Below are 55,840 nucleotides of genomic sequence, written 5' to 3'. Positions count from 1 at the left end.
GTTGACGGCCAGCATCCAGCTGTCCCGACAGGCGTGCATGCAGCGTTTTTCCAGATCGTAGCGCACCGTATTGCTTTCGGTGGCACAGGCACCGCCGAGGGTGTCGTGACGGCCGCAGGTGTCGGCCACGATCTCCAGCAACGGATTCATGCGGTTGCTCATCAGGGTGGTGCCGGCGGTGAGATAGACATTGCCCTGTTCACGAATGGTGTCCATGGCGCTGTAGCGCTCGGCGGGATCTTCCGCGCTGTAGAAAAGGGTGTCGGCAGCCTGGTTGCCTTCCAGATCCAGCAGGCGAACCGTCTGGCCTTTCTTGATGGTGCGGATGAAGTAATCACCGGCGGCCACCACTTCGCGGAAGCAGGCTTGCTCCGGTTGACGTTGGCTTTCTTTGATCATGTTTCTGTCCTTGTAGCTTGCAGCTTCTTACAGCCCGAGGTGGTAGAGACGATTGTTTTCGAACGCGCGGCCGTTTTCCGGGCGGAAGTTCTTGCAGAAATCATCGTCCGCCACGGGCTCGGCTTGCAGCATCTCGATCTGCACCGGCTTCATGGGATATTCCGATGCCGGGTTCAGCGGATGCGGGCAGCTATGCAGAATCACCAGGGTGTCCATTTCGAAGCGAAGGGTAACGCTGGCTCCGGCGCGGGCTACGGACGGATCAAACACCAGGTTGCCGTTATCATCGGCCGCTACCTTGGAGAACAGGTTCAGGTTGGCGGCCATGTCCCGTTCGGTGAGGCCGTACTTGGCCAGTTCAGTAAGGAAGCTGTGCTCGCCACTCAAGGTCCATTCATTGTGGCAATCCTGGTAGGAGCGCACGGCGTACTTTTCTTTCAGGGTCTTTTCACTGAGGGTGCCGCACACCGTGTCATGCCAGCCAAAATCGTCTTCCACGATGGAGGCGAACACATGGCCCATATCGGAATAGAGACAGTTGCCCTTTGTCAGCTTGAAGGTGTGCTGACCCTTGAGAGTATCCGGGGCGTTGTAGCGTTCCAGCAGCATTTCCGGGTTGTACATCAGCACGGAGAGGTTGGCGCCACCTTGCAGATCGGTGAAGCGTAATTGCATGCCGCGGCGTACCCGAAGTGACCAGTGGGCACTGCCGGGCAGGGTGGTGGTGTAAAGGCTTTCGCTCATGGTGAAGTCCTTCGTTGTCCTGTTTTCGTGTTACAGGGTGTCGTTAAGAACGCGGCTAGTGCGGCCGACGGTCTGATTAATACGTTTGAGAGTGCCGTTCTCACAATCCCCGACGGGCAGGTCGTAGGTGACCTTGGCGCCATAGGCTCCGGGGGCCTGAGCATCCAATCGCGGTTTATCGAACACCCATAACCGGGTGCCCAGATAAAACCCTTCGGTAATGTCGTGGGTGATCATGAATACGGTGAGGTTCTGTTCTTTCCACAGGCTTAGAACCAGCTTGTGCATGTCGGCGCGAATACCGGGATCCAGCGCGCCAAAAGGCTCATCCAGTAACAGGATGCGTGGGCGCTTGATTAGCGCCTGAGCCAACGCAAGACGCTGCTGCATACCGCCGGACAGTTCATGGGGATACTTGTCGGCGGCCTGGCCCAGGCCCACAGAATCCAGCATTTCCAGCGCGGCTTTGCGCAGTTGCTTGCGTTGCTTGCCGAAGGTAATCCCCAGCCAGCGGTTGCCGTGTAACTCACCGCCCAGCATCACGTTTTCCAGTGCGGTCAGGTGGCTGAGTACGGAGTAGCGTTGAAACACGATGCCGCGGCTCTCGTCCGGCTCGGCAGGTAGGGGGTGTCCATCCAGCAGCAGTTCGCCACGGGTTGCTTGCTCTGTGCCGAGAAGGAGTTTCAGGAAGGTGGTCTTGCCACAGCCGGAAGCGCCGACAATGGTGATAAACTCGCCTTCGTTGACGGTGGCGTTGAGTCGTTCCAGCACCACCTGGTCTCCGTACTCCTTCCACAGGTTTTTCATTTCGATAATCGCCATGGTCATGGTTCTCCCTTAATGACTTTTCTGGTGGAACCAGGGATAGCGCCATTGCGAATAGCGACTAAGGAGAAAGTCGATGGCAAAGGCCAGCAGGGTGATCCACACCACATAGGGAAGAATCACATCCATGGACAGGTAGCGGCGTACCAGAAAGATGCGGTAACCCAGTCCTTCGGTGGCAGCGATCGCTTCGGCGGCGATCAGGAACAGCCAGGCAGGCCCCAGTGAAAGACGCACCGCACTGATCAGACGCGGCATTAACTGCGGCCAGACCAGCCGAGTGATGATCTGCCAGGTGTTGGCTCCCAGGGTTTGCATCTTGATGATCTGCTCGGCGGGAATTTCCATGGCGCGTTGTTGCAGATCGCGAATCATGAAGGGGGTTATGCCAATGATGATCAGCATCACCTTGGCCAGTTCGCCGAGTCCGAAGATGATGAACAGCACCGGCAAAATGGCCATGGGAGGCACCAGTGACAGCCCGGTGACCAGTGGAGAAAAGGTAGAACGAATCAGCGGGATGGTTCCGTTACCGATGCCAACGACCACGGCTATCAGCGCGCTGATGGCGACGCCAATGCCCAGCCGTTGCAGGCTGGCCAGGGTGTCTTCCCACAGCAGGTATTCGCCACTCCGCTTGCTCGGCTCGAACGCCATGCGGTCGATTGCCTGAACAAAGCTGTCCAGGGCAGGCAGCAACTTGTCGTTGGGGTTTTCAGTCAGCCGTGCATCGGATGCCAACATGTAGGCGACGATCAGCAGCAGGAAGGGCAGCAGCCCCAAGGCCCAGCTGGCAGGTTTGCCCGGTCGACGGTTGATCAGTTTTTTCATGGCATTTCCCGGTCATGTTGGAAGCGTCAGACGTCCGACTTCAGACGTCTGACGTTGTACTTTTTACAACTTTCCTTCGGCAGCCATGGCCATGTAGTCCGGGATAAAACGCAGTTGAATGTTGCTGTCGCTGCCGAACACACCAGCAGGCGTTTCGATACCCACAAAGCCCGCATCGGGGGCGCCTTCACCCAGCAGACCATGGTCGAAGGAGAACTCCGCGACCTTCTGCATGGTGTCTTTCAGTTCGGCACTGTTGACGAACTCCACGGCTTCGCTGGCCTGATAAAACATGCGGGTGGAATCCAGCTGCGCTTCATAGCCGGCCAGGTCGGTGCCAGAGGCTTTCGCCATAAAGGTGCGGGCTTCTTTGCCTTTGGCATCATCGGCAGACATGGTCGCCATGATTTCATACCAGGCCCCGGTCAGTGCCTTGCCGAAGGCCGGGTTGGCTTTCAGCGTTTCGGTGTTGACTACCATCAGGTCGATGATTTCACCGGGGATTTTTGAAGAATCGAATACTTTGTGGCTGTCCGGCATGGCAGTGATTTCACTGAGCAACGGGTTCCAGGTGGCTACGGCGGTCACGTCCTTGGTGGTATAGGCTGCCACCATGTCGGCATCCGAGGTGTTGACCACAGTCAGGTCTTTCTCGCTCAGGCCGACAGTGTCCAGGGCGCGTGCCAACAGGTAGTGAGAAACGGACAGCTCCACCAGGTTCACGTTCTGGCCCTTGGTGTCTGCCAATTTGTCGGTGCCTTTGAGTACGACACCGTCGTTGCCGTTGGAGAAGTCACCTACGATCAGGGCAGTGGAATCCACGCCGCCCGCAGCAGGGATAGTCAGTGCATCCATGTTGGTCATGGCACAGCCGTCATAGGCTCCGGCGGTGTACTGGTTGATGGATTCCACATAGTCGTTGATCTGTACTACATCAATTTCGATGTCGTACTTGTCGGCCCACTTGTCGACGATTTTCTGCTGGGCACCATAGTCCCACGGCATCCAGCCCACGTAGATGGACCAGCAGATACTGAATGAGTCTTTGGCCAGAGCGGTGACCGGGGTAAGGGCAGTGAACAGAGCGAGTGCTGCAACGGCAGCGGTCTTGCGAACGGAACGGGTCATTTGGGACCTCCTTGGCTACGGACGATGAGGAATCCAATGACAATGCTGTCATCGTGTCCTCCCGGGCTTTTGTCCCGCCGTGTAACCTCCAGCCGTAGATGTTGTTTCAGATCTATCGGCGCCAAGAAGGTCGACTGCTCTCGGACCAGCCATCGGCTGCGCGTGATGCGGGCGCAGGCGACCGGAACCCTAGCGGTCTATTGGTGCAAATTGTGTTGAGTGCGTGATGGCACCAAGGCCATTCGATTCCTCTATTGGGATCATTGCAAGTGGAGTGCCAATTTGAATATGCCCCGTGCGATGGGCTGCGGAGAGAATTGCAGGAGAAAGCGGGTATGCCGGTGTACTGAATTGGGGCGGCAATGTGAAGAGCGCCCCAATTCGGGGCGCTCGGGTAGTTCTAGTCGCCAATAAAATCCATCAGGGCTTCCCAGCTGGTCAGATCCGCGTGGGCGTCATAAGCCAGAGGCATTTCAAAACGCTCACCGACCGCATCCGCACCCGGGTTGGTGAAGCTGTGTTTGGCACCGGGGAAACTCAAAAAACGCAGGTCGACGCCCGCTGCTGTCATTTCTGACACGAACCCGGAGACCTGCTTGGCGGGCACCATGGGATCGGCCTGGCCAGTCGCTACCAGCACCTTGGCCTTTACCTCGCCAGCTTTTGCTGGGGTATCGGTACCCAATGAGCCGTGGAAACTGGCGACACCAGCAAGCTCAGTTCCCATGCGGGCCTGGTTGAGGACGACGGCCCCGCCAAAACAGTAGCCGATGGCAAACAGGCGTTTCGGGTCTACCTGTTGTTGCTTGAGCAGCATTTTGCGTGCGGCCTGAAAGCGGGCATTCATTTTTTCCGGCTCAGCCAGCGCAGTCTCCATAAACGCCGTGGCATCTTTGGGGTGAGTTGCTACCTTGCCGGTGCCGTACATGTCGATGGCCAGGGCCACGTAACCCTGTTTGGCCAGCAGTCGCGCCCGGTCCCGGGCATAGTCATTCAGGCCCCACCATTCATGCACCACTATTACCCCGGCCGAGGGCTCTTTTTGTTTCTCATTAAGGTACATCACTCCCGTGCCCAGATTGTCGGGGAGGGTTACTGGTGTTTCGATGATGTCCGCCTTGGCGGCATTGCCCATTATCAAAAGCATGATCAACAGCCCAAGCCGTTTCATTGCCGGTTCTCCTGATGTGTCGTTATGAGGTTGATTATCCGTTGTCCTGCCAGACCCAGCGAAGGGGTTCGCCGAAATCATCATAGAGCAGTTTGCGTCGCGGACGGGGGGTAAGCCGTTGCCGTTTGGGTTTGTGGCGGCGAGCATCAATGGTGGCGGCAACCTGGCTCAGGTCGGTTCGCTGGGCTGTACGCGGGCCATTGAAAAGGACGGTCTGATGGCCTTTTCCGCTCACCGGATCGGTGCCACTCACGCCGGAGGGAATTTCCTGAATGGATCCACCTTTCTCCAGAAAGCGCTCCATATCGCGCTCCAGGCGATGACGCTGCTGTTCCTTGCTGTTGAGAACCTTCACGGGACGCATCTCAGCTTTGAAAGTGGAACTATCGACCATAGCAGCCTGCGGGCAGGGGTTCTACTGCCCGAGGGTGGGAGTTTGTAACGTCGCCTTGATGGCGCTCTCCAGCTCGCCGCCCAGGGGTTTGGCAGAGGCCGGGAAATGCCGGATGTTCTTGCCCTCAGGGGAAACCAGATATTTGTTGAAGTTCCAGCCCGGTGCTTCTGTGGCGTTGGAGAGCGCCTGGAAAACCGGATTGGCACTGCTGCCTTTCACCTTGCTGGTGGCCGCCATGGGGAAAGTTACCCCGTAGTTGATGTAGCAGACCTTGGCGGTGTCTGCCTCGTCATCCAGTTCCTGGCGGAAGTCATCGGATGGGAAGCCAATCACCACTAGCCCCTGATCCTTGTACTGCTGATAGAGCGCCTCCAGTCCCTTGAATTGGCCGGTATAGCCGCAGCGGCTGGCGGTGTTCACGATCAGGGTGGTGCGGTCGCGAGTCAGCTCGCACAAATCCAGAGAGGCTTTTGAGTGCAGCTTGCGGACCTGGGTGTCGAACAGGGCCGGGCAATCGCTGGCCTGTGCCGGAATCGACACGGCCAGCGGCAGGGCAATCAGAGCGGCTTTCAGGGTGCGAATCACGATGGCTCTCCAGTCAGACCCAAATCCCGACTATTGCCGGGATCTGGTCAACAACGCGCGAAGATCAGCCAGCTTTCGGCTTGAGGGCGTCACCATCAAAGTGCACATCCGCCAGGCTGTGGCGCATGAAGGTACGGATATTGGCGTGGTCATCGCCTTCCGGGTTGCTGAGCACATGATCGCGGAAGAAATGGCCAAAGCAGGCCAGGGTCTGCTCATCGGTCAGTTTGTGCAGCTTGGCAAAGGCGAAGATCTTGCAGGAGCCTTCGTTGGTGCCTGCTTCATTCACTACCATGTCATCGCCACTGCCGTTGGTGAAGCGGGTGGGGGTGTAATCGTAGTGTTCTTCGATGACCGCCTGCACCTGCTCGAAGGCAACCACTTCAGGCATCAAATTGAGGGCAAACAGCAGGGTTTCGACGGAGGAGCTCATGGGGTAATCCTGTTCCGGTACGCTAAGAGAGGGGAAGGGTAGCGTCATCACCGGAACAGGGGAAGGCCAAACAGCGTGTTACTCGGCGCTGGGGGCAGGTTGGGGCAGATTGCGTGCGCCCAACGGGTTGCAGTTCTTCAACACCACCTTGCCCTGCAGCATGTTGCCACGGGAGTATTCGCGGAAGATGCATTCACCGGTTTCCGGGTCATAGTCCTCAATCCACAGGTTGTCATCTTTCCAGGTGGCATTGAGGTGGTAGTGGCCTTCGGGAATGGTGATGCTCATGGTGCCACCGAAGCGCTTCACAAATACTTGTTGCAGCCAGAAGTAGTAGGCCAGGGTAGCTACCAGCCAGATGATGGCTGCGATGATGATCGCCGGTTTCCACTTTTCCATCCGCACGCCGATACCGAACAACGCGCCAATCACCAGCGCTGCGACCAGAAACCAGTAAAGGTAGGTAACCATGTTTTCATCCTTGTTGAGCTTGTTGTGAAAATTCTCTCTGGCATCATAGCAGTCATTTCGACGGCAGATGTAAAAGCATGCAACAGTGGTGGGTGTATATGGTGCGGTGTGCGGACCGGTCTCTCTATACCGGTATCTGCACCGAGCCCGCTCGCCGTTTTCATGAGCATAATCACAGCCCGAAAGGCGCGCGCTATACCCGAGTGCGCCGGCCTGTGGAGCCGATTCTGCTGGTACCGGGTGGTGATCGTGCCACTGCCAGCCAGCTGGAAGCACGGCTAAAAAAATTGAGCCGAACCAACAAGGACAAATTGCTGGCGGCGCTGCGTGAGGAAAAACGCCGTGCGCCGCTTTCGATTTGGCTGGAAGACTCTTAGACATAGACGGAGAACAAGGTAATGACACTGTGGCGTAGTTTTGTGCTGGTGATGCTGGCGGGCTGGTTGAGCGGTTGTGGCATCAACAACATTCCCACCTACGATGAGCAGGTAAAAGCCGCCTGGAGCCAGGTGGAAAACCAGTATCAACGTCGTGCGGATCTGATTCCCAATCTGGTCAACACTGTGAAAGGCTATGCGGCCCACGAACAGGACGTGCTGGTGGACGTGACTCAGGCGCGGGCGAAGGTAGGTTCCATCCAGGTAGACGGCAACATGCTGGATAATCCTGAGAAACTGCAGCAGTTCGAGCAGGCCCAGCGCCAGCTGGGTTCCGCGCTGCAACGCCTGATGGTGGTGGCAGAGCGCTACCCGGACCTGAAGGCCAACCAGAACTTCCTGGCGCTACAGTCCCAGCTGGAAGGTACCGAAAACCGCATCAGTGTGGCTCGCCGCGATTACATTGCGGCGGTGCAGACCTACAACACCGAAATCCGGACTTTTCCGGGCCGCCTGTGGCACAGCTTCCTTTACAGCGACATGGAAGTGCGTGACACCTACGAAGCCACCTCGGAAGGTGCTGAAGAAGCGCCGGCTGTTAGCTTCGAATGATGCGCTTTCTGCTACTGACATTACTGTTGCTGGCGCAGCCATTGTGGGCTGCGCCTGAGTTTCCTGAGCTGACCGGGCGAGTAGTGGATCAAGCCGGTCTGCTGACCCCGGCACAGAAGCAAAGCCTCACCGGTGCGCTGGCTTCTGCCGAGCAGAATACTTCCAATCAGGTCGTGGTGGTGACCCTGGCGGATTTGCAGGGTTACGACATCGCTGACTATGGCTATCAGCTTGGCCGGCATTGGGGCATCGGCAGTAAGGACAACGACAACGGTGTACTGCTGATCGTTGCCCCCAATGATCGCAAGGTGCGCATTGAAGTGGGTTACGGCCTGGAAGGTGCACTCACCGATGCGTTGTCCAGTGTGATCATTCAGCAGGAGATCCTTCCTGCTTTCCGGCAGGGCCAGTTCTACGGTGGCATTCAGGCGGGTGTCACCGCGATTCTGGCCGCGATTGAGGGCGAGTACGAAGGCACACGGCAGCGCCAAAACAAGCCGTCGCTAATACAGGTCATGGGTTTGCTTGTCTTGATGGTCGTCGCGACGATTTTGCTTTCCCTCGGGGGCGGCGGAGGTCGTGGCGGACGTCGGGGAGGCTTCATGTTTCTGCCCATGGGCGGAGGGGGCTTCGGCGGTGGCGGTTTTGGTGGCGGCGGCTTCGGCGGCGGCGGTGGTGGTTTTGGTGGCGGTGGCGCTTCCGGTGGATGGTAATGGAGAGGTTGCTGATGTTGTTGGATAAACAGGCCCAGGCGGATCTGGCCGCGGCCATTACTGAACAGGAAAAACGCACTGATGCGGAACTGGTCACCGTGCTGGCGGGGCAAGCGGACGACTATCGCTATATCACTACCCTGTGGGCAGCGCTGCTGTCTCTGCTGGTGCCTGCTGCGCTACTGTTCATCCCGCACTGGCTGACATCGCTGGAGGCGCTGATGTTGCAGTGGGGTGTGCTGCTGATGCTGGCGGTTCTGTTCCGATTCAAGGCTATTCAGTTCCGGCTGGTACCCCGTTCCCTGCAGCGCCAGCGCGCGGCTAGTCTGGCGCGCAGCGCCTTCCTGGAACAGGGACTGCACCACACCCGCGGTGATACCGGTCTGCTGATCTTCGTCAGTGAAGCCGAGCATTATGTGGAAATCCTCGCCGATCAGGGGATCGCCCGTCATGTGGACGACAGCCAGTGGCAGGCCATCGTGGATGCCTTTGTGGCGAAGGTAAAAGCGGGGCAGGTTGCGGAAGGCTTTCAGCAATGTGTGGCGGCCTGCGGCGACAAGCTGGCAGCCCATGTGCCCGCCACCACAGCAAAGAACGAACTGCCCAACCATCTCGTCATTCTGTAAGCCAAAAAATGCCGTTCGTCACCTGCTGTCTGAACCCTTCAGGCCAGCAGGGGGCGTCTGGCTGGGCACTCTAGTGCTTTTCTCCCTCCCGCTAATTCATTGAATCACAAAAGAAATAGCTACTCTTTTCGGTGTAGGAAATAGACCTTTGGCCTACTGTGAGCCTTATTCAGTAATTGGATATGAGAAAAGTAGATAATTGCCAGTTTGGAACGAATCCGGTAACTAAAGAGGGCGAATAACGGGTGCTGGAGTCAGGTCAGACCGTTTTTGTGGTTTGCCGGGAATGTCTCTGAGCGCCGAAGAATGCATAAGGATAACGTCACTGCCAATGATGCAGTGGCTGTTCAAACGCTGAAATGATGGCGTTGGTGTGCGCAAAGGAGAGAAACAATGAAGTTGTTTCGAGAGCATCGTGGCACCGCCACGCCTATCCCCCCTGTCCTGATCACCGAATCCAACGATATCGAGCGCCTGAAATCCATTGCCCGTAATACCGCAGCGTTCGATCTGGGGGTTCAGGACGTGGAATGGGAAGATCGCCAAGACGACCCCGACTGCCTGCGCCTCAAGCTGAGTGACAATTATTACTTTGTCATACGCCCGGATTGATCACTGGATTAAAGGTGGTTCCTACTTGTAAGGCGCGCCCCCGTCCTTACACAGCGCAAGAGTTTTATGGGCGGCCAGTGCGCCTGTATCGCATGTCATCGCGATGACTGGCGCACCTGCGCATAGCGCAGTCCTGGCAAAAGCGCTGGGGTTTACCGTTGCAGATGTTGCCCTGATTTTGTGGTTGTCGATGGATAGCTGTGCTGCAAAGGTACAGTCTCAATGACTGCAGATAAAACCCCCTTGCCTCCAATCCTATCGACTTTTGAACCTTCTCATATGCTCGTCTGTATCTGAGCTTATCTGCATGGCTCTTCTTCCTTGCTCCAATGCTCGCTGCCTTCTCTCTCCCGTCATCTCATAAGCTGCCTGATAGCTGCCGGGAGGCCTGTGGCATTCCACGTATCGTTTGGCGCGCTCGTAGTCGGAGCAGATCGGTTTGTATTTTGCGATTCGTTTATTGAGTGCGGCATCTGCTGAAGCGGCGTTTGAGAAGCCAAGCAATAGGGCAGTAGCGACAGCGAGTGCCCAGCCAGGTTGATTGTGGCGCATATCCCTTCCCTGAAATTCAAAACTCTGGATATTTGGTAGTGGCATGTGGGCATTGTAGGCAATTTTCGTTTTATCGAAAAACCTTGGCTTAGTGACATGCTTGGTGATCTTGGTTGTGCCCTTCTATAAAACGTCAGTGAGTTCGCACTCTGAGTGGAGGTGCTGCTTACGGTGGAGTAACGGTGTAGGGGAGGGTGATGGGCCTGGCAGGTGGAGAGCATTGTACGTGTTCCGTCTCTTAGTCGTGTGGGTTTTCCACCGCTGTGGGGTCGCGTTCCTGCAACTGTGGGGCAGGCATGCATCAGGTGGACAGGGCTGCCTGCTTCATCAAGGCCGCGATGCACCAGAGCAGGCCTAACCTGACAGACCAGCAGGCCAGGGACGTAGCCTTGCATATCAACAGCCAGGAACTCCCTCAATATCCACGGTTTGAAGAGTCGGTCACGGCAACCGCAGAGCGTTACCATCAACATCAATACGGCCAGTACGGCAAAACCGTTAACGGCCGAGTGTTAGGAGAAAATTTGCCGCCAGCGGGTACCATGCCTTGTTCAAAGGTGGTGGCTGTTGGATCATCGCTAAAGAGACAAACTGAACAACGCGCAGACCGAAAACAGCCAAGAGGAGAGAACGTCATGGAATCGACGCATTATGAAGGCGGATGTCAGTGTGGCGCCGTGGCCTATGAAGTGGATGTTGATCTGGCAAATACAATCACATGCAACTGCTCTCGATGCCAAAGGATGGGCTTTGTGCTGGCATTTACGTCACGGGAAAAATTTCAGTTAAAGGCTGGCGAAAGTGAACTTACTGAATATCTCTTTCATGACAAGGCGATTCGTCACCTTTTCTGTAAAGTCTGCGGGGTCGAGAGTTTTGCCTATGGCGAAATGCCTGATGGGACTCCGATGGTGGCAATCAATGCCAACTGCCTGGCTGGGGTGGATCCCCGGGCACTTGATAGTCAGCATGTCGATGGAAAGCGCTTTTAGCGTTGGAGGGGGCGCTTAATAAGGTAAGGCTATTTTGAACGTGATTATCTACTCGTTTGTGCGGTAAAAATGCAGATAAGCGCAATAACCAGGCTTTCATATTGGAATGTGCATGAAGCAATACGATGCTATCAACCTGAAAAACAAGCTCACACTTTTCGAAGAGCTTTGGTCCCCCCGTGTCATAGCGGAAATGAACGACTATCAGTTCAAACTGGCAAAGGGGCAGGGTGAGTTTGTCTGGCATGATCATCCTGATACCGATGAAGTCTTCATTGTCATCGAGGGTGAACTGGTCATCGAATTCCGGGATGGGAAAGTCACGTTGAATCCGGGCGAGATGTATGTGATTCCAAAGGGGGTTGAGCACAAGCCATTTGCAAAGGGGCTTGTGCAAGTTCTACTGGTCGAGCCGAAAGGTGTTGTGAATACCGGTGAAGCGGGCGGTTCGCTGACTGCGGAAAACGACATTTGGGTTTAGCCTGTGCAACTCTTCGAAACTGAACGATTGATAGTCCGCCCCCTGTCACTGCAGGACGTTCCCGCGCTCACGGCTATCCTCAGCGATCCTGAGGTGATGAAGTTCTCAGTGCGTGGTGTTTGCGATGAGCAGGCCACGCGTCAATTTGTACAGTGGTGCCTCGATTGCTATGCAACCCATGATGTCGGTCCCTGGGCATTATCCGAGAAAACGTCAGGTGATCTGGTTGGCTTCTGCGGGGTGGGGCCTGAACAAGTCGGCGACGTTGAAGAAATTAACTTGGGCTATCGTCTGGCACGCCGATTCTGGCGTCAGGGATTGGCCACGGAGGCAGTCAAGGGCGTGATGCAATACGCTTTCGCGCAGAAACATTGTGAGTCGGTGATAGTCATCATCGAGCCGCAACATACTGCGTCCGTCAGAGTGACCGAAAAAGCAGGGTTCCAAGGCTACACGGTGCAAGAGTTTCATGGGCGGCCAGTACGCCTGTATCGCATGTCTCGCGATGACTGGCGCCCCTGCACATAGCGCAGTCCTGGGAAAGGCTGGAAGTTTCGGATCCCGTCTTTGACACACAAAAAAGGGTTAGAGATCGCTCTCTAACCCTTTTTTTCATCGTTTGGTAGCAAGGGGCGGACTTGAACCGCCGACCCCAGCATTATGAGTGCTGTGCTCTAACCAGCTGAGCTACCTTGCCATTCGAGGCCGCGAATTTTCCGTGAGGTGGGTGCAGGTGTCAAGCTTTCCTGGGTCAGCTGGGCAATGTTTAGCCAGTCTTTGCCTTGTCGGGGAACGATTTCGGGTTTTCTTGTCTTAGTTGAGAATCATTGTCATTATTGGGCCTGAATACTTGACTGAATTGGTCGGGATTATTAGGCTTCAGCCTGTAATACACATAAAAAGGGTGTGGATATGCGACTGACTACCAAGGGCCGCTATGCGGTGACGGCGATGCTGGATCTTTCCTTGCACGCCGACGCGGGCCCGGTCTCACTGGCGGACATTTCGGATCGTCAGGGCATTTCCATTTCCTATCTTGAGCAACTGTTCGCCAAGCTACGCCGTAATGGGCTGGTGAGCAGTGTGCGTGGGCCTGGCGGCGGTTATCAGCTGAGCCGGGCCAGTGGTGAGATTGATGTGGCTTCGGTGATTGCCGCTGTGGATGAGCCCGTGGATGCTACCCGTTGCGGGGGGCAGGGCGATTGTCAGGAAGGGGATACCTGCCTGACTCACCATTTGTGGTGCGATCTTTCTGATCAGATTCAGAGCTTCCTTGGCGGGATTACGCTGGGTGAACTTGTGGCCCGCCAGGAGGTGAAGCAGATCTCCGAGCGTCAGGATCGCCATCAGCGGTTGCCTGTGAGTAGTTTGTAGAAGACGGTCGGACGTCTGAGGTCTGACGTCGGACGACAAGGAATAAGATCTGTTAGTTTTGGGTTCAGCGTCAGACCTCCGACGTCAGACGTCCGACCCTGCCCCTATTCGCTCAACGACCCGTTGCGCCCTATAATTCCCCGATCATTTCTCCCCCATACACAACCGGTTTCTTTCATCGCCATGAGCCAAGCTGTTTATCTTGATTACGCCGCCACCACCCCGGTAGATCCTGCTGTCGTGGAGGCCATGGTGCGTCATCTCGGCCCGGAAGGGACCTTCGCCAACCCGGCCTCCCGTAGCCATCTTTATGGCTGGCTGGCGGAGGAAGCGGTGGAGAATGCCCGCCGGCAGGTGGCGGATGTGCTGAATGCGGATCCCCGCGAGATCGTCTGGACCAGTGGCGCCACTGAAGCCAATAACCTGGCGCTCAAGGGCGTGCTCGAAGCCCGTGGTGGTGGGCATGTGATTACCAGCGCCATTGAGCACAAAGCTGTGCTGGATGCCTGCAAATGGCTTGAACAGCAGGGGCATGCGGTGACTTACCTGATGCCCGCCGAGGACGGTCGCATTTCACCTGAATCGGTCAAGGGTGCCCTCCGTGAGGACACGGTACTGGTGTCGGTGATGCACGCCAATAACGAAACCGGTGTGATCAACGATATCGAGGCCATTGGGGCGCTGTGTCGTGATAACGGGGTGCTGTTCCATACGGACGCGGCTCAGAGCGTGGGCAAGCTGGCGCTGGATGTGCAGGCGATGCCGGTGGATCTGGTGTCAGTGTGTGCTCACAAAGTCTACGGACCCAAGGGTATCGGCGCGTTATATGTGCGCCGGGCTCCAGATGTGAAAGTGGCGAGCCAGATTCATGGCGGTGGCCATGAACGCGGTATGCGTTCGGGTACTCTGCCCACTCACCAGATCGTGGGAATGGGCGAGGCTTTTGTTCTGGCGACGGCCAACCGTGACGATGAAGGCGCTCGAATTGCTGCCCTGAGGGATCGTCTTTGGCAGGGCATAAGTCAGCTGGAGGGCGTCAGCATCAACGGTGGGGAGAGCCCCCGGTTGCCGGGCCATCTCAATGTGGCGTTTGCGGATGTGGACGGTGAGATGCTGTTGACGGCCATGAACCAGGTGGCGGTGTCGTCAGGCTCTGCCTGTACCTCGGCCTCGCTGGAGCCTTCCTATGTGCTCAAGGCCATGGGTGTGACAGATGCGCTGGCTCATGGCTCCATTCGTTTCTCGGTGGGGCGTTTCACTTCTGCGGATGATATTGAACGTGCTGTACAAAATGTGATCGATGTCGTAAACCGGCTGCGTAAGGCGAACTAACGGCGTTTTTTCCGTGCTGAGCGGCTTTCGGTACGTTGGTCCCTGCTTGCTATGGTGAGGTATCACTAATAAGGGAGCGGGATCATGCACGGAGTCATCATTTCCAACCTCAAAAAATATGTGATTGAAAAGCTGGGGGATCCGGCCTGGGATAGCCTGTGCGAGAAGGCAGGTATGCCTGGCAAGGCCTTTATTCCGATCAGCATGTACCCGGATTCGGATCTGGACGATCTGGTGGCGGCGGCGGTTGAGGTTACCGGCCAGGACCGCGATGCGATTCTCCAGGATTTCGGTGCCTGGGTTATTCCTCCCCTGATGAAGATGTACCGCTCGTTTATTCCGGACGACTGGGATGCATCGACCTTTCTGCAGAATGTGGATGAACGTATCCATGAGCGCGTGGTGCGGATGAAGGATGAAAACGCCAGACCACCGCACATTAACGTCACACAGCTGTCCGCCGGGGTGCTTTCAGTGGAATACCAGTCCCATCGCGACATGGGCGCATTGGCGCTGGGGTGTGTGTACGGTGTGGCCGAGTATTACGGTGAAAAGGCCACCCTCATGGAGCAGAGCAACGGTCCGGGGACGCATCGCACCTACACGGTACGGTTGTCGGCAGGCTCCGGAGTGAAGGGGCATCAGGAGGCCATCTGAACCGGTTGATTTCGATTGTCATAGACAGGCTGCAGCACTAAGTGACAGATGTGGTCACCGCTGTGTGAGATGCATCACAAAAGTGGGTGTGAGCGGTGTCACGGTCCCGCCGGGCGGTCTGGTTACGGGTACAACTCTTGCTCGTCTACTTGTGTAATCCGCAGGGAGACGAGCCATGCACGGAGCCATTGTTTCCAGTTTCAAGCGCTATCTGGATAGTGCCCTGGGTGAAGATATCTGGCGGCATGCGATAGAGGAGGCGGGCTTGAAGGGTAAAACCTACATGCCGGTATCTATCTATCCGGATGAGGAGATGGAAGCCTTGCTTTCCGCTGCTGAGCGAGCCTGTGGGTTGCGCCGCGATGACCTGCTTGGCGATTTTGGTGAGTGGGTGATTGCGCCGCTCATGCATCTCTACAAGGCGATGATCCCGCAGGATTGTGATGCCACCGGTTTCCTGCTTAACCTGCAGCAAACCCACGAACGTGTTCTCAAGCTCAAGGATCCAGAGGCCCGTGCGCCGGGGATTACCGTGAAGCGCTGCGGGGGCGGTCTGGTGGAAATTCGCTATGCCTCTACCCGCAATATGGGGGCCATGATCCCTGGCGCGGTGAAAGGCCTTGCCCGCTGGTTTCATGAAGAGGTGGAGTTGCTGGCGTCAGAGCCAGGGCAGGGCGGGGAGGAAACCTATGTGTTTCGTCTGAGTAGTGGTGAGCTGACTAGTCAGCAGGTGGGATAGGGGTTAAGTACGACCCACGGTGGTGGGTCGTTCTGCTATCAATCAGGCAGCCAGTTGCTCTGCCTGATGCTTGATCTTGGCGACCATGGCGCGCAGGCCGTTGCCGCGCGTGGGGCTCAGGTGACTGAGCAGGTCGATACGGTCGAAGAAGCCTTCCATGTCGTAGTCGTGAACCGCCTGGGGGGAGTGCTGATTCAGGGCGGATAGCACAATGGCGGCCAGGCCTTTCACGATCAGTGCATCGGAATCCACCGCCAGATAGAGCGTATTCGCGTCACTGTCGAAATCCGTTTCCAGCCACACCTGGCTCTGGCAGCCACGCACAAAGCGGTCTTCGGTTTTCAGCTCATCGGGCAGGCCGGGCAGCTGCTTACCCAAGTCGATGATGTAGCGATAACGCTCTTCCCAGTCATCCAGAAACTCCAGATCCTCGGCAATGTCCTCGGCGGTGACATCCTTGCCAAGCTTGATGCTGCGAATATCAAATGACACGTCGTTTGGCTCCGTTATCTTTGTGCAGGTCAACAGGGTTTTGCATGCTGCTTGTTGCGAGTAGCGCTGTCGTCAGAACATTCCCAGTTCGAGCTGGGCTTCCTCGCTGATCATCTCGCGGCTCCAGGGCGGGTCGAACACTAGGGCCACTTCCACCTTGTCCACGTTGGGAACCTTGCCGAGACGATCTTCCACGTCGCCTACCAATACCGGGCCCATGCCACAGTTGGGGGCGGTGAGGGTCATGCGCACCTGGACCACGTTCTGGTCATCACGTCGGATCACGTCACAGCCGTAGACCAGCCCCAGCTCCTTGATGCTGACCGGGATTTCCGGATCGAAGATGGTCTGCAGGGTATTCTCCAGATCGTCCTGGCGCACGCTGCCGTCTTCATTGGCGGGGGCAAAGTTGAGCTCCAGCGGCTCCTGGCCAATGGCGTCGGCGTCGGTTCCATCAATGCGGGCCATGTTGCCGTTGATGGTCACCGTGTAGGTGCCACCCAGGGCCTGGCGCAGGTTGACGAAGCTGTTCTTGGGAATGGTAATACGGGTGCCGTCCGGCACCTTGCGGGCCGGGACATCACGGGAGACGACAACCGTTCTTTGCTCTGCCAAGTTATACCTCTTCTACGGTAAAGCTCTCGCCGCAACCACATTCGCCAGTTGCGTTGGGGTTGCGGAACTTGAACAGGCTGTTGACGCCTTCGGTGACGTAATCAATCACCAGGCCGTTGAGCATGGGCAGCCACTTTTCCGGCACGTACAGGTTGACGCCGTCGATGACGAACAGCTGGTCGCCGTCTTTCGCCTCTTCCACGAAATCCAGTACGTACATGAAACCGGAGCAACCGGATTCGTCCAGATCCAGACGGATGCCGGCGGCATGGGCGCGGGCGATTTCACGCAGCGCCTGTTTGTTGGCTGCTTCGGTCAGGTGGATGGTGATCTGACCGGGAGTAAAAGTCTGAACCGTCATGTTTTACCGTCCTTTCGGAGTGGCAAGTTTCAAGTTGCAAGTTTCAAGGCGCGGGTCAGGAGGGTGCTATCTGCCTCCATGGTGCGCCCGCGCCCATAGCCTTGCGTCGCGGCCCTGAGGCCTGGCTACGCTTGCGGATCGCGTTGCAACTTGAAACCTGGAACGTGCAACGCCGAGCTCGCAAGAAACTGCAGAGGTGGCTCTGGCATCTGTCCTTGCTAGAGGAAAGTTTTCACCTTCTCCAGCGCCTCGAACAGGCGATCCACCTCATCAAGGGTATTATAAATCGAGAACGAGGCCCGCACAGTGCCGGGAATGCCGAGACTGTCCATGAGCGGCATGGTGCAGTGATGGCCGGTACGGACCGCCACACCCTGCTTGTCCAGCAGCATGCCCACATCCGCCGGGTGGCCGCCGTCCAGCAGGAACGACAGCACACTCACTTTACTGGCGGCGGTGCCGATGATTTTCAAGCCGCCGAATGCCTGTGCCTGTTCAGTGGCGCGGGCCAATAGCGCATTTTCATGGGCTTCCAGGGCGGCACGATCCTGGTTGTCCAACCAGTTGATGGCCGCCGCAAGACCGATGGCACCGGCAATATTGGGGGTGCCCGCTTCGAACTTGTAAGGCAGCTGGTTCCAGGTGCTCTTCTCGAAGGTGACCACCTCGATCATCTCGCCGCCGGTCTGGTAGGGCGGCATGGCTTCCAGCAGGTCGCGACGGCCGTAGAGCACGCCGATACCCGTGGGGGCGAACAGCTTGTGGCCAGAGAAGGCATAGAAATCCACGCCCAGATCCTGCACATCCACCGGGAAGTGAGCCACCGCCTGGGCGCCGTCTACCAGAGTGATGGAGCCCACGGCCTTCGCCTTGGCGACCATCTCTTTCACCGGATTCAGGGTGCCCAGCGCATTGCTGGCGTGGCCAATGGCAAAGATCTTGGTCTTTTCACTGAGCAGTTGGTCGAAGGCATCCAGATCCAGGCTGCAATCGTCGTGCAGCGGGATCACTTTCAGGGTGGCGCCTTTGGCCAGACAGGCCTGCTGCCAGGGGACGATGTTGGCGTGGTGCTCGCTGGTGGCAATCAGGACTTCGTCACCGGGCTGCAGCTGCTCACGAGCCACGCACTGGGCAACAATGTTGATGGACTCGGTGGTGCCCTTGGTCCAGAGGATTTCTTCCCGGCTGGCGTTGAGGAAGTCCGCCACAGTCTGGCGGGCGCCTTCGAACTGGCCGGTGGCTTCGTCACTCAGGTAGTGGGCGCCACGGTGCACATTGGAGTTCACGCCGCGATAGTAGTTCTGCAGGGCATCCAGCACCGCCACCGGCTTCTGGGTGGTGGCACCGTTGTCCAGATAAACCAGCGGTTTGCCGTTGACCTGCTGGTCCAGGATCGGGAACTGGGCGCGCAGGGCGTTGATGTCCAGTGCCTTCGAGGTCATCAGGCTGCGTCTCCCGCCGGGCTGGCGTGGGTCAGCTCGGCTTCCAGCCAGGGCTGGGCCCATTCCGCCACCTTCTCGTGGGGTAGAGACATCAGCAGTTCGTTGACAAAACCCAGACTCAGCATGCGCTTGGCCTCTGCCGCCGGAATGCCTCGGGACTGCAGATAGAACTGCTGGATGGGATCCAGTTGGCCGACGGTGGTGCCGTGGGCACATTTTACGTCGTCGTTGTAGATCTCCAGTTCCGGTTTGGTGTTGATTTCCGCGCCGGCATTGAGCAGCAGGTTCTTGTTGGACAGCTCGGCGTTGGTGCCACTGGCGCCGGGGTGGATATGAATGCGTCCGTTGAACACCGCCTTGCCGCTTTCCCCAGCCAGACCTTTGAAGTTCTGGTCGGATTCGCAGTTGGGTACCGAGTGCTCCACGCAGATCTGGTTGTCCACGTGGCTCTTGTCGCGGACCACAAAGATGCCCTTCATGTTCAGCTCGGCGCCACTCTTGCTGACCAGCGCATGCACGTCGTTACGACGCAGGCGATTGCCGGTCATCAGCTGATAGCTGTTGACGGTGCTCACACCCTGCTGGTCGATGACCAGGGTGCCGATGTAAAGGGTGGAAGCGTGCTCGCCCTGCAGACGATAGTGCGTCAGGGTGGCGTTGTCGGCGGTGATCAGCGCGGTAACCGCGTTGGTCAGTGACTGGCCTTCGGCATGAATGTGCTCAATGACGGTGGCTTCCGCGCCGTTGTTGAGCTGGACCACCACGCGCGGATTGCAGTGTGCCGGCACGTCGCTGGCGGACTGGATCTGTACGTGGATGGGCTGCTCAATGCGGGTGTTGGCGGCCACTTCCAGCACCACCGGCTGGGCTACGGCACTGTTGTAAACGGCAAACGGGGTTTCCAGACCATTCACGGTCGGGCTTTCCTGCTTCAGGCTGACGCCGTCCGGCAGGGTGCTGCTGGAGAGGATGCCGTTGGTGATGGTCACCACGAACTCGCTGAGGGCGGGCAGAGGCTGGCTCAGCTCGCCGCTGGCAACCGCGTTCAGGTGGCCATCCGCCAGTGCCTGCAGGGAGGTGTACTTCCAGCGCTCGGTCTTGCGCTCCGGGAAGCTGATTGCTTCCAGGGCGCCCAGGTCAGCGCTGTCCCCAGCCAGGCGGCGGGCGCTGGCCAGGGTCTGGGTTTTCAGATCAAGTGCCAGACTCATGCAGACTCTTCCTCGCCGGTGAGCCAGCCGTAACCTTTCTGTTCCAGTTCCAGGGCCAGTTCCTTGCCGCCGGACTTGATGATCTGGCCGTTGTACAGCACGTGCACGAAATCCGGCACGATGTAGTCCAGCAGGCGCTGGTAGTGGGTCACCAGCACGATGCCGCGCTCCGGGCTGCGCAGGGAGTTGACGCCTTTGGCGACGACTTGCAGGGCGTCGATGTCGAGACCGGAGTCGGTTTCGTCCAGCAGCGCCAGCTTCGGCTCCATCAGCATCATCTGCATGATTTCGTTGCGCTTCTTCTCGCCACCGGAGAAGCCTTCGTTAACGCCACGCTTGAGGAAACTGGCATCCAGGCTGACCTGCTTGCACGCTTCGCGGGCCTTGCGAAGCAGGGTGACCGAATCCCACTCTTCCTTGCCCTGGGCGCCGCGCACGGATTCCAGCGCGGCCTTGAGGAATTCCATGTTGGACACGCCGGGGATTTCCACCGGGTACTGGAAGGCCAGGAACAGGCCCGCCTGGGCGCGCTCTTCCGGCTCCAGGTCGGCCAGGCTCTTGCCTTCGAACAGGGCTTCACCGCCGGTGATCTCGTAGTTGTCACGGCCGGACAGTACGTTGGCCAGGGTGGATTTGCCGGAGCCATTGGGGCCCATGATGGCGTGCACCTCACCCGGGTTAACGGTCAGGTTCAGGCCCTTGAGAATCGGCTTGTCCGCCACGGAGGCGTGAAGATCACGAATTTCCAGCATGTTTTGATGCGCCTTTCGATTGGGCCGGGAGTCCGGCACCGGGTTGATTCGGGGTTGCTGCAGGAGCTTGCCTGAAAGCGATTTGAGCAAGGCCAAATGATCGCTTGCAGGCAAGCTCCTACGGCGTAGTTAGTCTCGGGTGTTAGCCCACTGCACCTTCCAGGCTCACTTCCAGCAGCTTGCCGGCTTCCACGGCGAACTCCATGGGCAGTTCCTTGAACACCTCTTTACAGAAGCCGTTCACGATCATGGAGACCGCCTTTTCCGGGTCGATACCGCGCTGGCGACACAGGAACATCTGGTCGTCACTCACCTTGGAGGTGGTGGCCTCGTGTTCGATGGTGGCCGTGGGGTTCTTCGACTCGATATACGGGAAGGTGTGCGCGCCACACTGATCGCCCAGCAGCAGGGAGTCACACTGGGTGAAGTTACGGGCGTTTTCCGCCCGCGGGCTGATGCGCACCAGGCCCCGGTAGGCATTCTGGCTGCGAGCGGCCGAGATACCCTTGGAAATGATGGTGCTCTTGGTGTTCTTGCCCAGGTGGATCATCTTGGTGCCGGTGTCCGCCTGCTGCATGTGGCGGGTCAGGGCCACGGAGTAGAACTCACCGATGCTGTTGTCACCACGCAGGATCACGGAAGGGTACTTCCAGGTGATGGCGGAGCCGGTTTCCACCTGGGTCCAGCTGATCTTGCTGTTGTCGTGGGCGACACCGCGCTTGGTCACGAAGTTGTAGATGCCGCCTTTACCATTCTCGTCACCGGGGTACCAGTTCTGCACGGTGGAGTACTTGATCTCGGCACCGGGCAGGGCCACCAGTTCGACCACAGCGGCGTGCAGCTGGTTTTCGTCCCGTTGGGGGGCCGTACAGCCTTCCAGGTAGCTCACATAGCTGCCTTCGTCGGCGACGATCAGGGTGCGTTCGAACTGGCCGGTGTTAGCTTCGTTGATACGGAAGTAGGTGGACAGCTCCATGGGGCAGCGAACGCCCTTGGGGATGTACACAAAAGACCCGTCCGAGAACACTGCACTGTTCAGAGCCGCGTAGAAGTTATCACCCTGGGGTACCACGGAACCCAGGTATTTCTGGATCAGCTCCGGGTGCTCCTTGATCGCTTCGGAGATGGAGCAGAAGATCACGCCCGCTTCCGCCAGCTTCTCTTTAAAGGTGGTAAACACCGAGGAGGAGTCAAACACCACATCCACTGCCACACCCGCCAGCATTTCCTGTTCGTGCAGGGGAATGCCCAGTTTTTCATAGGTAGCCAGTAGCTCCGGGTCTACCTCATCGAGGCTTTTCGGGGCGTTATCAAGGCTTTTGGGCTTGGAATAGTAGGACACCTCATTGAAATCAATGGGCGGGTGCTGCAGGTGCGCCCAGGTCGGGGAGGGCATTTCCTGCCATTTACGGTAGCTCTCCAGCCGCCATTCCAGCATCCATTCCGGCTCTTCCTTCTTGGCAGACAGAAAGCGGATGACATCTTCGCTCAGCCCAGGGGGCAAGGTCTCGGCGTCCACCGTGGTGGTGAAACCGGCCTCGTAATTGGAGCGAATCAGCTTGTCCAGTTCGGCTTGGCTCATAGATCAGCGCCTGCGGTCCAGGGTAATTGGGAATACCAGAGTAATTTAGTCGGGTATTATACGCCTTTCGCGGGCGCTGTCGAATGAAGGAGGGGCAGAATGGCCGGCTCCCGGTGACGGCGGGGCGGTGCGTGTCCGACGGGGCGGCAACGGTATCATAATTCACCTCTCTTGCGTATAATCCGCCGGTTCCAGGGGGTTGCTGCGTGGGCTGCTTTGCCAGTCTGCCGATCACCCCTGTCATTGCCCCGGGGAACCGATTGGGTTTCCGAGGACCATTTAACGCAAATCTGGAGTGAACAGACTGATGGCTGTTGAGCGCACCCTCTCTATCATCAAGCCTGATGCCGTGGCCAAGAACGTAATCGGCGATATCGTTGCCCGTTTCGAGAAGGCTGAACTGAAAGTGGTTGCCATGAAGATGGTACACCTGAGCGACGAGCAGGCTGGCGGTTTCTACGCCGAGCACAAAGAGCGTCCTTTCTTCAAGGATCTGGTGTCCTTCATGACCAGTGGTCCTGTAGTGGTTCAGGTTCTGGAAGGCGAAGGCGCCGTAGCCAAGAACCGTGACCTGATGGGTGCTACCAACCCTGCGGACGCGGAAGCTGGAACCATTCGTGCCGATTTCGCTCAAACCATTGACGAAAACGCGGTACACGGCTCTGACTCCACCGAGTCTGCGGCCCGCGAAGTGGCCTACTTCTTCTCTGACGAAGAACTGTGCCCGCGCACTCGCTAAGTTTTAGCGAGTGAGCAACCTCCAGCCACGGCCTTTGGTCGTGGCTGGCGTTTATCAGGAAACCGTGTTTCCTACTGGAGAAATGCCATGACAGCCCAACAGAAAGTCAATCTGCTCGGTCTTGATCGCCCGCAAATGGAAGCGTTCTTCCTGGAAATGGGTGAGAAAAAGTTTCGTGCCCAGCAGGTGCTGAAATGGATCCACCATCATCAGGCGGATTCGTTCGAGCAAATGACCGATGTCGGCAAGGCATTGCGCCAGAAACTCTCCGAGGTGGCGGAAATTCGCGCCCCGGAAGTGATCCACGAGAGCATCAGCCGTGACGGCACCCGTAAATGGGTGTTCGAAATGGATAACGGTGGTGCCGTGGAAACCGTTTTTATTCCCGATGGCCGTCGTGGCACCTTGTGCGTGTCGTCCCAGGTGGGCTGTGCAGTGGATTGCAGCTTTTGCTCCACCGGCAAGCAGGGTTTCCAGCGGGACATGACCAGCGCCGAGATTATTGGTCAGGTATGGCAGGCCAGCCGGTCCTTTGGGCCGCGCCGCAATCTGGGTGAGCACCCGATTACCAACGTGGTGATGATGGGCATGGGTGAGCCTCTGCTCAACTACGATAACGTGCTCACGTCCATGCGGATCATGAAAGATGATCTGGGCTACGGCATCGGCAAGAAGCGAATTACCCTGTCTACCTCCGGGGTGATTCCGAAAATTGATCAGCTTAGCCAGGATCTGGATGTGGCGCTGGCGGTCAGCCTGCACGCACCCAACGACGAGTTACGTAATGAGCTTGTTCCGCTGAACCGCAAGTATCCGCTGAAAGAACTGATGGCGGCGTGCAAACGCTACACCAAGAACATTACCCACAAGCACAACACCATCACCATGGAATATGTGATGCTCCGGGATGTGAACGACAAACCGGAACATGCGCGCCAGTTGGTTAAACTGCTTAACGGCATTCCGGTGAAGGTGAACCTGATCCCGTTCAATCCTTTCCCGCATGCAGGGTATGAACGTTCTCGCAAGAGCGATATTCTGGAATTTCACAAGTATCTTAATGACAATGGATTGTTGACCACAGTCAGGACGACGCGCGGCGATGATATCGACGCCGCCTGCGGTCAGCTGGTGGGGCAGGTGCAGGACCGGACCCGGCGCAGTGAGCGCTGGAAGCAATCCATTTTTCACCGCTCCGAACACACGGATAACAATACAGCGCAAGCGTAATGAATCCTTTTATTCGCGGTTTTTTTGCCCTCATGTTTGTGGGCGTTTTCACCACCGGGTGTGTGACGGTGGAATCCGGTGAGCGGGAAGTCAAAGTTGATGAGGCAGTGACCAGTCGGGTGGCTGCCGGTCTGCAATACCTTCAGCAGGGCGACCCGTCGGAAGCCCGTCGCCACTTCTCCCGTGCGATTCAGCTCGATGATGACAGTGCTGTGGCGCACAATGCCATGGCGTTGCTGTACAAGTACGAGCAGGATCCGGAGCTGGAGGAGTATCACTACAAGAAGGCGGTCAGTGCGGATCGTCATTATTCCCCGGCCCAGAACAACTACGGCACCCTGTTGTTTTCGCGAGGTGAGTATTCTGCCGCGTTGAAGCGTTTCGAGCGTGCGGCCAACGACCCCAGCTATTCTGGCCGCGGCAGCGCTTGGGAAAACATTGGGCGCTGCTACCGGGAGCTGGGCAAGGATGATGAGGCCCAGAAAGCCTTTATCAAGGCGTTGCGGCTTAACCCGCGGGCAGTGATTCCCAATCTGGAGCTGGCGGACCTGTACTTCAAGGAAGATCGCAATCGGGTGGCCTGGGATTACTATCAGCAGTACGTTCAGCGCAGCAGCCGGCAGAGTGCCCGGTCGTTGCTGTTGGGCTCCCAGTTGGCAGCCACGCTGGGCTACAAGGATCAGCTGTCCAGCTATGAGCTGGCGCTGGAAAATCTTTATCGCCGCACGCCGGAATACCGGCAGTGGCAGGAATGGAAAGCAGCACGGGAGAGCACGCAATGAGTGACAAGATGGTCGTGTTGCCTGGTGAGCGTTGTCGCAAGGCCCGTGAAGCCATGGGCTGGACTACTGCTGAAGCAGCAAAGCGCATGCACCTGTCCCAGACCTACCTGTTGGCGCTGGAAGCTGACGATTATGAGCGTCTCCCCGAGGCGACATTCGTAAAAGGTTACCTGAAGAATTACGCACGCCTGCTTGGCTTGCCAGCGGATGAGGTGGCTAATACCTTCCAGCAGATGGTGAATGAGGATGCCTTCGACAAGCCGTTGGAGCTGCCAAGCCTGCCGCGCAAGCCTGCGCTGCTGGGCCGCCCGCTGGTGTGGGTATCGCTGCTGGTTCTGATTGGTGTGCTGGCTGTCATCTTTTGGCCCCAGGGCAGCAGTGAGACCGGGTCCGATACATTGGCACCGGTTGAAGAGATGGCTGAGGAGCCTGAGCAGTCAGAAGACATTGAGCAGCCGGTTGAGTCTGAGGTTGGCGAGGCCGAACCGTTTGAATCTGCCATGGCTGATGTCGATGCAGAGCCGAGCGCAGAGATTGATGCCGGCCAGGAAGTGGCTGATGTCACGGACGAAACGGTGGCGGAGGAGCCCGCGGTGGATCCGGATATGCTCGCTTCCAACGGACTGGATCGCCTGGTGCTGGATTTGTCGGCTGATTGCTGGATGGAAATCCGTGATGCCAATGGCCGTGTGCTACGCCAGGGGGTAAAGCCCGCCGGAGCACTGATGCGTGTAGATGGTAAGGCACCGTTTAGTTTGAAGATTGGTAACGCTGCTGCCATCAGCGAATTGTTCCTCAATGGTGAGGTTGTCACCTTGCCGACCGATTCACCCGGTAGCGTTGTTAACCTCACACTTCCCTGATTAGTACCAGGACAAACCATGGAACCGGAAGTCAAAATCGCACGCCGCAAAACCCGGCAAATTTTTGTCGGCAAGGTGCCGGTGGGTGGTGACGCGCCCATCTCTGTACAGAGCATGACTAACACCGAAACCTGTGACGTGGCGGCTACTGTTGGCCAGATTCGTCGTTTGCAGGATGCGGGTGTGGATATTGTTCGTGTCTCTGTACCCAGCATGGAAGCTGCGGATGCCTTTGGTGAAATCCGCAAGCAGGTGGATGTGCCGTTGGTGGCAGACATCCACTATGACTACAAGATTGCGCTGGCCGTGGCGGAAAGAGGCGTTGACTGCCTGCGCATCAACCCCGGCAACATTGGCCGCGAAGATCGTATCAAGGCGGTGATCCAGTGTGCCAAGGACAAAGGGATTCCCATCCGTATCGGCGTCAATGCCGGCTCTCTGGAAAAGGAGCTGCAGCGTAAATACGGTGAGCCTACCTCCGATGCACTGGTCGAATCCGCAATGCGGCATGTGGATATCCTGGATCGCCACGATTTTCAGGACTTCAAGGTCAGCGTGAAAGCCTCCAATGTGTTCATGACGCTGCAGGCGTACCGCAAGTTGTCCCAGCAGATTGAGCAGCCCCTGCATCTGGGTGTGACGGAGGCGGGCACCTTCCGTTCAGGCACCGTGAAATCTGCAGTGGCACTGGGCTCCTTGCTGATGGAAGGCATCGGCGACACCATTCGTATCTCTCTGGCGGCCGACCCGGTAGAAGAAGTGCGCGTGGGTTTCGATATCCTCAAGAGCCTGAACCTGCGCAAGAAAGGGGTGAATATCATCGCCTGCCCCAGCTGTTCCCGGCAGAACTTTGACGTGATCAAGACCGTCAACGAGCTGGAGGCGCGGCTGGAAGATATCAATGAATCTGTCGACCTGGCGGTGATCGGTTGTCTGGTCAACGGCCCGGGTGAGGCCCGTGAGGCCGATGTGGGTCTGACCGGTGGCACCCCCAATAACCTCTCCTATCTGGATGGCGAGAAGAGTCATCACGTTACCAAGGACGATCTGGTGGACGAGCTGGAGCGGATGGTACGTGCCAAGGTGAAGAAGCAGCGCGAAGATGAAGAGAAAGGCATTCTTTTCAGAGGCGAGAGCCGCGCGAAGTGAATGATTAGTCGGACGTCGGGGCTCTGACGTCCGACGTTTTTAGCAAGGAATTTTCGTGAGCAAAAAGATCACATCCATCCGCGGGATGAACGACATCCTCCCGGAGCAGACCGGGCTGTGGCAGTGGTTGGAAGGTAAAGTGCGAGATGTGCTGGCCAGTTACGGCTATCAGGAAATTCGCATGCCCATCGTGGAGCAGACCGACCTGTTCAAGCGCAGCATCGGTGAGGTGACCGATATCGTCGAAAAGGAAATGTACACCTTCGATGATCGTAACGGTGACAGCCTGACCCTGCGTCCGGAAGGCACCGCCAGCTGTGTGCGGGCCTGTGAGCAGCATGGGTTGCTGTATAACCAGACCCAGCGCCTGTGGTACACCGGCCCCATGTTCCGCCATGAGCGACCCCAGGCAGGCCGTTATCGCCAGTTCCACCAGATTGGGGTGGAAACCTTCGGCATGAACGGTCCGGACATCGATGCTGAAGTGATCCTGATGACTGCGCGGTTGTGGAAGGCACTGGGGTTGGCAGACAAGGTGACCCTGGAGCTGAATTCCCTCGGTGACAGCGACGACCGTGCTCGCTATCGCGATGCCCTGGTGGCTTATCTGCAGGAGCACGTGGAGCAAATCGACGAGGATTCCCGCAAGCGTATCGAGCGCAGTCCGTTGCGGGTGCTGGACAGCAAGGATCCGGGTACCCGTCAGGTGCTGGAGAATGCGCCGCAGCTGGCTGATTACCTGAACGAGGAGGCTCGGGCGCATTTTGACGGATTGAAAGCCTTGCTGGATGCCAACGGCATTGCTTATAAAGTGAATCCCTATCTGGTGCGCGGTCTGGATTACTACGGCAAGACCGTGTTCGAGTGGGTCACCGATGCGCTGGGTGCACAGGGCACCGTGTGTGCCGGCGGCCGCTACGACGGACTGGTGGAACAGCTGGGCGGCAAGCCGACTCCAGCAGTGGGCTTTGCCATGGGCGTCGAGCGACTGATTTTATTGGTCGAGCAGCAAATGCCGGAACTGTCAGCCCCGGTAGACGTCTATGTGATGGCCATGGGTGATGTGCTGGCCCCCACCATGACCCTGGCCGAGGAGCTGCGTGATGCTCTGCCCGGGAAAGGTGTGCAGCTGCATTGTGGTGGCGGTAGTTTCAAGAGCCAGATGAAAAAGGCCGACCGCAGCGGTGCGGCAGTGGCACTGATCATCGGCGAAGACGAGCTTGCCAATGGCGTGGTGACGGTAAAACCGTTACGTGGTCAGGGTGAGCAGGTGCAGGTTGCTCAAGGTGATGTGGCCAACGCAGTGACGTCGCTTCTGGCGTAAGAAATGCAGGTCCGGTACGACAGGACAGGCGAGTTGAAAGTTTAAAGTTCAAAGTTGAAACGCGACCAAGGCACTGTCATCCGGAAAGGGTGTCTGCACGATTCAACTTTAAATTTTCAACTCCACCAAACAATGAACCCGGAACCCGGGATATAAAAACGAAAGGAGATCAGGGTGGTCGATTACATCCGTGACGAAGAAGAACAGGCAGAGCTGCTCAAGAACTGGTGGAAGGAAAATGGTACTGCCACCATCATCACCATTGTTCTTGCGGTTGGTGCGCTGATTGGTTGGCGTGAATGGCAGGGTTACCAGACCACCCAGTCTGTTGATGCGTCTTCCCGGTATCAGAGCATGTTGGAAGCTCTGACGGGTGCCCAGCCGGATGTGGAAACCGTGACGACTCAAGCGGACTCTTTGATCGAATCGTTCCCCGGTTCGGCTTATGCCGACCACGCTCGCCTGGCGAAAGCGGGTCTCGCAGTGGATGAGGCGGATTACGAGGCAGCGGCTGCGTTGTTGGAAGAAGTTGCCAAAGACGGTGCAACCGATGAGTTGACCTACACTGCCACCCTGCGCCTGGCACGCATTCATCTGCAGCAACAGTCTTGGGAGCAGGCGGAATCTGTACTTGATCGCAAGTTCCCCAACGCATTCAACGGTATGGCTCTGGAGCTGCGTGCTGATGCGGCCAAGGGTAAAGGCGATTTGACGGCTGCCCAGACGCTTTATGCTGAAGCGCTGGACATTCTGCAGGATGGCGGTGAAAAAGACCGCGTGCAGATGAAACTCGATGACCTGAAGACGGCTTCCTGAACAGGACTTTCATGAAATACCTTTTGCTTCCACTGCTGCTGACCAGTCTGGTGCTGGCCGGCTGCAGCTCCAACCCCAACGCCATCGAGCCCAACGACCTGCCCAAGTTCAAGGCCAGCTACAAGGTAAAGAAGCTGTGGAGCAAAGGGGTCGGCGATGGGCTGGAAGACAGTCAGCTGACATTGCGCGCCGGGGTAACGTCCCAGCAGGTGGTTGCCGGTGATGTAAACGGCAATCTCTATGCGATGCAGCGCGAGAAGGGCAAGCGTCAGTGGAAAGTCAAAACCGGTGACCGCATTGGCGGGGGTTTCTATGCCGGTTATGGCATGGTCCTCTACGGCACCCGCGAAGGTATGGCCGTGTCTCTGGATGCGGAAACTGGCGAGACCCGCTGGCGCACCCAGCTGACGGGTGAGGCATTGGCGATTCCGACCAGTAATGGTGAGCTGGCGATTTTCCAGACCCAGGATGGCCACGTGACGGCGCTGGATGCGGAAACCGGTGAGCAGCTCTGGGATTATGAAACTTCTGTTCCGACCCTTACCTTGCGTGGCATGGCGCAGCCGACCATTGCGGGCGATAAGGTTTATGCCGGGTTTTCCAACGCCAAAGTGGCGGCGCTGGATCTGGGAAGTGGCTCACCCATCTGGGAAAAGCGGATTGCCGAGGCGACTGGCCGATCCGAGCTCGATCGCCTGGTGGATGTCGACAGTAATCTGATTGTGGAAGGCGGCGGCGTTTTTGCGGTCAGTTTCCAGGGGAAAGTGTCGGTGCTGGATGAAGATACGGGGCGCGTGTACTGGGACAAAGCCATGTCCAGCGCTACCCATATCAGCACCAGCAGTGGCGGCAGTCTGTTCGTGGCCGATGACGTAGGCGTGGTTCGTGCGGTAGATCAGCGCGGTGGCGCGGTACTCTGGAAGCAGGACAAACTCTACGGTCGTCGTTTGACTGGCACAGCTTACCAGGATGGCCTTGTTGCCGTTGGTGACTTTGAGGGCTATATCCATTGGTTGAATGCCGAGGATGGCAGCATTGTGGCTCGCAAGCGCCACGATGGCGACGGCTTTGCCGGCACGCCGGTAGCCTACGATGATGTGCTTTACGTGATCGGGTTTGATGGCAAGCTGTCAGCGTATCGACTGGTTCCCAGATAGCAGAGGCTCTCTGGACCTCGTCAATCAGGCCCTGACTTGAGCGCCGACCCTCCCGGGTCGGCGTTTTGCGTGCAGCGTACCAACCCGTTTCGCGTTACCATAGCGCCCAAATACTCATGCAGAGACACCTATGAAGCCGGTTATCGCCCTGGTGGGGCGGCCCAATGTGGGCAAATCCACCCTGTTCAATCGTCTGACTCGCACCCGTGATGCCCTGGTGGCTGATTTTCCCGGGCTGACTCGTGACCGTAAATACGGTGACGGCAGGCTCGGGGATTACCTCTACACGGTAGTCGATACCGGTGGTATCGGCGAAAACGATGACGGTATCGACGTGCCGATGACTGAACAATCGCTGACCGCGGTAGGCGAGGCGGATCTGGTGTTGTTCATGGTGGATGGCCGGGCGGGCCTTACCGCAGCAGACGAGCAGATCGCTGCAGAGTTGCGCAAGTTGCCCAAGCCCACCTATCTGGTGGTGAACAAGACCGATGGCATCGACCCGGATACCGCCATGGCGGATTTCTATACCCTGGGTATGACAGAGGTGCTGCCGATAGCGGCGGCCCACGGCCGGGGTGTGCGCAGCATGATCGAGGACGTGCTGGAAGCCTTTCCGGATCTGGAGCCGTACTACGACGAAGATGGCGAGCCGGTCGACACCAATGACGGCAGCATCCGCGTGGCCGTACTGGGACGCCCCAATGTAGGCAAATCCACGCTTATTAACCGCATGCTCGGCGAAGAGCGGGTGGTGGTGTTCGATCACGCTGGCACCACCCGTGATTCCATCGAGGTGCCCTTTGAGCGGATGGACAAGAAATACACCTTGATCGATACCGCGGGGGTGCGACGCCGTGGCAAGGTCTTCGAAATGGTGGAAAAGTTCTCTGTTATCAAGGCGTTGCAAGCGGTCGAGGCGGCGCAGGTGGTGGTGATCGTGATTGATGCCCGGGAAGGTATCACCGATCAGGATCTTCACCTTTTGGGTTATGTTCTCGATAGCGGTCGCGCGCTTATGATAGCGGTGAACAAGTGGGACGGGCTGGATGCGGACCACAAGGAGCGGGTACGCATTGAGCTGGGCCGCAGGCTGGAGTTCGCCCCCTGGGTGAAGATCAAATTCATTTCAGCCCTCCATGGTACCGGGGTCGGCGACCTTTGGGGTATGGTGGAGAAGGCGTGGGATAGCGCCTTTATCAAGATCGGCACCAACGAGATGACTCGTATCATGGAGTCGATTCTGGCTGGTCATCCGCCGCCACGAAATGGTCGTTTCCGGGCCAAGCTGCGTTATGCGCACATGGGCGGCAATAACCCGCCTACCATTGTGTTGCACGGCAACCGCACGGAAGCCTTGCCCAACAGCTACAAGCGCTTTCTCGAAAATCGTTTCCGTGAGGCTCTCAAGCTGGAAGGCACGCCCATCCGATTGGAGTTTAAATCTGGCTCCAATCCCTATGAGGGCAAGAAGAATGTGTTGACTGATCGTCAGGCCCACAAGCGGCGCAGGATGATCAAGCGAATGAAAAAATGACACGTTAAACCTCAGGGAGGGGTGACTATCAAACGTCGGGGGAGCTGGGGAGCTATCGGGGTAATGGTCTTGTCACCGGGGGCATGGGCCATGGAGCCCATGATGCCGTTTGATGAGGCTCCGGCCATGGTGCTGACGCCGGCGCGGGTCAGCCAACCCCAGTCTGAAGCCCCTGCCAGTGTCACCGTTATTGACCGTAACCTGATCGAAGCCAGCGGTGCCCGGGAACTCTACGAGGTCCTCAAGCTGGTGCCGGGCATGTCTGCTGTGAAAGTGGATGGCAACGTGCCTACCGTGGCCTATCACGGCACCCAGGCCCGTGATGTGCGCCGTATGCTGGTTCTGCTGGATGGCCGTAGCCAGTACCAGCCCGGCCTTGCCCGGGTGAACTGGAATGACATGCCGGTGGACATCCAGGATGTGGAGCGCATCGAGGTCACCCGTGGACCTGCCGCCGCCGCCTACGGTGCCAACGCCTTCACTGCAGTCATCAATATCATTACCCGCGACCCCCGTGATATCAGCCGAAACAGTGTTTATCTGGCGGCAGGCAATAATGCGATTCGGGATGGGCGTGCCGCAGCGGCAGGCCAATCCGAGGACATGGCCTGGCGAGCGTCAGTGGCGCGGCGTTCCGATGATGGCTACGACGAGCCTTATGAGGGCAGCACGCTACCGGATGCCAAGCGCATCGAAACCCTGAATAGTGAATGGCTTTGGACGGCAAGTGAGAAGAACACTTTCGGGGTGCAGCTTGGTGGCAGCATGAGTCGGCTGGAGCGTATTCAGGACGGTGATATTCAGTCGCTGGGTGAATATCGCAGGGATCCGATCCAGAGTGGCGAGCGAGCTTTCCTGCAAATGGAATGGCAGCATGTCTTCAGTCAGAACCACCAGCTCAAACTGACTGGCTATGGCCAGTACAACAACGAAGTGACCGATTTTCGCGTCTGTTACTTTGATCCTGCGACCGGTCAGACCGGCCCGGGTGGCGGGATCTTCTTCTCCCAGGAATTGCGCGATTTTTACCTGCAGAACAGCAGTGGGGATATTGCTGCCACTCTGGGATCGGCGTTGGCCGATCCGAGCGTGCAAGGGCGTTATGCCACCTTGCAAGGTGCGGGTGCCGATTTCTGTGCCACCAACGAGTTTGATGTTCAGGAGGAACGCTACGATCTGGAGTTGCAGGATACGCTTCAGATTACCGATCGGTTGCGCCTGGTCAGTGGTCTGAATGTGCGTCAGGATCGCGCCAAGTCACAGACCTTTCTGTCGGGTACGCAAGAGAATCTCAGTTATCGCGCGTTTGGCAATCTGTCCGCAGAAATTGTCCGCAATGTTTTGCTGAACCTGGGCGGGTACTGGGAGCATGACGAGATCAATGACACCCATTTCAGTCCTCGTGGTGGTGTGAACTGGCGGTTTTTGCCGGGGCACAGTTTGCGTTACGTCTATTCCGAGGCGATCCGTACGCCGGATATCTATGAAGAGCGGGCATTAACCAATATTGAGGCCATGGAGCTGTCGCAACCTTTTGCCAGCAACCCGCAGGGGTTGCTGGGTTGGTCGCCAGCTTATTTCTTTGCCACCCAGAGCAGCCCGGGAACCCAGGAGCCGGAAGAAATTCGCTCCTGGGAAGTGGGCTACTTTGGTCAGTTCCGCATGCTGGATCTGGATGTGCGTTATTTTCAGGAAACGCTCTCCAACCTGATCAGCGGTCCGATCAATTTTATCGAGTTTGAGCCCGCCAACGAGGGAGAGGTATCCCATCAGGGCACGGAGGCTCAACTGACCTGGCGGCCTACGGTGAACCACCTGCTGAGAGCTACCGGTGCGCACATCCATACACGCACCAACATCAAGACCGAGAGACGCCTGGCTGCAGCGAATAGCGGTAGTTTGCTGTGGGCATGGCAGCTGAATGACCACTGGGGGGTCAGTTCCGCGTATTATCTGTTCAATGACTATAATGAGAATACCTTCGAGCGGGTGGATGCGCAGTTGCGATTCCGGCACCGGCTTGCCGGGAGCGAGCTGGAATGGAAGGCGGTGGTGCAGCACGCCCTGAACAAGGCCCCGCTGGTGTTTGAAGAGAACCGATATGCCGAAGACAGGATGTGGCTAGGGATGTCGGTGAGGTTCTGAGATGAGGGTTCAACAAGGATGTTGGCTGATACTCACCTGGCTGTTGCTGATGGCAGGGCCCCTGTTTGCCGGAGAGCCGCTGCAGGTCCATGTTCAGGCGATGGAAGGCCCGTTCAAGAGCGGCTTTGTGAATGCGCTCCAGGCCGGTTCGTCTGATATGCGGATTGCCCCTTCCGCTGAACGTGCGGATCTGATTATTGCGTTGGGTGATGACGCCTTTGCGGACTCGGTTCGTCATGACAAGCCGGTATTGGGGGTGTTTGTCAGCCGCAGCCTCGAGCAGAAATTGCGTCGCAAAGGCTGTCACTGCGCTGCCATCTGGGCCGGGGTGGCGTTGAATGATCAGCTGGCCATGCTGCAGCTGATGATGCCGGTAGCCGTGAATGTCGGGGTGATTATCGGCAACAACAGCGCCTGGTCGGAGGGTGGCGTAAAGGATTATCGCGGCCGTTTGGGGCTCAAGCTGTTCAAGGTTGACAGTCATGAGGAGCTGGGCCGTGTGTTACGGGAAGAACTGGACGCGCTGGATGCGCTGGTTCTGCCGGTAGACGAGACGCTGTTCGGGCCTGACAGCGCCAAATTAGTGTTGTTGACCAGCTATCGTCTGCGCCGTCCGGTGTTTGGTCCTGAGCAGAGTTATGTCCATGCGGGTAGCGCCGCCAGTCTGTTTGCCAGCGGCGGTGATCTGGTGTCTGAGACCTTGATCCAGATTTCTTCTTTTATCGAGCGTCGGCGGTTCCGTCGATCTGGTTTTGTCCATACTCCTTCAGTGATTGTTAATGAGCATGTCGCCAACAGTTTCGACATGCGTTTTCATGATTCGGAAGCCCTGCGATCTGCGCTGGAGGTACTGCCATGAAGCGTGGGGCGGGGATTCGCAAGCAGCTCCAGATTCTGGGGGTGGTACCCGCGCTGTTCATGCTGGGGTTGTTGCTGGTGGCGTTGACCTGGCAACGATTCGAGGATGCCGATCGGGATTTGCAGGCGCTGGGGAGTTTCATGGCGTCCCAGTTGGCGTCGTCATCGGAATACGGGGTGCTGGCAGGTAACTACAGTGATCTGCGGCGGCAGGCCCAGCTGGCCATGCAGCAGGCTGATCTTCAATACGTGGTGTTCCGGGATAACGATGGCAAGGTGCTGCTGTATGAAGGGCGTCAGGATCGGGTTCCGGGTACCAGCATCATCGAGTTCCATTCCGGTATTTATCGCCAGCCTTTACTGGACTCGGACACCATGCGGGTGACGGCGGGACAGAACGATTCCCCGGTGCGGATTGGCGAGGTGGTGTTGGGCATGTCCAGTGCCCGGCTGCTCGCCCGGCAAAAAGAGATTTTGCTGGCCAGCCTGATTCCGGCGTTGTCTGCCATGATCCTGGGTTTGTGGATCGCACATTACCTGGCAAGACAAATTGCCTCCCCGTTGAATTACTTGTCAGGGCTGCTGAGAACCTTGCGTGGTGGTGATTATCATGTACGCGGTACCAGTAAACTGCAGGGTGAACTCGGCGAGCTGCAAAGCGATATCAATCAGCTGGCGGGGAGTCTTGAGGAGGCGCGGGTTGATCAGCAAAGCGCCATCGAAGAGCTGCAGGCCGCCCACAAGCAGGCTCAGACCGCTAGCCAGGCGAAGAGTGATTTTCTCGCCATGATGAGTCATGAGTTGAGAACGCCGATGAATGGCGTGTTGGGGATGCTGCAGTTGCTGGAGCAGACGCGGCAGAGTGAGGAACAGCATGAGTACACCCAGGTGGCGCTGGAATCCACGGGTCATCTGCTGGATGTGATCAACGATATTCTCGACTTCTCCCGTATCGAAGCCGGGCGAATGGACCTGGATCCGGTGTTCTTTGAGCTGGATCCCCTACTGAATAATTGCCTGTCTACCTTCCGCTATCTTGCCGAAAAGAAAGGTCTGTATCTGCGGCTGGAGAAGGATGCGTTGATCAGCGACAAGCTGGTTAGAACCGATCCCACTCGACTCCGGCAGGTACTGAACAACCTGATCTCCAACGCCATCAAGTTCACCAATGAAGGCGGTATTACCGTCTCGGCGACGGCGCATCTGGTGCGTGAGGACTGGCTGGATGTGAAGTTGTCGGTCAAGGATACCGGTATTGGTATCCCTGAGGACAAGCAGTCGCGGCTGTTTCAGGCCTTTTCCCAAGTGGATTCCTCCACCTCGCGGCGCTTTGGCGGAACAGGGTTGGGTTTGGCCATTGCTCGCCGCCTCAGTGAGATGCTGGGAGGGGCGTTGACGCTATCCAGTTCTCAAGGGGGAGGAAGCACCTTCACCGTTTCGCTACGTCTGTTCTTCCGGCACGAAGTGGGCGATGAGCGGGAGATTGTTCTCATTGGCCATGATGATGCCCCGCGTACCCTCAACGGGCTGGTTCTGCTGGTGGAGGATAATGAGGTGAATCTGATGGTGGCCCGGCGCATTCTGGAGCAGATGGGTGTGACGGTGGTGACCGCGATGAACGGCAAGGAAGCGCTGGCCAAGGTCGAGCAACGGGATTTCGACTGTATCCTGATGGATGTGCAGATGCCGGTCATGGATGGCATGGAAGCCACCCGGCTGTTGCGTCAATGGGAAAGGGAGCAGGGCAGGGTGCCCATGCCAGTCATTGCCCTGACCGCCAACGCCATGGAAGAAGAGCGTGAGCGCTGCCTCAGTGCCGGCATGAATGCCCACTTGGCCAAGCCCTTCCGGCGCCAGCAGCTCAGTCGAGTACTGACCCCGTATCTGACCCCTGAACGTGCTCAATCCGGGCGCTGAATTCCCCGTCTTTCAGTCGGGTGGTGACGGTATCACCGGGCTTGAGCTGATTCACCGACCGTACCGCCTTGCTACCTTTGAAGCTGATGCTGTAGCCCCGTGCCAGGGTTTGCAGCGGACTGGCGGTATCCAATCGTTTACTCAGGTTGGCCAGCCGCAATTGTTGCTGCTCAAGCTTGCGCAGCACGGGCGGTTGCAGGCGTGCGTTGAGGTTTTCCAGCCGTTGCTGGCGGTGCTCCAGCAAGCGTTGCGGTGAGACCCGGGCAAGGCGTTGCTGTGCCGGAAGCAGGCGGCTTTCGGTCAGGCGAAGCTGATGGCGTATCTGACGGTGCAATCTTGCCTGAAGCTCGTCCAGTCGCTGGCTGCTCTGCTCCAGATGATGGCGAGGTGAGCGCAGTCGCTGGCTGAGATGGCGCAGCCGTTCCTGTGGGCCGCGTAGCTGCTGGGCCATGACCCACTTGAGGCGTCGCTGCAGGGTGCCAAAACGCTGGCTGACAGCCGATAGATCCGGGCTTACCAGTTCGGCTGCGGCGGAAGGGGTGGGCGCGCGCAGGTCGGCGGCAAAATCAGTGAGTCCGGTATCCACTTCGTGGCCAACGGCTGAGACGATCGGAATGGGGCAATCCGCTACTGCTCGGGTCAGGGTTTCGTCATTGAAGGCCCAGAGGTCCTCCAGGGAGCCGCCGCCGCGCCCGATAATCAGCACGTCACATTCATTGCGCGCGATGGCCAGCTGCAGGGCTTGATGCAATTGGGCAGGCGCTTCCGCACCTTGAACAGCGGCAGGGTAGATGACCACCGGAATGGACGGGCAGCGGCGTTTCAGCACCTGCAGGATATCCCTGATCGCTGCACCGCTCGGTGAAGTAATCACGCCAATCTGGTTTGGCCAGGCAGGCAGCGACTGTTTGTTCTCCTGGGCAAACAGGCCTTCAGCCTGTAACTGGGCCTTGAGGGCATCAAACTGGGCCTTCAGGGCACCTTGCCCGGCAGGCTCCATGTGTTCCACCACAATCTGGAAGTTGCCACGGGGCACATACAGGGTGACCTTGGCGCGCACCAGTACCTGCTGGCCATTCTGGGGTTGAAAATCCACCAGCCTGTTACGGTTTCGAAACATGGCTCCGCTAATCTGGGCGCGGTTGTCCTTGAGGCTGAAATACCAATGCCCGGAAGCTGGCCGGGAAAAATTGGACAGCTCGCCCTGCAGCCAGATGACGGCAAAGGAGCCTTCCAGCAGGCCCTGGGCTTCCAGGTTCAGCTGGCTGATAGAGAGAGGATCGGTGCGGGATGAAAAGCTCATTGCGGGAGGGTAGCGATTTTCGCTGTGGTCTGCCACCGTCCGGATTGTGTACAAGGCCCGAAATGACGTATAATCGCCCGCTTAATTTCCGGGGGTGGCAGCGATTGTCGCCTTAACCGGCGGCACCCGGGTCCCCTCCTTAACCTCGGGTGCGCCTGACAGAACCCCAATCAGCGGTTCGGTTCAGGAGCCCTCTCACTTCCTACGGTGCAATATGCTCAGAATCGTGCAAGAGGCATTGACGTTCGACGACGTTCTGCTTGTGCCCGCCCATTCCAATGTGCTGCCCAAGGATGTGTCCCTGAAGAGCAAGCTGACTCGGGACATTTCTCTGAACATCCCTTTGGTCTCCGCAGCCATGGATACGGTCACCGAGCACCGTCTGGCCATTACCATGGCGCAGGAAGGCGGTATCGGCATTCTCCACAAGAGCATGGATGTGGAAGAGCAGGCGCGTAATGTGCGCATGGTAAAGAAATACGAATCCGGTGTGGTGAAGGATCCCATCACCATTGGCCCGGATGCCACCGTTGCCGAGTTACTCAATCTGACTGAAGCCAACAACATCTCAGGTGTTCCAGTCGTGGAAGGTGACAAAGTGGTCGGTATCGTCACTAGCCGCGATACCCGTTTCGTCACCAACTACGACCAGAGCGTCAAGGACATCATGACCGGCAAGGACCGGCTGGTGACCGTGAAAGAGGGCGCCGGTGCCGACGAAGTACAGCTGCTGCTGCACAAGAACCGCATCGAAAAGGTGCTGGTGGTCAACGATGCCGGCGAGCTGCGCGGCATGATTACCGTGAAGGATATCGAGAAGGCCCGTAAATACCCCAATGCCTGCAAGGACTCCCAGGGGCGTCTGCGGGTAGGTGCTGCGGTAGGTACCGGTGCGGGCACCGACGAACGTGTTGCGGCCCTGGTGGAAGCCGGTGTCGATGTGATTGTGGTGGACACCGCTCACGGTCACTCCCAGGGTGTGATTGATCGTGTTGCCTGGGTGAAAAAGCATTTTCCTGAAGTGCAGGTCATTGGTGGCAACATCGCCACCGCTGCTGCGGCAAAGGATCTGGTTGCTGCTGGCGCTGATGCCGTGAAGGTCGGTATCGGTCCGGGCTCTATCTGTACTACCCGTATCGTTGCGGGTATTGGCGTACCGCAGATTACGGCTATCTCCGATGTGGCTGCTGCACTGGCAGGTACGGGTGTTCCGCTGATCGCGGATGGTGGCATCCGTTTCTCCGGTGATATCGCCAAGGCTGTAGCTGCAGGTGCCAGTGCCATCATGATTGGTTCCCTGCTGGCCGGTACTGAAGAAGCTCCGGGTGAAGTGGAGCTGTATCAGGGCGGTTACTACAAGGCTTACCGTGGCATGGGTTCACTGGGTGCCATGTCTGGCAAGACCGGTTCCTCTGATCGTTACTTCCAGGATGCTTCTGCCGGCATCGAGAAGCTGGTGCCGGAAGGCATCGAAGGTCGCGTCCCCTACAAGGGCCCGATGAGTGCCATCGTCCACCAGCTGATGGGGGGGCTGCGTGCCTCCATGGGTTACACCGGTTGTGGCACCGTGGAAGAGATGCGTACCAAGCCGGAGTTCGTGAAAGTCACCAACGCCGGCATGAAGGAATCCCACGTGCACGACGTAACAATCACGAAGGAAGCCCCGAATTACCCGGTGGGGTGATTCGAGGCTGTCGTGACATGAAGGGGTTGGGCGTCTGAGGTCGGACGTCTGACGCCAGAATCGGTCGGAGGCATCTCCGGCCGTTTTGTTTTTAAAGTGTTCGACGTCAGACATCCGACGTCCGACCCGTAACCAACAAGGCCCGGCGCTTAATCGTCGGCAACCACCGCGGGATAACGCCCCATGCAAGATATCCATGCCCAGCGCATCCTCATTCTGGACTTCGGTTCCCAGTACACTCAGCTGATCGCCCGTCGTGTGCGTGAAATTGGTGTTTACTGTGAGATTCGTGCCTTCGACATGACCGCTGAAGAAATCAGCGAGTTTGCACCCAAGGGGATCATCCTTTCTGGTGGTCCAGAGTCAGTGACTGCCGCCGAAACACCGCGTGCACCACAGGCGGTATTTGAGGCTGGGGTGCCGGTGCTGGGCATCTGTTACGGCATGCAGACCATGGCCGAGCAGCTTGGCGGCAAGGTGGTTGCCGGCGAGAAACACGAGTTCGGTTATGCCCGTGTCGAGAAGGCGGAAAAGAACAGCCTGCTGGATGGCATCGTTGATCACGAAGAGCACGGCAAGGAATTCCTGGATGTGTGGATGAGCCACGGTGATCGCGTTGGTGCGACCCCCGAGGGTTTCAAGGTCATTGCCACCACCGGCAGCTGCCCGATTGCGGCCATGGCCAACGAAGAAAAGCGTTTCTATGGTATCCAGTTCCACCCGGAAGTGACCCACACGCTGCAAGGTGGTCGTCTGCTTGAGCGCTTCGTGCGTGAGCTTTGTGCCTGTGAAGCCCTGTGGACGCCAAGCAACATCATCAATGACGCCATCGAGACCATTCGTGAGCAGGTAGGTAGCGATGAAGTCATTCTGGGGCTGTCTGGTGGTGTGGATTCTTCGGTGGTCGCGGCGCTGCTGCACAAGGCCATCGGCCCCCAGCTGACCTGTGTGTTTGTAGACAACGGCCTGCTGCGTCACCAGGAAGGTGACCAGGTGATGGAAATGTTTGCTGACAACATGGGCGTGAAAGTGATCCGTGTGGATGCCGAGGATAATTTCCTGGGCAAGCTGGCCGGCGAAGCCGATCCCGAGAAAAAGCGCAAGATCATTGGTAATACCTTTATCGAGATTTTCGATGACGAAGCGGGCAAGTTGAAGAATGCCAACTGGCTGGCCCAGGGCACCATCTACCCGGACGTGATCGAGTCCGCCGCCAGCAAGACCGGCAAGGCGCACGTGATCAAGAGCCACCACAATGTGGGAGGCCTGCCCGAAGACATGAAGCTCAAGCTGGTCGAGCCGCTGCGTGAATTGTTCAAGGACGAAGTGCGCAAGATTGGCCTGGAATTGGGGCTGCCCTATGACATGGTTTACCGTCATCCCTTCCCGGGCCCGGGCCTTGGTGTGCGTATCCTCGGTGAAGTGAAGAAGGAATACGCCGACACCCTGCGTCTGGCAGACCATATCTTCATTGAAGAGCTGCGTGCGGCCGGTCTTTATCACAAGACCAGCCAGGCCTTTGCCGTGTTCCTGCCGGTGAAGTCCGTGGGTGTGGTGGGCGATGCCCGCCGCTACGAGTACGTAGTGGCGTTACGTGCCGTGGAAACCATCGACTTCATGACCGCTCGCTGGGCGCATTTGCCCTACGAGTTCCTCGAGCTTGTCTCCAGCCGCATCATCAACGAGATTCCAGGTATCAGTCGGGTAACCTACGATATCTCCTCCAAGCCGCCGGCTACGATTGAGTGGGAATGATTCCACGTCTGGCACTGGCTGGCATTCACAAGCAGTAAACCTCTATTAACCCATTGATATCAATGGGTTTTTCTTTATTTTTCCTGGCAATGTCAGGCACTCCCCAGCACCCTCAAGCAAACTTTTTTCATGGTATTTTTGATGGTATTGTTCGAGCTGATACCGCGACCTCAAAGAAATACCATGCCATGAATTTTGGAGTAGTCATGGTATCGAAAATCACTAACATGCTGATATTAAAGTAAATATAGGCGAAAAATACGGCATGTTTGATCATGGTATTAAGGACGAGAAAAGGAGGATTAGCCATGCTGACCGATACCAAGCTTCGCAACCTGAAACCTCAAGACAAGCTCTACAAGGTCAACGACCGAGACGGCCTTTACGTAGCAGTCACGCCGGCAGGGACAATCTCTTTTAGACATAACTACTCCATCAGCGGCCGCCAGGAGACGTTGACCATCGGTCGGTATGGCAGTGGCGGTATCACACTGGCGGAAGCGCGGGAACTGCTGAGCGAAGCAAAGAAAATGATTGCAGCCGGCAAATCCCCGGCCAGAGAGAAAGCGCGCGACAAATCGCGCGTGAAGGATGCCGAAACATTCGGGGCATGGGCTGAAAAATGGTTGCGCGGCTATCAGATGGCTGACTCGACACGCGACATGCGTAAATCGGTCTACAACCGCGAGTTGAAAAAGCGCTTCGGCAATCAGAAATTATCTGAGATCACGCATGAGGATCTCCGGGCAGTGACCGATGCCATCGTGGAAAGAGGAGCGCCAGCAACAGCCGTCCACGCCCGAGAAGTGGTATTACAGGTTTATCGGTGGGCGATCGAACGCGGACAGAAAGTTGAAAACCCCGCTGAAATGGTTCGCCCCAACAGTATCGCCAGATTCGAACCCCGTGACCGCGCCCTGAGTCCTGCCGAAATTGGTCTGATGTATCGGTACATGGATCGAATCGGGACCTCGCCGCAATATAGAGCCGCAATCAAGCTGCTGTTATTGACCATGGTCAGAAAATCCGAGTTGTCCAACGCCACCTGGGAAGAGATCAATTTTAGCGAGGCACTCTGGACGATCCCGAAACAGCGTATGAAGCGACGAAATCCACATTTGGTGTTTCTGTCTCGCCAGGCACTGGACATCTTTATCGCACTGAAGACCTTTGCCGGTGGCTCCGAATTCGTGCTTCCCTCGCGGTATGATTCGGACTTGCCTATGAGTGCAGCGACTTTGAATCGCGTTCTTGCCCTGACGTATCAGTCTGCACAAAAGGATGGTGAGCAGCTTGGTAAATTTGGTCCGCACGATCTGCGTCGCACAGCCAGCACCTTATTGCATGAAGCAGGCTACAACACTGATTGGATTGAAAAGTGTCTTGCCCATGAGCAGAAAGGAGTAAGGGCAATTTACAATAAAGCCGAATACCGGGAGCAACGGGCGGCGATGTTGCAAGACTGGGCTGACATGATTGACGAGTGGACTAGCGTGAAGCGTTAATATTGATTCCTGGCCGGATAGGTTGATCTTCAGACTCTTTGCGGGATTCGATCCACTTTTCCACCTCGGCCAAGTCCCAGGCGACATTGCGGCTTGTCAGCACGATTCTGCGCGGAAAGTCGCCTCGTTTCTCCATATTGAAGATGGCGCGATCTGAAAGCGGAATCATAGCCAGTAATGTTTTTCGATTGATTAAAGTCTTTCTTGGTCGAGTAGGGTGTCCGTCATCCATTGCTTCTCACTCTCGCTCCGGACCGCACGTGTCAGAGTCTTAGGCTTGCCAAAAACTAAACGTTAGCACCGTGCAAATCATTTTGGCAAAAGAGAATGTTTAGCAATGTGATAAACAATTACTGCATCAGGGTGGGGTGATGGACTTAGGAGTGTTGCCGTGACAGCGTCATTCACCATATTTGCGCTGCATGCGGTCACTTGAATTAATTATTGTTGTTCCTGCCTTTGGGCAGGCTGGGAATACTTAGACCACCTCCCCCTTGAAGACAATGACTCCACAGATTGTCGCTTCTTCATCCACTTCGATAATGCGATTCGGCCAGTCAGGGTTGAGTGCCTTCAGGTACTGCTTGCCCTCTTCAATAATTAACTGCTTGAACGTGGCTTCATTGGATTCATCGAGTCGAACAACCACGTACTTTCCGTGGTCAGGTGAAACATTGGGGTCAACAAAAATCAGGTCGCCCTCATGAAACTTGGGTTCCATACTGCTACCGCGAACCCTAAGTACAAAGGATTCAGGACTACAACAAACCGGGCAGGGTAAAAGTTCTGAACCGTAGGCCGGCACGAAACTTTCAGAAATCTCATACCAGTTTCCCGCTTGGACCCAGGATATCAGCGGGTGGAGACTGCGCAAATCCGGGCCGTCGTGGGCGTTGTGTTCCTCTTGTCTTGCCCCGTCCGCATGGGGGGTATCCATCCATCCTTGGTCTTTATTCATGGCCTTTTCCAGTTTCTCCGCCAGCTCATCTCCAATAGAGCGGGGCGTTCCTTTTTTGGTCGGCAGCTGGTTGCGCACCTGACTGAGGTAGGAGCTATTGGTCCCAGCCGCACGCGCCAACTTGGCAGCTGACCCCGCTTCGGCAATCAGAACCTCAAGATTGTGGAGCCGGATCTGGTTAAGTTTTAGCGTCATGCGAAACACTTTAGCATGATTTTTAGCAGAGTGATAAACAAAAAGTGGCGATTGCGCGTTGTTCGATGATTCGCACGGTGCTAATGTTTCTGCGCATGGAGCTAAAGGATTTCCTCAAAATGGCAACCAAGCGGGAGCGGGCCGACGTCGCTGCGGCGTGTGGCGACTCAGTCTCCTACTTGTATCAGATTGCCGGCCAGCATCGATATGCCAGTCCATTGATGGCGACGCAAATCGAGCATTACACCCGTACTGTGGCGGACCTTTCGGATGGTCGACTGGAGCCTGTGCCTCGGGCGAGCATGGTTCGACATCCAGAGATTTTCTACGGCGTCGTGCCTGAATCGGGTGCACAAGAAGCAGGTGGCAACGATGACGCCTGAGAGATCGCCATCCGCCCACGAGATCACCCGTGTAGACGTCACTCGTATCCACCATTACTCCCGCAATCCCCGTCGGCAGCAGAACCCTGAATACGATCGAATAAAGGCGTCGATCCAGGCTGAAGGCCTGGATCAACCATTGGTGCTATCACAGGAGCCGGGGGCTGCTGATTATGTGCTCCACAGTGGCGGCAATACACGGCTGAGGATACTAAAGGAGCTTTTGGACGAAACCGGCGATGAGCGATTTCGCTGGATTGATTGCGTCGTCAAGCCCTGGTCGCAGGAGTCCAACGTACTTTTTGCCCACCTCCGCGAAAACGAGCTCCGCGGCGGTTTGCCTTTCATTGATAAAGCGTTGGCCGTATTCGAAGCAAAGCATCTCCTCGAAAGCGAGATGGGGGTTGAGAGCCTGTCTCAGCGCCAACTGGAAGAGTTGTTCAGAGAGCGAGGTTTCGGGCTCAGCCACAGCATGATTTCCAAAATGGGATATGCCGTTGAGACCTTGTGGCCATTGATGCCAAAAGCCTTGGCTGCCGGATTGGGTCGGCCACAGGTGGAAAAGATCCGAGCCCTTGAACGCGCTGCCCGAGCGATCTGGGATCGTCGCCAATTGGGGGATAACACCGTTTTCGATGCGATCTTTGCTGAGTTGTGTCGCCGTCATGACGGCGCCGAATGGGACATTCAGCCACTGCGCGATGCATTGGAAAATGAGATCGCCGTGGAGTCCGAACTGAATCGCCAAGTGATTCATCTGGAGATGGAGGCACAACTATCGGGCCGCGCATTCAGCCTTCCCGCTCATGCCGAAGAGGATACAGAGCCGGGGGCGGACAGGGACTCGGAACACCCGGAGCATTCTGATAGTGGGCCGTCATCGAATACGACGACATTGGAAAAGCAGCCCGCTGACATCGATTCACCGGCGAGTGGTCATGACAAAAGCAAAGACCAACCGAACATGCCGGCTGAGTTGACCTCTGCGCCGAATTCCCAAAAAGGTGGTCAACAAAGAAATCTTGAAGTTTTGCGGAGCCAGTTGTGGGACTGCGCCGTAACCCTGGCGGCATCCCACGGATTGCACGATACAGTCATTCGTCTGCCGGATCAGGGCTTGGGCTTTCTGCTGATTGATGTGCCTTCACTGGAACTGCGGGAATCCCTTGACCAGGACATGCTGGATTTAGTGTCCGCACTCTGGTGGCAGTTGGCTGCGAGCTCAGAGTTGACCGTCGCTCCCACGGACATTGTCCTGGCCTACCTGGATAAAGACTCGCTTCTATACCAGGCCTTGGCATCCCATGATGCCGGTCTGCTCTTTGGCAGTGTCTGGACGCCTGATCCCGGCCATCTCAACAGCCAGCTCTGGCAACAATTGAACCCGCCAGACTGGCAGCGTTTGCTGCAAATGATGGAGTCCTACCGGAGCATAAAACGGTTAGCCTTCGATACTGGGGTCGAGCTTTGGACGCAACAAGGAGGTGAAAGCGATGTCGTCCAATAAGGAAGCCGACCTCACCACCGCCGTGCTGTTGTACGCCATGCGATGTCTGGCAGAGGGGGATCAGCAGGCATTGCGTGCCATGAACTTTGGCCCCAAAGAACTCGACGCCCTGAAAGAGATGAATCTGGCCGATCTCTATCGGGCCGATGCGCTGCGTGTGCACTGTCTGCAGATTGGTCTCAATCGTGATGTTTTTTGGCCGATGCTCGATCACCTGCGCCATCAGCGGGAATCTGAGGATCTGCAGCGAACATTGCTGGTCGCGGACGCACCGTTAGAGATGATGCAGCAGCTGTTTGGTGTGAGTTCTCGGGAGTACACTCGATGGCGCCGATTGTTGACGCTGGCGCCGGCCGTGGGCAGGCCTCCCGAACTGAATGAAACCGATACCCACGCGCTTTGGTACGCCTGGCAGGATAAGGTAAAGGTGGATGACAAATCCACATTAACTGCAGAGGACTATCTCGACCTACAGCAACAGACAGGCATTGGATTGCGATCGATTTGGGCGCTGGTGCAGCGTTGGGAAACCTACGGCGAGGGAAGCAGTGCCGCGACGTCCGGGCGGGTTGTCGAGAATGGCCCATGAAGCGGATGCGCTACGACCAGAAACTGTTGCTCTCGACGCTTTAATCAAGGCAACTGTTGCCAAGGTTCGTGCCCAGAGTGAGCCATCGTTACCGGATGCCATGTTGTTCATGGGGAATTGGCATCAGGCCGTGCCAGCCATGGTCATCCAGGACCCGGTGTTGGAACCCGTCGATAAACTGGTATGGATGGTTATCATGCTCCATGCCAGGGAGACCGGAGGACGAACGGCGTTCCCCGATTACGATACCATTGCGGCTAAAACCAACGTTTCCTCAACCTCCACTGTCTCTCGTGCTATTGCCATTCTGCGCTTGACGCGTTGGCTCACGCTGTGCGCCAGAGTGCGTCAAAAAAGCGGCCGTTTCACCGGCAATGTCTACAGTCTTCACGATGAACCCCTGCCTCTGGTCGATGCCCTGTACCTGGATGAGGCTTATATGGCATTCGTCACCCAATCCCAGGAACATCATCACGCCCGCGTCCGGCGCGTGGCGCAAGCTGTGTTGGAGAGTCTGGATAAGGATATTCAGGAAGGCGAGTCGTTAGGACGGAAGGCGTCAACTATTGAGCGTCGACTGCAGGCCGCCCAACAATTGTCGGATTCCAGCGGAAACCACAGCAAAAGCGGTCGTTATTTTACCTTTCACGCCGCGACCATTGGGAAACTGAAAAATTCATCCGAGGCCAGCGCATCAGCACAATCCGTCCAGGACCAAAATTCAATGGCGGAGGCTAAGGAACACTACAGTAGTCGTTGTAGTAGTCATTATAAAAAAACAACTACAACAACCACTACACAAAATACAAACCATGAAGAGAAAACATTTTCTGAATCCAATCCATCAGTCCCGTCGGTGACAGAGCGAGCGCTGATCTATCCGCCGCGCTTGTCGGAGAACCAGAAACACCTGGCGGACAGGTATCTTGCCATGATCGATCTTGATGATCGGCAGTTGGTGCTCGACGAACTTCAGGGTCGTCTGGAGTCTGAGCAAAAAGGCATGAAGCCGGTTTATGACGAGCTGCGGTTCTTGCATTCGCTCTGCAAGGCGGCACAACAAGGCGAATTTGTGCCCAACCTCGGGATCAAGGTGGCCGAGGCAAGACAAGATCGGGTACTTCACGTCCCGCCGCCAGAAAACGAAGAACAGAAAAGCAAAGCGGCTGAAGAGCGAGCACGAAACCAAGCCTATGGGCGTGAGCAGCTGGCCAAGTTACGAGCATCATTGAATATGGATAAATAGCGCGACCGCCCGTTATCACACACGATGTGACACCCCTCCGTCGTTACTTCCCTGCACTGTTTCCACTGGAACCATCTGATCGCAACAACACAAAACACTGCATCAGTCGGATGGATATTCCGTGGTGTCATTTTCCCATTCGTGGATTCATAGAACGTCAGAGTTGACCTTGAAGGGAATGACGCAAATGAATTCAGATGCACAGCAGTCACACGAGAGTACAGCCGAAAATCAAAACGAGTCAGTGCCAGGCGCCCTGCAAGGTGAAGTCTGGTTGACGATTCAGACCTATCAGGCTCAGAGCCTGATCCGCGGCCGCCGTGCAGCCGATGGCAAGCCTGCCATTATGGGATTGATCGGTTTTGCAGATCGGCTGAAGTCGCTATGGCAGGCCGTCCGCTTCGACGACCCTTATGCCGACTGGTGGTTGCTCAAAGTGGAAGAGGGCGTTGCCGATATCCGAGCACAACTGCAGGGATTGCAGCAAAGGATGGACGCCCTTATCACTGAATCCCACAGTGCTCTCGAATTCACTGTCGCACAATCGAGTCGACCACAGCGCGTATCGTTACAGTTCGCTAACCCCTATGCCTTTCGCGCAGCACAGTTGCTGGGCGAGTACGACCGGTTGATGTGCGCAGACATGACGTTGCATCACTTAGGTCTCGACATGCCCACTGACCTCATTGAGCAGGTGTCGGCTAGTGGGCGATGGGTGCGCCGGGTGTTTGCGTTGCCCCAGGGGTATCACTGCCTGGACGTTCGTCGCTCCGATATCCGGCAGGGAACACCGGCAGCCATCAAAGCGAGAGAGCGGATGGGCGAGATTCCCCAGGACATCCTCAATGGTGAGCGGTTGCCGTCTCTGCGTCCCCTGGCATTTCAACAGCTGAATAACAACGCCATCGCAGATTCTGACGAGGGCTGAACGCCGTGGCCACCAGCACGCTTCAGCAGCTTGTCATCTCGCTCGATACGCGAATTCCACTGGAAGCGATGGTGCTTCAGCGTTTACGCCGCCTGCCTAACAGCAGACAAAACGAGTGGTTGCGGCAGCTGTTGCTGGTGGGATTTCGAAGCGAGTGTCAGGCCATCAGATCTGAGCAAGCGCTGCCGGCACACGCAATTTCTATGAGCCAGCCGTGTACATCCACCGGGATAAACGGAAGTCCCGGAGCGGGTTCCGTCCAGCCGCGAACAACCGAGACGATGGTCGATCACACAGTGCGCTCACCTGGCAGCTCACACAACAGCGAACGCGCTGGGCTTGCTCCTCAAAAAGACACCAGAAAACCCTTTACGCACCTGAGACGAGTGATCGGTGAGTAAAGACATCTAACCCTGATATCAGGAATCGCACCATGACAGAACTGACCGATGAGAAATTTTCTGACGAAGACAAACCACCCGTGGCTACTAATCCCATGGCGGTGGGACAGGTGGGCCTCGATGACGGCTATGCCTATACCAAAGTGGCGTTACCGGATGGTCGCCTCCTGGCGGTGCCTTCGCGGGCACGCATGGGGTCGGCCGGTGTCACCTGGATACGGGATGAGGAACAGAAAATTTTTGAGTATGAAACCGGTGGCAGTGTGTATTCCGTCGGTGCGGTCGATGGTGAGCCCACCCAATTCGATGAATACCCGGGTTCGGCACTGAATCGGGTGATCGTCCAGCATGCACTGCAACAGGCGGGTTTGTCGGGCCGATCCGTCCATGTGGTGACGGGGTTGCCGGTGTCCGCCTTTTACCGCAACGATGGTCAGCAACGACGACAAGCGATCCAGGCCAAAAGGGAGGGTTTGAAATTGGCGGTTGAGCCTGTTGTTGCCAGAAAAGCATCGCAAAGGTCAGCGCAACAGGGGCTCCTAAAGGTGAGCATCGCTTTTCATGAGGTTATTCCGGAGGCGCTGGCTGCCTGGTACGACTATGTGATTGTTATGACCGATGATGATGGTGTGACGTTGGACGCGGATCGCGTCAACGCGCCCATCGCTATTGTCGATATCGGTGGCCGCACCACGGATTATGTAGTGGTTCAGGACCAGGGCATTGTGCACGGTTCCTCCGGCTCTCTGAATCGCGGCATGCTGAACGTCAAGATTCGCGTGGCGAACCGTATACAGGAACAGTTCGATATCAACGAGCTTGGCGAGCAGAGTATCAGTCGGGCCGTCGATACACATCGGTTGCGTTTGCATGGCAAGGATCATGATGTCTCGGCCATGGTGGCGGAAGCAAAACGCGAGTTGGTGGAACGACTCTATACCGAAACCCGCCGCAAGCTTGGACTCGGTGTGGAGTTGGATCGTGTGCTGTTCGTCGGCGGTGGCAGTGCTGCGTTAGCCGCTGATATTGCCAACTGGTTTCCCAATCAAATTATGGCCGACCATGCCGCTTTTGCTAACGCAAGGGGCATGCTCAAGTACCTGCAGTTTGTCTGCGACGCCCCGGTGAGGGAGGGGTAACGACTTTGTACGTGGCCACTGCGGTCTCAGTGGCAAAGAAGATGTCAGCGGATTGTGCAAGTGACATCGCGGTTTTACCGTCAATCCAGTATCAGGGCTTGTCCTGATTTTACTCACCCTGCCGGGAAACACCTTCCCGCCAGGGAATCGTGTTCTCCGGCTTTCCATTATGTTCAAGGAGAAACTGTTATGACCAGTAGACAAACTACCCCTGAAAAACCGAAGTATTTCGATCTTGATATCCACGGCATCGGTTACCTCAACCGGGTTCGCGAAGTGACACCCGAGAATGGGTTCCCCTTTCTCAGTGTCACCATCGCAGCGCTACGAGGGCCAGCCGATAACGTTCAGCACACGCATTTCGAGTGCGTGGTGGTGGGTGAAGAGGCGAAGGATCTGGTGCGTCAGCTAATGCCTGCGGTGGAAGCTGACTTTAAAGTCTTGGTGGGTTTCCACCTCAGTGATCTGCAAGCCGAAACCTTCATCTTCAAAAACGGTGATCGAGCCGGTACGACGGGCATCAGCCTGAAGTCCCGGTTACTGCGGTTCCAGTGGATCAAAGTCGAAGGTCAGCCCTTTCCGGCGCCGACGGCTGAGACCCACAACGCCGTAGCCTGACGACCAAATCTGATCGCATCTTGTGATGCGATCAATCTTTCAACCCAGCGAGGGAGATTCTCCCTTGCTGGGCAGGTCTCCTCGACTCTTCAAGGAGACCGCTCATGGCTTCCAAATCCTCACCTTCCCGGGTGATTCCTAAAAACCGCTTTGCGGCCATTCGCATGGCGTCGTTGAACGATCCTGAAAAGCAATCCCTGCTGGAGCTGGCCTTTGCGATATTGCAGGACCTGCACCAGCCGGGCCTTGAGTTACCGAGCCCCAACCACACCCGTGATTACTTGCGGATGTTGTTGGCTGAACGCAAAGCGGAAGTCTTTGGTTGTGTGTACCTGGATAATCGGCATCGGGTAATCGAAGCCGCAGAGTTGTTCCAGGGAACCATTGATGGTGCCTCGGTGTACCCCCGCGTGGTGGTGCAACAGGCGTTGACGCTTAACGCGGCAGCGGTGATGTTTTTTCACAATCACCCGAGTGGTGTCGCCGAGCCCAGTCACGCGGACGAAGCGATTACCCGGCGCTTAAAAGAGGCGTTGGCACTCGTTGATATTCGTGTACTGGATCACTTTGTGGTCACGGTGGGGGAATCAGTTTCCTTCGCCGAACGCGGATTGCTGTAACGCCATTTACTTAACCCATTGGGGAGTCTTCTTCCCCAATGGGAAGGAGGTGCTCCCTGAATTTCTTAATTCATTTCTCCAGGGAGAAACCTTATGAAAAATTCAGAGCACAAGTCGTTGGAAGATGTCTTCGGTCCTGTTGTCGCAAGTTACAGTCGTGCACAGGCTATCGAAGATGGTGTGCTGATCGATGTCACCGCTATGGCACGTGAGGCTGGCTTCAAATGGCCAGTCGCACTTACCCACACCGCTTGGTGTGATTGCGTTGCCTGGACAGAGCGGGATAACCGCTTTCAAGTGCACCAGGACGAGTCTGGCCGTTTGTGGGACGTGCTGTTTATGGCGTTCTACGCCATTCGAACGGCTACTGCTCCTGGTGATCGGTTGCTGTTCTCGTTGTACCGCGTGCCGAAAGACGGGCATTCGACAGAAGCCGGCGAGGTGAGTTTGAAACTGATGGTTGGCCCCGGTGATGCCGGTGAACCGGTCGTCACGATCATGCTGCCGAACGAAGATTAACGTCGCCGATTGCATCGGCTCCTTGCCCTGGCCACTTGGGATAAAGTGGCATCCCCATTTCATTAAAATGCCGATGCATAGTTCGTTGTTCGTTGAGAACCTTGCCAGTCGCACTTATTCGCTGATCGTGCGCCGACACTGTTTATTCACGACCTTTTCGATCCGTTGCAGCGCGGGATATTTCCCGTACAACGTTTCAAACTTTTCTCTCGTCGGCTGCAGGTGCTCCAACAGACTGACAGCAACATCCTGCACCTGGCCTTGTAGAAACCGAGCACGCAAACCGCATTGTTGCGCCAGGTCATCCCAGTGCTTTGTGGAAACGATACCTGGATTTCTTTCATTGCCAACGGAAAATGCCAGATGATAGTCAATACGTTCAATGGCCCGAGTGCAAACGAGATCATAAAAAGGGGCTAGCTGTATTTCGCCATTGGCCCGGTATAGCAGCGAAAGGTTTTTGGCATGACCATCTGAATTACCTGCCAGGACATTGAAAATCTGCCATCGCAGTAAATACTGCAGATCGTTGGCGGGATCACTAGAGACATCCTGGACGAGCCGATAGCAGTCTGCGAAGGAAGGGCCGCCATCCTCCTGATACTTGCGTTCGTGGCCGAAACCCAGTGCCTGACAGAAATCTTCCTGATGCAGTCTCGCCATCTGACCGCTACCCAGAAGGTGCCGATCATAGCGCTCAATCAATGCATAGTGCGTGTCTGCTATCGAGCGCAGTTGGATATCAACTACAGGCAAACCAATAGCGCCTGCTAGAAGTGTCGTGAAGGTTTCGTAAGCGGGCAGGTGGCGGTAATCGGATAATTCGAATTTGAGGATATGGCTGGAAGGCGATTCTTTTTTAGGCAACCAACAGGCACCATTCTTGATCAACACAGGACACTTGTCTTGCGCTCCGGCCAGAGACAGACGGGGACGTTCGTTTTCAGTCCATGTGTAAACCTGACCACGGCGTGTCACCAGCTTGGCGAGTTCTTGTTCCGAGAGTTCGTAATACGCGTATTGTGTGGAAGGTTTCTGTTCTGCCTGGAGAATCGACAAGGCCCCGGCGCATTCACCGCCGATGGCTCTGAGCAGATCAAAATCGGTATTGGCGATCTTTAGATCGCGGATAACCTGATCACGAGCACCACCTTCCGGGAGGAGGTTGGCGAAGAAGCGGTGGGCGAGTCCCTCTTCCGGCACAAAGTCTTCCTGTCGCAATGGCAACCTATGGGAGATGGCAAATCCGCCTTGGGTAAGCCATTCCTTTTCGTAGCGGAAGCCAATCAGGCCTTGGGTGTTGCGCCACAAATAGCCAACGAGTCGCTGATCATTCCAGACGTTGAGACCATCCGGATCAAGCATGGCCTTCTCCCTCATGTGAGGACGACGGCTTGGGCACGGCAACCCTGCGCGGCTGGATGACCACCTCCAGTCCCAGGGTGCGCAGCGCTTTTAGCACTTTGCCCAGCTCCGCAGTTTCCTTGCCACGCTCGAATTCGGATAAAAAGCGGGTGCTCAGGTTACCCAGTCCCGAGATCGTTTCTAGCGTCAGTTTTCTCTGTTTCCGGTGAGCACGCACCAGCTTGCCGAGATCCTCAGCGGATCGGATTGCACCGTATTGCACCTGATCGTGAGCCATAATCTATCCAAAAAATGAGCGTACGGTAAAAATTAGCATGCAGACGCAGCTAAATCAACAAATATTTACCGTACGGGATAAATATCAGGGTATTGGCTTGCTTGAGTAAGAATATATCCCGTACGATAAAAATTGTCGGCCGCCAGCGTACAGCCCCATGGTGGTTCCAGTGTAACCGTGGGTCGAACAGATTTGTCTGTTCAATTGCCATGACAGGTCGCAGACCTGGCGTGGTGGTTGATGCGAACGAAGCCCTCGTCACTGCTTAGCGAAGCGGGGTAGTGACGAGGGCGGCGGAGCACGGAACGACAACGGATTGCGCTCGGATTGATGCGTTCCCAGCGAGTTCGCTCTAACTATACTAGCGGCCAAGAAACGTAAACAGTTCCATACGCGGCCACGGCGGTAACGTGGATGAGGATTGTCGCCCTCGCCATCAAAAATGGCAAAAACGGCAACGGCGCCAGCCGAGCTATCCTGGCGCACAGCATCAGCTGCAGCTCATCTTCAATGTTTCCTCAATAACAGGACGTTCGTCCTCACTTCAATCTGGCTAACGCCACCTCAAACGCGGCTCGCAAGCAGTCGACTTTTCAACGCGCCGTCTCATCGACGGTTTCTTTCATCTCGCGGACCGATGGTTCCGCTCATTTAAAAGGAGGTGAAGTACTCACCATCGCAACTGACTCTTAGAGTCCATTGGTTTACCCGGCACCATCTTCAGCAGAAGAGCAGCCAGGTTGCCTGCGACCAGGCTTATCAGGTCGAACGGGGAGTAGTGTCCCTTGACCCTTCCGCTTCGGCGGACCCAATCAGGCTACGAGCCTGTGGTTGGTCAGAAACACTTACCAGACTGGAAAGTACACGATGAGAGACCTGAACTACCAATTGAAACAGTTGTGCAAACGCAATCGCGATGGCAGTTACAGTACGCAAGCCAATCGAGCGCGCATACTTAACCAGATTGCCAATCAGCTGCAGGAGATGGGGTATCGGCGCATGACCACCCGATCCCTGAAGCCGAAGCACGTGGACGCCCTGGTGAAACGATGGCTCAGCGAGGGCATGGCGGCCGGTACCATCAAAAACCGTATGAATTGCCTGCGCTGGTGGGCCGCCAAGGTGGATAGGCGCAATGTTATTGCCCGATCGAATGAGTTCTACGGCATTCCCGATCGGCAGTTCGTCAGTCAACACTCCAAGGCGGTGGTTGTCGGTAACGATGCGTTGAGCAGCGTTAAAGATGAGCATGTGCGAATGACTCTGGAGTTACAGCGCGCCTTCGGATTGCGCAGGGAGGAAGCAATCAAATTTATCCCAGCTTATGCCGACCAGGGTGATCACGTTCGCCTGAAAGCTACCTGGACGAAAGGGGGCAAGATGCGGATCGTGCCGGTGCTCACTCAGGAACAGCGTACCGTCTTGAATCGTGCCCACCGACTGGTGGGATCTGGCTCCCTGATTCCGCCGCAGAAAACCTACATCCAACAGTTGCGGACCTACGAACGTCATACCACTCAGGCAGGGTTATCGAAACTGCATGGCCTTCGCCATGCGTATGCCCAGTCACGCTATCAGGCGTTGACGGGTTGGGCCTGTCCTGCGGCGGGTGGACCGGTCGCAAACAGTTTGAGCATCGAGCAACGACAGCAGGACCATCAGGCACGACTCACCATCAGTCGCGAATTGGGCCACGCCCGCGAGCAGATCAGCGCTGTTTATTTAGGTCGATGAGTTTTGGCCGAGGCGTCTCATAGATAAGCACGACACTCACCGAGTGGATTAACCATTCACGCCAGAAGCTCAATTGGCGATCATGATGCCATTCATC

58 protein-coding genes, 1 tRNA gene and 1 riboswitch (1 of these 60 running past the window's edge) are annotated in these 55,840 nt (G+C 56.7%); of the genes, 36 read left to right on the top strand and 23 right to left on the bottom strand.

Annotation, left to right across the window (positions count from 1 at the left end; all coding sequences use genetic code 11):
• From Y5S_RS03470 to Y5S_RS03425, 10 genes are all read right to left on the bottom strand, one after another.
• Positions 1-399: the 5' portion of an urea amidolyase associated protein UAAP2 gene (locus Y5S_RS03470; RefSeq protein ID WP_035230424.1), read on the bottom strand. Its footprint begins 243 nt before the window's first position; the window shows 399 of its 642 coding nt (coding positions 1-399); its start codon is at positions 397-399; its stop codon lies beyond the left edge, outside the window.
• Between the two features lie 27 nt (positions 400-426).
• Positions 427-1,143, bottom strand: a complete 717-nt coding sequence (locus Y5S_RS03465; RefSeq protein ID WP_035230422.1) for an urea amidolyase associated protein UAAP1 — start codon at positions 1,141-1,143, stop codon at positions 427-429.
• Positions 1,144-1,173: 30 nt separating this feature from the next.
• Positions 1,174-1,965: an ABC transporter ATP-binding protein gene (locus tag Y5S_RS03460; RefSeq protein WP_035230635.1), complete on the bottom strand. Its 792-nt coding sequence runs from the start codon at positions 1,963-1,965 to the stop codon at positions 1,174-1,176.
• Positions 1,966-1,980: 15 nt separating this feature from the next.
• The gene (locus Y5S_RS03455; protein ID WP_035230420.1) at positions 1,981-2,799 is read right to left on the bottom strand and encodes an ABC transporter permease; all 819 of its coding nucleotides are present in this window, start codon (positions 2,797-2,799) and stop codon (positions 1,981-1,983) included.
• A gap of 63 nt (positions 2,800-2,862) precedes the next feature.
• The gene (locus Y5S_RS03450) at positions 2,863-3,927 is read right to left on the bottom strand and encodes a putative urea ABC transporter substrate-binding protein (RefSeq protein WP_035230418.1); all 1,065 of its coding nucleotides are present in this window, start codon (positions 3,925-3,927) and stop codon (positions 2,863-2,865) included.
• Between the two features lie 56 nt (positions 3,928-3,983).
• Positions 3,984-4,131, bottom strand: a riboswitch (guanidine-I (ykkC/yxkD leader).
• Positions 4,132-4,327: 196 nt separating this feature from the next.
• Positions 4,328-5,098, bottom strand: coding sequence for a dienelactone hydrolase family protein (locus tag Y5S_RS03445; protein WP_035230416.1), 771 nt, complete (start codon positions 5,096-5,098; stop codon positions 4,328-4,330).
• A gap of 34 nt (positions 5,099-5,132) precedes the next feature.
• Complete coding sequence (locus Y5S_RS03440; protein WP_035230634.1) at positions 5,133-5,453, bottom strand: hypothetical protein; 321 nt, start codon at positions 5,451-5,453, stop codon at positions 5,133-5,135.
• Positions 5,454-5,513: 60 nt separating this feature from the next.
• A complete protein-coding gene (locus tag Y5S_RS03435; protein ID WP_081939645.1) occupies positions 5,514-6,077 on the bottom strand; it encodes a glutathione peroxidase in 564 nt (187 codons plus the stop codon).
• Between the two features lie 64 nt (positions 6,078-6,141).
• Positions 6,142-6,510: a HopJ type III effector protein gene (locus Y5S_RS03430; protein WP_035230414.1), complete on the bottom strand. Its 369-nt coding sequence runs from the start codon at positions 6,508-6,510 to the stop codon at positions 6,142-6,144.
• Between the two features lie 78 nt (positions 6,511-6,588).
• Complete coding sequence (locus Y5S_RS03425) at positions 6,589-6,981, bottom strand: hypothetical protein (protein ID WP_035230413.1); 393 nt, start codon at positions 6,979-6,981, stop codon at positions 6,589-6,591.
• Positions 6,982-7,058: 77 nt separating this feature from the next.
• Here Y5S_RS03425 and Y5S_RS03420 point away from each other — a divergent pair, with 77 nt between their 5' ends.
• From Y5S_RS03420 to Y5S_RS03380, 8 genes are all read left to right on the top strand, one after another.
• Positions 7,059-7,358, top strand: coding sequence for a GIY-YIG nuclease family protein (locus tag Y5S_RS03420; protein WP_035230411.1), 300 nt, complete (start codon positions 7,059-7,061; stop codon positions 7,356-7,358).
• A gap of 21 nt (positions 7,359-7,379) precedes the next feature.
• On the top strand, positions 7,380-7,970 hold the full coding sequence (locus Y5S_RS03415) for a LemA family protein (protein WP_035230409.1): 591 nt from the start codon (positions 7,380-7,382) through the stop codon (positions 7,968-7,970).
• The gene (locus tag Y5S_RS03410) at positions 7,967-8,683 is read left to right on the top strand and encodes a TPM domain-containing protein (RefSeq protein ID WP_331280427.1); all 717 of its coding nucleotides are present in this window, start codon (positions 7,967-7,969) and stop codon (positions 8,681-8,683) included. The genes Y5S_RS03415 and Y5S_RS03410 overlap by 4 nt, the downstream gene beginning before the upstream one ends.
• Positions 8,684-8,697: 14 nt before the next feature.
• On the top strand, positions 8,698-9,309 hold the full coding sequence (locus tag Y5S_RS03405; protein ID WP_035230407.1) for a TPM domain-containing protein: 612 nt from the start codon (positions 8,698-8,700) through the stop codon (positions 9,307-9,309).
• 393 nt (positions 9,310-9,702) lie between these two features.
• A complete protein-coding gene (locus Y5S_RS03400; RefSeq protein WP_035230405.1) occupies positions 9,703-9,921 on the top strand; it encodes a hypothetical protein in 219 nt (72 codons plus the stop codon).
• Positions 9,922-10,769: 848 nt separating this feature from the next.
• Positions 10,770-11,465, top strand: a complete 696-nt coding sequence (locus Y5S_RS19815) for a GFA family protein (RefSeq protein ID WP_197055089.1) — start codon at positions 10,770-10,772, stop codon at positions 11,463-11,465.
• Between the two features lie 112 nt (positions 11,466-11,577).
• The gene (locus Y5S_RS03385; RefSeq protein ID WP_035230401.1) at positions 11,578-11,946 is read left to right on the top strand and encodes a cupin domain-containing protein; all 369 of its coding nucleotides are present in this window, start codon (positions 11,578-11,580) and stop codon (positions 11,944-11,946) included.
• A 3-nt stretch (positions 11,947-11,949) separates the two neighbouring features.
• A complete protein-coding gene (locus Y5S_RS03380) occupies positions 11,950-12,474 on the top strand; it encodes a GNAT family N-acetyltransferase (protein ID WP_035230399.1) in 525 nt (174 codons plus the stop codon).
• A gap of 92 nt (positions 12,475-12,566) precedes the next feature.
• On the opposite strand, the gene Y5S_RS03375 is transcribed toward Y5S_RS03380, so the two are convergent.
• Positions 12,567-12,643: transfer RNA gene (locus tag Y5S_RS03375), tRNA-Met, on the bottom strand.
• Positions 12,644-12,858: 215 nt separating this feature from the next.
• Here Y5S_RS03375 and iscR point away from each other — a divergent pair.
• From iscR to Y5S_RS03355, 4 genes are all read left to right on the top strand, one after another.
• Positions 12,859-13,320 (top strand): Fe-S cluster assembly transcriptional regulator IscR, encoded by a 462-nt coding sequence (iscR, locus tag Y5S_RS03370; protein WP_035230397.1) that lies wholly within the window; start codon positions 12,859-12,861, stop codon positions 13,318-13,320.
• Positions 13,321-13,503: 183 nt separating this feature from the next.
• Entirely contained in the window at positions 13,504-14,652 is a 1,149-nt protein-coding gene (locus tag Y5S_RS03365; RefSeq protein ID WP_035230395.1) for an IscS subfamily cysteine desulfurase, read from the top strand.
• Between the two features lie 84 nt (positions 14,653-14,736).
• On the top strand, positions 14,737-15,309 hold the full coding sequence (locus tag Y5S_RS03360; RefSeq protein ID WP_052041368.1) for a heme NO-binding domain-containing protein: 573 nt from the start codon (positions 14,737-14,739) through the stop codon (positions 15,307-15,309).
• Between the two features lie 175 nt (positions 15,310-15,484).
• A complete protein-coding gene (locus Y5S_RS03355) occupies positions 15,485-16,048 on the top strand; it encodes a heme NO-binding domain-containing protein (protein WP_035230393.1) in 564 nt (187 codons plus the stop codon).
• Positions 16,049-16,090: 42 nt separating this feature from the next.
• Here the strand turns inward: Y5S_RS03355 and Y5S_RS03350 are convergent, their stop codons facing one another.
• From Y5S_RS03350 to sufB, 7 genes are all read right to left on the bottom strand, one after another.
• Entirely contained in the window at positions 16,091-16,540 is a 450-nt protein-coding gene (locus tag Y5S_RS03350) for a SufE family protein (RefSeq protein ID WP_035230391.1), read from the bottom strand.
• 72 nt (positions 16,541-16,612) lie between these two features.
• On the bottom strand, positions 16,613-17,155 hold the full coding sequence (sufT, locus tag Y5S_RS03345; RefSeq protein WP_035230389.1) for a putative Fe-S cluster assembly protein SufT: 543 nt from the start codon (positions 17,153-17,155) through the stop codon (positions 16,613-16,615).
• 1 nt (position 17,156) lies between these two features.
• Positions 17,157-17,516 (bottom strand): HesB/IscA family protein, encoded by a 360-nt coding sequence (locus Y5S_RS03340; RefSeq protein WP_035230388.1) that lies wholly within the window; start codon positions 17,514-17,516, stop codon positions 17,157-17,159.
• A 218-nt stretch (positions 17,517-17,734) separates the two neighbouring features.
• Positions 17,735-18,958, bottom strand: a complete 1,224-nt coding sequence (locus Y5S_RS03335) for an aminotransferase class V-fold PLP-dependent enzyme (RefSeq protein WP_035230386.1) — start codon at positions 18,956-18,958, stop codon at positions 17,735-17,737.
• Positions 18,958-20,166: a Fe-S cluster assembly protein SufD gene (gene sufD, locus Y5S_RS03330; RefSeq protein ID WP_035230384.1), complete on the bottom strand. Its 1,209-nt coding sequence runs from the start codon at positions 20,164-20,166 to the stop codon at positions 18,958-18,960. Before sufD ends, Y5S_RS03335 begins: the two co-directional genes overlap by 1 nt.
• Entirely contained in the window at positions 20,163-20,918 is a 756-nt protein-coding gene (sufC, locus tag Y5S_RS03325) for a Fe-S cluster assembly ATPase SufC (RefSeq protein ID WP_035230629.1), read from the bottom strand. The genes sufD and sufC overlap by 4 nt, the downstream gene beginning before the upstream one ends.
• A 142-nt stretch (positions 20,919-21,060) precedes the next feature.
• Positions 21,061-22,500, bottom strand: coding sequence for a Fe-S cluster assembly protein SufB (gene sufB / locus Y5S_RS03320; protein ID WP_035230382.1), 1,440 nt, complete (start codon positions 22,498-22,500; stop codon positions 21,061-21,063).
• Positions 22,501-22,807: 307 nt separating this feature from the next.
• Here sufB and ndk point away from each other — a divergent pair, with 307 nt between their 5' ends.
• The 12 genes from ndk to Y5S_RS03260 all read left to right on the top strand — a co-directional run bounded on the left by ndk (position 22,808) and on the right by Y5S_RS03260 (position 37,017).
• Positions 22,808-23,239, top strand: coding sequence for a nucleoside-diphosphate kinase (gene ndk / locus Y5S_RS03315; protein WP_035230380.1), 432 nt, complete (start codon positions 22,808-22,810; stop codon positions 23,237-23,239).
• Positions 23,240-23,326: 87 nt separating this feature from the next.
• Positions 23,327-24,469: a 23S rRNA (adenine(2503)-C(2))-methyltransferase RlmN gene (gene rlmN / locus Y5S_RS03310; protein ID WP_035230378.1), complete on the top strand. Its 1,143-nt coding sequence runs from the start codon at positions 23,327-23,329 to the stop codon at positions 24,467-24,469.
• The gene (gene pilW / locus Y5S_RS03305; RefSeq protein WP_035230377.1) at positions 24,469-25,251 is read left to right on the top strand and encodes a type IV pilus biogenesis/stability protein PilW; all 783 of its coding nucleotides are present in this window, start codon (positions 24,469-24,471) and stop codon (positions 25,249-25,251) included. Before rlmN ends, pilW begins: the two co-directional genes overlap by 1 nt.
• Positions 25,248-26,114 (top strand): helix-turn-helix domain-containing protein, encoded by an 867-nt coding sequence (locus tag Y5S_RS03300; protein WP_035230375.1) that lies wholly within the window; start codon positions 25,248-25,250, stop codon positions 26,112-26,114. The genes pilW and Y5S_RS03300 overlap by 4 nt, the downstream gene beginning before the upstream one ends.
• Before the next feature lie 18 nt (positions 26,115-26,132).
• Complete coding sequence (ispG, locus tag Y5S_RS03295) at positions 26,133-27,263, top strand: flavodoxin-dependent (E)-4-hydroxy-3-methylbut-2-enyl-diphosphate synthase (RefSeq protein ID WP_035230373.1); 1,131 nt, start codon at positions 26,133-26,135, stop codon at positions 27,261-27,263.
• A 55-nt stretch (positions 27,264-27,318) separates the two neighbouring features.
• Positions 27,319-28,587 carry a histidine--tRNA ligase gene (hisS, locus tag Y5S_RS03290; protein ID WP_081939644.1) on the top strand — a complete coding sequence of 423 codons (1,269 nt, stop codon included), beginning with the start codon at positions 27,319-27,321 and terminating at the stop codon, positions 28,585-28,587.
• A 174-nt stretch (positions 28,588-28,761) separates the two neighbouring features.
• Positions 28,762-29,403 (top strand): YfgM family protein, encoded by a 642-nt coding sequence (locus Y5S_RS03285; protein ID WP_035230370.1) that lies wholly within the window; start codon positions 28,762-28,764, stop codon positions 29,401-29,403.
• An 11-nt stretch (positions 29,404-29,414) separates the two neighbouring features.
• Positions 29,415-30,560, top strand: a complete 1,146-nt coding sequence (gene bamB, locus Y5S_RS03280; RefSeq protein ID WP_035230367.1) for an outer membrane protein assembly factor BamB — start codon at positions 29,415-29,417, stop codon at positions 30,558-30,560.
• Between the two features lie 130 nt (positions 30,561-30,690).
• Positions 30,691-32,097, top strand: coding sequence for a ribosome biogenesis GTPase Der (gene der / locus Y5S_RS03275; RefSeq protein WP_035230365.1), 1,407 nt, complete (start codon positions 30,691-30,693; stop codon positions 32,095-32,097).
• Between the two features lie 21 nt (positions 32,098-32,118).
• A complete protein-coding gene (locus Y5S_RS03270) occupies positions 32,119-34,242 on the top strand; it encodes a TonB-dependent receptor plug domain-containing protein (protein ID WP_231552614.1) in 2,124 nt (707 codons plus the stop codon).
• A 49-nt stretch (positions 34,243-34,291) separates the two neighbouring features.
• A complete protein-coding gene (locus Y5S_RS03265) occupies positions 34,292-35,101 on the top strand; it encodes a type 1 periplasmic-binding domain-containing protein (RefSeq protein ID WP_156107570.1) in 810 nt (269 codons plus the stop codon).
• Positions 35,098-37,017, top strand: coding sequence for an ATP-binding protein (locus Y5S_RS03260; protein WP_035230359.1), 1,920 nt, complete (start codon positions 35,098-35,100; stop codon positions 37,015-37,017). The genes Y5S_RS03265 and Y5S_RS03260 overlap by 4 nt, the downstream gene beginning before the upstream one ends.
• On the opposite strand, the gene xseA is transcribed toward Y5S_RS03260, so the two are convergent.
• On the bottom strand, positions 36,962-38,320 hold the full coding sequence (gene xseA / locus Y5S_RS03255) for an exodeoxyribonuclease VII large subunit (RefSeq protein WP_035230357.1): 1,359 nt from the start codon (positions 38,318-38,320) through the stop codon (positions 36,962-36,964). The genes Y5S_RS03260 and xseA overlap by 56 nt on opposite strands.
• A gap of 214 nt (positions 38,321-38,534) precedes the next feature.
• Here xseA and guaB point away from each other — a divergent pair, with 214 nt between their 5' ends.
• The 3 genes from guaB (at position 38,535) to Y5S_RS03240 (ending at position 43,264) form a co-directional block, all read left to right on the top strand.
• Entirely contained in the window at positions 38,535-40,004 is a 1,470-nt protein-coding gene (guaB, locus tag Y5S_RS03250; protein WP_035230355.1) for an IMP dehydrogenase, read from the top strand.
• A 183-nt stretch (positions 40,005-40,187) separates the two neighbouring features.
• On the top strand, positions 40,188-41,759 hold the full coding sequence (gene guaA, locus Y5S_RS03245; protein ID WP_035230353.1) for a glutamine-hydrolyzing GMP synthase: 1,572 nt from the start codon (positions 40,188-40,190) through the stop codon (positions 41,757-41,759).
• A 308-nt stretch (positions 41,760-42,067) separates the two neighbouring features.
• Positions 42,068-43,264 carry a tyrosine-type recombinase/integrase gene (locus Y5S_RS03240; protein ID WP_035230352.1) on the top strand — a complete coding sequence of 399 codons (1,197 nt, stop codon included), beginning with the start codon at positions 42,068-42,070 and terminating at the stop codon, positions 43,262-43,264.
• Here Y5S_RS03240 and Y5S_RS03235 read toward each other — a convergent pair.
• Together Y5S_RS03235 and Y5S_RS03230 are read right to left on the bottom strand one after the other, a co-directional pair.
• Positions 43,248-43,496 carry a helix-turn-helix transcriptional regulator gene (locus Y5S_RS03235; protein WP_035230350.1) on the bottom strand — a complete coding sequence of 83 codons (249 nt, stop codon included), beginning with the start codon at positions 43,494-43,496 and terminating at the stop codon, positions 43,248-43,250. The two genes, Y5S_RS03240 and Y5S_RS03235, sit on opposite strands and share 17 nt — an antisense overlap.
• A gap of 246 nt (positions 43,497-43,742) precedes the next feature.
• Complete coding sequence (locus tag Y5S_RS03230) at positions 43,743-44,417, bottom strand: LexA family protein (RefSeq protein ID WP_014704084.1); 675 nt, start codon at positions 44,415-44,417, stop codon at positions 43,743-43,745.
• A gap of 270 nt (positions 44,418-44,687) precedes the next feature.
• On the opposite strand from Y5S_RS03230, the gene Y5S_RS03220 reads away from it, so the two are divergent.
• From Y5S_RS03220 to Y5S_RS03185, 8 genes are all read left to right on the top strand, one after another.
• Positions 44,688-46,307 carry a ParB family protein gene (locus tag Y5S_RS03220; protein WP_197055087.1) on the top strand — a complete coding sequence of 540 codons (1,620 nt, stop codon included), beginning with the start codon at positions 44,688-44,690 and terminating at the stop codon, positions 46,305-46,307.
• Complete coding sequence (locus Y5S_RS03215) at positions 46,294-46,896, top strand: DUF2857 domain-containing protein (protein WP_035230346.1); 603 nt, start codon at positions 46,294-46,296, stop codon at positions 46,894-46,896. The genes Y5S_RS03220 and Y5S_RS03215 overlap by 14 nt, the downstream gene beginning before the upstream one ends.
• Positions 46,886-48,142 (top strand): STY4528 family pathogenicity island replication protein, encoded by a 1,257-nt coding sequence (locus Y5S_RS03210; protein WP_035230343.1) that lies wholly within the window; start codon positions 46,886-46,888, stop codon positions 48,140-48,142. The genes Y5S_RS03215 and Y5S_RS03210 overlap by 11 nt, the downstream gene beginning before the upstream one ends.
• 187 nt (positions 48,143-48,329) lie before the next feature.
• Positions 48,330-49,070, top strand: a complete 741-nt coding sequence (locus Y5S_RS03205; protein WP_035230341.1) for a PFL_4669 family integrating conjugative element protein — start codon at positions 48,330-48,332, stop codon at positions 49,068-49,070.
• A gap of 433 nt (positions 49,071-49,503) precedes the next feature.
• Positions 49,504-50,610, top strand: a complete 1,107-nt coding sequence (gene parM / locus Y5S_RS03200; RefSeq protein WP_035230340.1) for a ParM/StbA family protein — start codon at positions 49,504-49,506, stop codon at positions 50,608-50,610.
• 189 nt (positions 50,611-50,799) lie between these two features.
• Positions 50,800-51,228: a DUF3577 domain-containing protein gene (locus Y5S_RS03195; RefSeq protein ID WP_035230339.1), complete on the top strand. Its 429-nt coding sequence runs from the start codon at positions 50,800-50,802 to the stop codon at positions 51,226-51,228.
• A 104-nt stretch (positions 51,229-51,332) separates the two neighbouring features.
• Positions 51,333-51,848: a JAB domain-containing protein gene (locus Y5S_RS03190; protein WP_035230337.1), complete on the top strand. Its 516-nt coding sequence runs from the start codon at positions 51,333-51,335 to the stop codon at positions 51,846-51,848.
• Between the two features lie 93 nt (positions 51,849-51,941).
• A complete protein-coding gene (locus Y5S_RS03185; protein ID WP_035230335.1) occupies positions 51,942-52,367 on the top strand; it encodes a DUF6573 family protein in 426 nt (141 codons plus the stop codon).
• A gap of 114 nt (positions 52,368-52,481) precedes the next feature.
• On the opposite strand, the gene Y5S_RS03180 is transcribed toward Y5S_RS03185, so the two are convergent.
• Both Y5S_RS03180 and Y5S_RS03175 read right to left on the bottom strand, forming a co-directional pair.
• Complete coding sequence (locus tag Y5S_RS03180; protein WP_052041367.1) at positions 52,482-53,732, bottom strand: type II toxin-antitoxin system HipA family toxin; 1,251 nt, start codon at positions 53,730-53,732, stop codon at positions 52,482-52,484.
• Complete coding sequence (locus Y5S_RS03175) at positions 53,725-54,009, bottom strand: helix-turn-helix domain-containing protein (RefSeq protein WP_035230333.1); 285 nt, start codon at positions 54,007-54,009, stop codon at positions 53,725-53,727. The genes Y5S_RS03180 and Y5S_RS03175 overlap by 8 nt, the downstream gene beginning before the upstream one ends.
• Before the next feature lie 867 nt (positions 54,010-54,876).
• On the opposite strand from Y5S_RS03175, the gene Y5S_RS03170 reads away from it, so the two are divergent.
• A complete protein-coding gene (locus tag Y5S_RS03170) occupies positions 54,877-55,743 on the top strand; it encodes a phage integrase N-terminal domain-containing protein (protein WP_035230332.1) in 867 nt (288 codons plus the stop codon).
• The last annotated feature ends 97 nt before the right edge of the window (positions 55,744-55,840 follow it).

Source organism: Alcanivorax nanhaiticus, assembly GCF_000756665.1.
Classification (GTDB): domain Bacteria; phylum Pseudomonadota; class Gammaproteobacteria; order Pseudomonadales; family Alcanivoracaceae; genus Alcanivorax; species Alcanivorax nanhaiticus.
Note: the sequence above shows the minus strand (reverse complement) of the source record. Positions and strands in the feature narration are given on the sequence as shown.

Excerpts from the sequence above, each read along its gene's own strand:
- Y5S_RS03260 (WP_035230359.1), top strand. The coding sequence starts at position 35,098 with ATGAAGCGTGGGGCGGGGATTCGCAAGCAGCTCCAGATTCTGGGGGTG.
- Y5S_RS03400 (WP_035230405.1), top strand. The coding sequence starts at position 9,703 with ATGAAGTTGTTTCGAGAGCATCGTGGCACCGCCACGCCTATCCCCCCT.
- Y5S_RS03180 (WP_052041367.1), bottom strand. The coding sequence starts at position 53,732 with ATGCTTGATCCGGATGGTCTCAACGTCTGGAATGATCAGCGACTCGTT.
- Y5S_RS03360 (WP_052041368.1), top strand. The coding sequence starts at position 14,737 with ATGCACGGAGTCATCATTTCCAACCTCAAAAAATATGTGATTGAAAAG.
- Y5S_RS03220 (WP_197055087.1), top strand. The coding sequence starts at position 44,688 with ATGGTCGACTGGAGCCTGTGCCTCGGGCGAGCATGGTTCGACATCCAG.
- Y5S_RS03445 (WP_035230416.1), bottom strand. The coding sequence starts at position 5,098 with ATGAAACGGCTTGGGCTGTTGATCATGCTTTTGATAATGGGCAATGCC.
- Y5S_RS19815 (WP_197055089.1), top strand. The coding sequence starts at position 10,770 with ATGCATCAGGTGGACAGGGCTGCCTGCTTCATCAAGGCCGCGATGCAC.
- Y5S_RS03170 (WP_035230332.1), top strand. The coding sequence starts at position 54,877 with ATGAGAGACCTGAACTACCAATTGAAACAGTTGTGCAAACGCAATCGC.
- Y5S_RS03340 (WP_035230388.1), bottom strand. The coding sequence starts at position 17,516 with ATGACGGTTCAGACTTTTACTCCCGGTCAGATCACCATCCACCTGACC.
- Y5S_RS03265 (WP_156107570.1), top strand. The coding sequence starts at position 34,292 with ATGGCAGGGCCCCTGTTTGCCGGAGAGCCGCTGCAGGTCCATGTTCAG.
- Y5S_RS03175 (WP_035230333.1), bottom strand. The coding sequence starts at position 54,009 with ATGGCTCACGATCAGGTGCAATACGGTGCAATCCGATCCGCTGAGGAT.
- der (WP_035230365.1), top strand. The coding sequence starts at position 30,691 with ATGAAGCCGGTTATCGCCCTGGTGGGGCGGCCCAATGTGGGCAAATCC.
- guaB (WP_035230355.1), top strand. The coding sequence starts at position 38,535 with ATGCTCAGAATCGTGCAAGAGGCATTGACGTTCGACGACGTTCTGCTT.
- ispG (WP_035230373.1), top strand. The coding sequence starts at position 26,133 with ATGGAACCGGAAGTCAAAATCGCACGCCGCAAAACCCGGCAAATTTTT.
- Y5S_RS03430 (WP_035230414.1), bottom strand. The coding sequence starts at position 6,510 with ATGAGCTCCTCCGTCGAAACCCTGCTGTTTGCCCTCAATTTGATGCCT.
- Y5S_RS03385 (WP_035230401.1), top strand. The coding sequence starts at position 11,578 with ATGAAGCAATACGATGCTATCAACCTGAAAAACAAGCTCACACTTTTC.
- Y5S_RS03465 (WP_035230422.1), bottom strand. The coding sequence starts at position 1,143 with ATGAGCGAAAGCCTTTACACCACCACCCTGCCCGGCAGTGCCCACTGG.
- Y5S_RS03185 (WP_035230335.1), top strand. The coding sequence starts at position 51,942 with ATGAAAAATTCAGAGCACAAGTCGTTGGAAGATGTCTTCGGTCCTGTT.
- sufB (WP_035230382.1), bottom strand. The coding sequence starts at position 22,500 with ATGAGCCAAGCCGAACTGGACAAGCTGATTCGCTCCAATTACGAGGCC.
- Y5S_RS03190 (WP_035230337.1), top strand. The coding sequence starts at position 51,333 with ATGGCTTCCAAATCCTCACCTTCCCGGGTGATTCCTAAAAACCGCTTT.
- rlmN (WP_035230378.1), top strand. The coding sequence starts at position 23,327 with ATGACAGCCCAACAGAAAGTCAATCTGCTCGGTCTTGATCGCCCGCAA.
- sufD (WP_035230384.1), bottom strand. The coding sequence starts at position 20,166 with ATGAGTCTGGCACTTGATCTGAAAACCCAGACCCTGGCCAGCGCCCGC.
- guaA (WP_035230353.1), top strand. The coding sequence starts at position 40,188 with ATGCAAGATATCCATGCCCAGCGCATCCTCATTCTGGACTTCGGTTCC.
- Y5S_RS03235 (WP_035230350.1), bottom strand. The coding sequence starts at position 43,496 with ATGGATGACGGACACCCTACTCGACCAAGAAAGACTTTAATCAATCGA.
- sufC (WP_035230629.1), bottom strand. The coding sequence starts at position 20,918 with ATGCTGGAAATTCGTGATCTTCACGCCTCCGTGGCGGACAAGCCGATT.
- iscR (WP_035230397.1), top strand. The coding sequence starts at position 12,859 with ATGCGACTGACTACCAAGGGCCGCTATGCGGTGACGGCGATGCTGGAT.
- Y5S_RS03450 (WP_035230418.1), bottom strand. The coding sequence starts at position 3,927 with ATGACCCGTTCCGTTCGCAAGACCGCTGCCGTTGCAGCACTCGCTCTG.
- xseA (WP_035230357.1), bottom strand. The coding sequence starts at position 38,320 with ATGAGCTTTTCATCCCGCACCGATCCTCTCTCTATCAGCCAGCTGAAC.
- bamB (WP_035230367.1), top strand. The coding sequence starts at position 29,415 with ATGAAATACCTTTTGCTTCCACTGCTGCTGACCAGTCTGGTGCTGGCC.
- Y5S_RS03425 (WP_035230413.1), bottom strand. The coding sequence starts at position 6,981 with ATGGTTACCTACCTTTACTGGTTTCTGGTCGCAGCGCTGGTGATTGGC.
- Y5S_RS03460 (WP_035230635.1), bottom strand. The coding sequence starts at position 1,965 with ATGGCGATTATCGAAATGAAAAACCTGTGGAAGGAGTACGGAGACCAG.
- Y5S_RS03205 (WP_035230341.1), top strand. The coding sequence starts at position 48,330 with ATGAATTCAGATGCACAGCAGTCACACGAGAGTACAGCCGAAAATCAA.
- Y5S_RS03355 (WP_035230393.1), top strand. The coding sequence starts at position 15,485 with ATGCACGGAGCCATTGTTTCCAGTTTCAAGCGCTATCTGGATAGTGCC.
- pilW (WP_035230377.1), top strand. The coding sequence starts at position 24,469 with ATGAATCCTTTTATTCGCGGTTTTTTTGCCCTCATGTTTGTGGGCGTT.
- Y5S_RS03455 (WP_035230420.1), bottom strand. The coding sequence starts at position 2,799 with ATGAAAAAACTGATCAACCGTCGACCGGGCAAACCTGCCAGCTGGGCC.
- Y5S_RS03300 (WP_035230375.1), top strand. The coding sequence starts at position 25,248 with ATGAGTGACAAGATGGTCGTGTTGCCTGGTGAGCGTTGTCGCAAGGCC.
- Y5S_RS03230 (WP_014704084.1), bottom strand. The coding sequence starts at position 44,417 with ATGACGCTAAAACTTAACCAGATCCGGCTCCACAATCTTGAGGTTCTG.
- Y5S_RS03415 (WP_035230409.1), top strand. The coding sequence starts at position 7,380 with ATGACACTGTGGCGTAGTTTTGTGCTGGTGATGCTGGCGGGCTGGTTG.
- parM (WP_035230340.1), top strand. The coding sequence starts at position 49,504 with ATGACAGAACTGACCGATGAGAAATTTTCTGACGAAGACAAACCACCC.
- Y5S_RS03335 (WP_035230386.1), bottom strand. The coding sequence starts at position 18,958 with ATGACCTCGAAGGCACTGGACATCAACGCCCTGCGCGCCCAGTTCCCG.
- ndk (WP_035230380.1), top strand. The coding sequence starts at position 22,808 with ATGGCTGTTGAGCGCACCCTCTCTATCATCAAGCCTGATGCCGTGGCC.
- Y5S_RS03365 (WP_035230395.1), top strand. The coding sequence starts at position 13,504 with ATGAGCCAAGCTGTTTATCTTGATTACGCCGCCACCACCCCGGTAGAT.
- Y5S_RS03215 (WP_035230346.1), top strand. The coding sequence starts at position 46,294 with ATGTCGTCCAATAAGGAAGCCGACCTCACCACCGCCGTGCTGTTGTAC.
- Y5S_RS03195 (WP_035230339.1), top strand. The coding sequence starts at position 50,800 with ATGACCAGTAGACAAACTACCCCTGAAAAACCGAAGTATTTCGATCTT.
- Y5S_RS03410 (WP_331280427.1), top strand. The coding sequence starts at position 7,967 with ATGATGCGCTTTCTGCTACTGACATTACTGTTGCTGGCGCAGCCATTG.
- Y5S_RS03405 (WP_035230407.1), top strand. The coding sequence starts at position 8,698 with ATGTTGTTGGATAAACAGGCCCAGGCGGATCTGGCCGCGGCCATTACT.
- Y5S_RS03210 (WP_035230343.1), top strand. The coding sequence starts at position 46,886 with ATGGCCCATGAAGCGGATGCGCTACGACCAGAAACTGTTGCTCTCGAC.
- Y5S_RS03240 (WP_035230352.1), top strand. The coding sequence starts at position 42,068 with ATGCTGACCGATACCAAGCTTCGCAACCTGAAACCTCAAGACAAGCTC.
- Y5S_RS03420 (WP_035230411.1), top strand. The coding sequence starts at position 7,059 with ATGCAACAGTGGTGGGTGTATATGGTGCGGTGTGCGGACCGGTCTCTC.